Origin of the sequence: Paraburkholderia sp. Ac-20336, from assembly GCF_017105025.1 — a bacterium.
Taxonomy (GTDB): Bacteria; Pseudomonadota; Gammaproteobacteria; order Burkholderiales; family Burkholderiaceae; genus Paraburkholderia.
This window is the reverse complement of the sequence record NZ_JAAGPS010000023.1, coordinates 1-57,671: the sequence shown is the minus strand read 5'-3', so window position 1 is coordinate 57,671 and position 57,671 is coordinate 1. Positions and strand designations below refer to the sequence as shown.

Here is a 57,671-nt window from a genome sequence, read left to right as displayed (position 1 = left end):
CGTATGCGTGAGGTTGGCGGCCGGGGTGCTTCAGGCGCGTTGCTTCAGGCAGGCCTCAAGCGGGCCTCAAGCGGGCTTCAGGCGAGCGCTCAATCAAGAGCGTCAATCGGGCGACGCGTCGCACGCGCAATCGAGCGAAGCCGCCCTCGCAGGCCGTTCCGCCGCGGCAAGCCGTTGCAGCGTCACCATGCCGAGCAAGGCGAGTCCGAGCCCCAGCGTGAAGTCGGCGTGCACACCCGCGCGGTCGACGATGGTGCCCCCGACCGCCGAACCCGCCGCAATCGCCACCTGGATCACGCTGATGAACAAGGCCGAGCCCGCTTCGGGCAAGTCGGTCGTGCCGCGCTGAATCCATACGCTGAAGCACAGCGGAAGTGCGCCGAATGCGATGCCCCACAGCAGCATCCCCACGGTCTCGCCGATGGGCGAATGCTCGAGCAGCAGCATCGACGACATCGCGCCGAGCAGCAGCAACACCATCGCGGCAACGGACTTCTTGAGATGGTCCGACACCGCCATCGACATCAACGCATTGGAGAAGAAGCCGATCAGGCCGAATCCGAACAGCAGCAGCGTGATGGCGCTCAACGAGAAGTCGTGCTCCAGCAGCGGCGCGATGTAGGTGTAGGTCGAGAAATGCGCGCCGAACACGAGCGCGACCATCAGCATGCTGAGCCGCATATGAGAGCGGCCGAGCAGTGTCTTGAAGTCTGCGATGCGCAACGCCGATGCCGACGGCAACGCGGGCACGAGGAACACCTGCGCCAGCAAGGCGAGCGACACGAGGCCCGCGGTGGCGGCGAAGGCCATGCGCCACGAGGCGAACGACGCGATGAACGTGCCGAGCGGCACGCCGATCACCGTCGCGAAGGTGACGCCGGTCAGAATGGTCGCGGTCGCCCGGGCCGCGTCTTTTGCCTGCACGAGTCGCGGCGCCGCCGCCGTCGCCAGGGTCCAGAAGCCGCCCAGCGCGGCGCCGAGCAAGGCACGGCCCACCAGCATGACCGGAAAATTCGGCGCAATGGCGCACACGATGTTCGCGATCAGCAGCACCGCGGTGAGCAGCAGGAAAACGTAGCGGCGGTCCGTGCGGCCGGCGCCGACGATGAGGGTCGGCGCGAATATCGCGGCCATCACGCCGGGCGTGGTGACCATGAGACCCGCAACGCCGGTGGACACGCCCAGGTCGTGGGCGATTTGCGGCAGCAGGCCGACCGGCAGAAACTCGGCCGTCACGAACGCGAACGCGCTGACGGCAACGGCAATGACGGATAGCCATTGACCGGCGGACGTCGAACCGCCTTCGAGGGAGGCTGGGGTTGAAGCTCGGGTAGAAGCAGTGGGTGTATCGATATGCATGGGGACACTGATGCCAGATTGAAGGCCCACACTTTAAGCCGGGTTTCGATCCGGAAAAAGTATCGTCTGCTGAAAAGACTAGCTGGCGTGGCTGAACAATGTCGGTGCGAGCCGCCAAAGCGCGAACGGCACGGTCACGAAGCGCGAAGCCCCGCGTACTTTTGACCGACACGAATTTGACCCGATCGCAAATATTTCCAGACAATATTCAAGATCCGAACCGCATGGCCGTAAACATCGTTGTGCGCCGTGCCTGACTCCACGGCATCCGACATCCATTTCGTTTAGCTAACTAATTGCAATGCTGAAGAATTTGACGATTCGCGCCCGACTCGCGCTGGCCATGGGTTTTCTGGCGTCTTTGCTGATTATCGGGGCCGCACTCGGCGCCGTCGGCATCTGGATGAGCAATGCGGATCAGAAGCAGATGTACACGAATCAACTTGCGTCGTCGGTCACGCTGTCGGAAGCCAGCGTGAACTATGCGCGCGGCCGGCTCGTGCTCGACCGGATTGCCGTCGAGCCCACGCGCAGCGACGTCGCCGATCTGCTCAAGCGCGCCCGCGGCTTCTTCAGCAAGTCCGACACCGCATGGGAAGCGTATCGCGCGCTGCCGTCGAGCGGCGAGGAAGCACGCCTCGCCACCGATCTGACCGAAAAGCGCAAGACGTTCGAGGCGGGAATTCTCGCCAGAACCTTCAACGCGATCGACACCCATGACACCGCGACCCTCAGCGATATCGTCGCCCGGCAGTTGACCCCGCCGTTCAATGACATCGCCGAAGGCATTTCGTCGCTGCAAAAGCTGCAGGGACAGCAGGCCAAAGCCCTTTACGAAAGCGCACAGGCGCGCTTTCATCTGATCATGTCGATCACCGGCATCGGTCTGCTCGCGGGACTCGTCCTCGCGTTTTTTGCATGGAACACCCTGCGCGCGGCGATCGCGCGCCCGCTCGACGAAGCGCTCGCGCATTTCCGCGCGATTTCGTCGGGCGACCTCACGCAGCACGTCGAGGTTCGTTCCCGCGACGAAATGGGCCAGCTCATGGATGGCCTCAAGGGCATGCAGCAGAAACTCACGACCACGCTCGCCACCGTGCGTCACGGCACGCAGTCCATCGCGACGGCAACGGCGCAGATTTCGGCCGGCAACACCGACCTCTCGCAACGCACGGAAGAACAGGCCGCGTCGCTCGAAGAAACCGCGTCGAGCATGGAGCAACTGACATCGACCGTGCGCCAGAACGCGGACAACGCGCGTCAGGCGACCGAACTCGCACGCACCGCCTCATCGGTCGCGCACGAAGGCAGCGCGGTGGTCTTGCAGGTGATCGAAACGATGGACGGCATCAACGGCAGTTCGAAGCAGATCGCCGACATCATCGGCGTGATCGAAGGCATTGCGTTCCAGACCAATATCCTCGCGCTGAACGCCGCCGTCGAAGCGGCTCGCGCGGGCGAACAGGGACGCGGCTTCGCCGTCGTCGCGGGCGAGGTTCGCACGCTCGCCCAACGCAGCGCGACGGCCGCCAAGGAAATCAAGGCGCTGATCAACGAGTCGGTCGAACGCGTCGGCAACGGCACGGAACTCGTCGGCCGCGCCGGCCACACGATGAACGAAATCAACAACGCGGTGCGGCGCGTGACCGACATCATGTCCGAGATCGCGGTGGCCTCCGAAGAACAAAGCGACGGCATCGAGCAGGTCAACCGGGCCGTCACGCAGATGGACGAAGTCACGCAGCAGAACGCGGCGCTCGTCGAGGAAGCGGCTGCCGCGGCGGTTTCGCTCGAGGAGCAGGCCGCGCGTATGTCGGATGTGGTGAGTGTCTTCCGTATCGCGCCGGTGGCGAAAGTCTGAGTTCGCCGCGGTTTCCGTACGGGCTCAGCGACCGTTACGGCTGCGCCATGCCGCGAACCTGTCGAGCGTTTCCTGTTTCGTCGCCGGATAGAGACCGACGATGGTTTCGCCCGCCTTCACCTGCTCCATCACGAAGTCCTCGAATGCGGTCATCTCGGTGGCTTCCGCCGCGATCTCTTCCACCAGATGCGCGGGAATGACGATCACGCCGTCGTTGTCGCCGACGATGACATCGCCAGGAAACACGGGCGCGCCGCCGCAACCGATCGGCACGTCGATATCGAGCGCTTCGTGCAAGGTCAGATTAGTCGGTGCCGACGGACGCGTGTGGAACGCGGGCATGCCGACGCGCGCGATATCGTCGGCGTCGCGGAAACCGCCATCGGTCACCACGCCCGCCACGCCGCGCTTCATGAGCCGCGTCACGAGAATGCCGCCGGCCGACGCCGCGCGCGGATCGTTACGGCTGTCCATCACGAGGACCGCGCCCGCGGGGCACGTCTCGACGGCCTTGCGCTGCGGATGCTCGGGGTTGCGGAAAACTTCCAGCCCGTTGCGGTCCTCGCGCGCCGGGATATAGCGAAGCGTGAACGCCTCGCCCACCATGCTCCTGTCGAGCCGCGCAAGCGGAGTGACACCCTGAATCACCTGCTGGCGAAAGCCGCGCTTGTAGAGCGCGGTTGCGAGCGTGGCGGTGCTGATCTTTTCCAGTTGCTGGCGCAATGCGGCGGTCAGAATCGACATATCGGTTGCCTCTTTTGTGAAAGTTGAATGCGAGTGGATGCGGTGATTCAGGCCGATTCTCGCACCGTTGCGTCAGCGTGGTGCCGAGTCCGGGAAGAACCGGCGCCTGTACCATACCGCGTTCGATGACGCGCAGTCACTCCCGAGCGTATTCCGATGACGGCCTCGTCCCTCACAGACGTTGCCGATCAAGGCACTCCTGCTCTCGTCGATTGAAACAGGCTGCTGCCTGACTACAAACGACCTGGCGAAAACCCCAAGGCGGAAATGCCGGACTCGCTCAACTGACCTCTACCGGCTTTTGTTGACAGTTTTCCACGATGTTGCGAAATGCGCTAACTCGCACACGGCATGTTGCTGCGCCTGCCAGGGAGTACTACGGCATTCGCAACGGCTTCAGCGATTCATTCTTCTGTAATACGCGATTCGACGACATGACAGGTTTGCTCGCTGATCGTGCAATGCAGAACTACCAGAACTGTCGAGGTTATCAATGATTGACCGGCAAACCGCTTTCATCACTTTCTACGACGAGCAAACAGGTCAGGTGAAATTTTGCGTCGTTCCACGTCCATTTGTGCAGACCGCGATCAACCGCGTCATGGCTATTACAGTACCGCCGGACGCGCCCGAACATTCCTCAGCCCCCTTCACCGACGACGACGCACGCAAGCTAGGTGGCATGGCCATCATGGCTCTTGCCGGGCCTAATCCGGAATTGCGATCGCGCTTGCAGATATCTACCGAAGCGCCAGTCAATTGGTCGCATCGTGATCCATCGAAAAAGACCCAATGCAGAGGCTCTTAATGCAACCCAAACGCCCAACATGCATCATCACTCTCCACGACGAAGAAACACAAACGATCTCCCATCATCACGTCGCGCAAAGCGCGGTCACCAGCGCAATGGCGAAAAGCACCAGCTTCGATGTTCCAATCGCGGATTTCGGATACACGCTCGACGATGAGTTTGCGCGCAAGCTTGGTGCAACGATCCTTCTGACTTTAGCTGGACGCTATCCCTCACTGCAAAGCCACCTCGCCATCACAACGAATGCAAGCGATAGCGACAAACCGCCAGCCACGTAATTCTCGATGCCTGCGCACACGCCAGCAAAACGGCAGCCATCTCCGGTTCCTCGGTCACGCTCTACGGCATTCTCGATAGCGGACTCGAATACCTCACCCACGCATCGTTGTCGAACGGACAGACCCATAGCATCACGCGCATGGCGTCGGGCGACATGTCCGGCCCCTGCTGGGGCATCACCAGCAACGAAAACCTCGGCGGCGGCTTGCAGGCGCGTCTCGGCGAAGCCGCATGGACGCTGTTCGACAATCTGCACAAGAACGGCATGGTCATGCTCGGGCCGAACGCGCAGGCGATCAACCCGGTTCTGCAGGGCGCGAAATCCGCGGTGTTCGGCGCGGTCGACTATGTCGCCTACGGCGCGGCGGCCAACGGCGAATCGGTGAAAGTGATCTTCCCGAGCAGCGGCACCGTGATCGCGCCGCGTCCGATGATGATCCTCAAATCGTCGCACGCGCAGGCGGACGCGCGCGACGACATCGACACGCCGCGCCAGCGTCTGAAAGACCTCAAGCTGCTGCAGCAGGATGGCGGCGGCAACACGAAATCGCGAACCGAAGTGCTCTCGCGTTTTAACGCACTGTTCGGCGAACACTGATGGCCGGCGTGCTCGCGCAGCGTCCCGCCACGCGTCGGACGTAGCGTTTGCGTCGCTCTGGACGCGACGGCTCGATACGCTGCATTGATCCGTCTCTGCACCACTGCACCTCTGCAACGACCTCCGTATCCACCTCTGAATCGCACCGCACCGGCTATCGCAATACGCCAGCGCGGTGCCGCCACGAACGTTACTGGCTACAGAAGCTCGGCTGGTACTTGTAGACCCAGGCCGTTTTCGTCGAACTCGGCGACTGCACCCAGTTCGTCATGCCCTGAATCGTGTTGAAGATCAGCTGCGAGCGCGCAGTGACCTTGTCGGTAAACACACCCTTGTCGCTCACGTCGACTTCGAACGAAATTTCCGCAAGTGCCGGCGTGGTCGAGCCATTCGCATACCAAACGGTCATCGTGAAGTCGGCATCTTCCTGACCGATATCGCTGGTGGGGCCATCGAAGGTCAGTTCATGGATCGACAGACCGCTCACCGGCACAAGCGGCTGCGAGCTGATGCTGTCGAACGCGTGCGTAGTCGGGAACAGATCGTTGATATCGCTGAGGTGGTTGATGTTCTTCGAATCCGAAAGCGGCTCGCTCGTGGAATGCGAGAAGGTTTCGTTCGACGGCGGCGTGATGTCATCTTCGAGCTTGCTGCTTGCCTTCGACGAACTGCCGGTGACATCGGTATTGGCCGACGTGCTTTCGTTCGGCGAACCGAACTTCAACTCGATCTTGCGATCGCCGCTTTCGTCGCGCTCACGCATCGAATAGCCGGTCTGCCTGACGACGCAGGTGCCCGGCGAATCGTAGTACAGCACGGTGCGGTCGTGGTCGGCCTTGAAGCTCTTCTTCACGGTGCTGTCGAAACCATTGGCCGCGAGGCTCGCCTGCAGGTCGGTCAGAAAGCGGTTGGCGGTATCGACGGGAGAACTGTCGAATGCGGACGGCATAAGCAGTACCTTGTATTCGCGGCTGCCGACGCTCGGTGCGCCGGCGTGGGCGACCTGGGACGCCGCGAAGAATGCGAGGGCTGCTGCATGATTCCACTTGATCTTTGTCATTCAGGCTCTCATTAGTTGAAGGAGTACAGCACAAATGAAATTAGAGATTTCAGGTGACCAAGTTATGAAGTGGACAGATAATTCTTTTGCGAATGGCTCAAGATATTCACTACGCAAAATCAAAGCCTATTTCCAGGCTCATTTCAATTCATGCCAGTCAGATATTCAGTCACTCCGTATCTATCGCTCTGCCTGTTACACTACGAAGAGAACGGCGACCTTTATGCAAAGGCAATTGCAACGCCTGCGACGTCACTTCATAAATAGAGGACAAGTACTTCAATGACGCTTTCGAAAAGAAAATTCGGCCGCACGGGCTGGGACGTGTCGGAAATCGGTTTTGGGGCATGGGCGATCGGCGGCTCGTGGGGCGATGTCGCGGAAGACGATGCCAAGGCCGCGCTCAACGCCTCTCTCGATAACGGCGTCAATTTCATCGACACCGCCGACGTCTACGGCGACGGCCGCTCGGAACGAATCATTCGCGACGTATTGCGGCAGCGGGGTGGCGAACGTCCCATCGTCGCCACCAAGCTCGGCCGCCGGCTCGACCCGCACGTGACCAGCGGCTATATGAACAAGCAGGCGCTCGAAGGCTTTATCGACCGGAGTCTGTCGAATCTCGGCGTCGACACGCTCGACCTCGTGCAATTGCATTGCCCGCCGACCGAAGTCTATTACCGCCCCGAAGTGTTCGACGCGATGGAGAGCTTCGTCGCTGCCGGCAAGATCCGCTTCTACGGCGTGTCGGTCGAAAAAGTGGAAGAAGCACTGAAGGCGATCGAATATCCCAATGTGGTTTCGGTGCAGATTATCTACAACATGTTCCGTCAACGTCCCGCCGGTCTGTTCTTCGATCAGGCACAAAAGAAGAACATCGCGGTCATTGCGCGAGTACCGCTCGCGAGCGGCATGCTCACAGGCAAGATGTCCGCCGATTCCGTTTTCGCGCCCGACGACCATCGCGCCTTCAATCGCCATGGCGAGGCATTCGACGTTGGCGAAACGTTCTCCGGCGTACCCTATGACGTCGCGTTGAAAGCGGTCGACGAACTGCGCGGCCTCGTACCGGTAGAGGCATCGATGGCACAACTGGCTCTGCGCTGGATTCTCATGGAAGAGGCCGTCTCGGTCATTATTCCGGGCAGCAAGAACGCAGCTCAGGCGGCGTCGAATGTCTCGGCGGCAAGCCTCGCTTCACTGTCCGAAGAGGCCATGCGACGTGCGCGGGAAGTCTACGAGCGCCATATTGCGCCTCATGTTCACCATCGCTGGTAAAGCGCCGAACACGCGAAAGGGTTTCGCGTGGCCAAAGTGGGCGGCAGGTTGACTTCCTGCACCGAGACTTCTCGCATTCGCTGCATGCAGTCGCAAGCCGCCCCACTCGTTATGTCTCCGGCGCCAATTTGCGCGCCCTACTCCATCACGCCAGCGCGATAGACCGTGACCTGCCTATAAGGCTTCTCGCTCGTCACAATCATGCTCTCACGATCGGGCATATTGATCTGGTTCGGAAAGCCGCCGGCTTCGAGGCAGAGTCCGGAATTCCGCCTGTATGTCGAGCCGTCTCTCCCTCGTACTCCTTCGAGCCGGTTTCCGCTATAGAACTGCAGCCCTGGCTGGTCAGTCTCGACCGAAAGCACACGCCCGCTTTCGGGTTCGACCACCTTCGCTACGGTACGCGGTTTGCGGGTCCAGTCCGCTTGCTCGTTCCCCGCGCGATCAAGCACATAGCAATGGTCAAAACCGTAGGCGAGTTCCAGTTGCCGATTCGACGCGTCCAGCCGCGAACCGATCGTCGCGCCCTCGCGAAAGTCGAACGGACTGCCTTCCACGAATGCACGCCGTTGCGGAATCAGTTCCTCGTCAATTTCAAAGTACTCACCGGAATCTATGGTCAGGCGATGATTGCGAATATCGCCATCATGCCGTCCCGACAGATTGAAATACGGATGACTGGTCAGGTTCAACGGAGTCGCGCGATCGGTATGGGCGGTGTATTCGATAGTCAGTGCGTGATCTTCACTCAACGTATAACGCACCTCGACCTGCACGTTTCCCGGAAAACTTTCTTCTCCCTCACGCGATTCCAGCCGCATGACCAGGGATTGCCCCTCGTATTCGGCCGTCCACAACCTGGCGTGAAACCCGCCGGCACCACCATGCAGCAGGTTCTGCCCTTCGTTTGGCGTGAGCCTGTAGTCGATATCGTCAAGTGCGAATCTGGCACCTGCGATCCTGTTAGCCCAACGGCCCACGAGCGCGCCCATATAAGCACCCGCGGCCAGGTACTCCGCCGGCGTATCGTGCCCGAGCAGGATCTCCGCGCATCGGCCGGTCCTGTCCGGCGTGAGCCACGATACGAGCGCCGCGCCAAGTTCGCTGATCCGTACACAACCTCCCTGCGAATTTGCAAGAAGATGCGTTCGCACGTTTCGTCCATCGGGGAGTGTTCCCCAGAAGGCAGCCTTGTTCATGTTTTTCCCGCTTTTTTGCCCATTGATCTCACGACGACGCGTATGACGGGCGCGTGGCCCGGGTCAAGGACACAAGACGTTCGACCGTGAAACTGACCCGGCGCGTCAGCGTCTTTCCCGCGCCGAGAACCGTCAGCCCGCACACGTTATCGCCGTCCTGAATGCAGTTGTGTTCCGACTGGTCATTGACCACCTGAAACGAAAACGAATCTTCCTGCGGATGCGCGCGAAGCCGATAACAGTCCGTATTGCCCACGATCGCGAGAGAAAACTGGCGCGCAGGCCATTCAACCAGCGCTCTCCCGCCCCAGCGAGTAAACGTGTGATCGATCTTTGTCGCCGGCAAATGGTGCGTCACTCCGAACTGCCAGGCCACCGGCGTCGGCACGAGCCTCGGCGCATGGCCGCTTTCTCCGGCCAGCCAGATTCCGCCTGCTGGTGCGCTAATGCGCGTATCGAGATCCCGCGTCAGGACAGGCCTGATATCGATTCCGCACTGTAGCGGCGCACGGCCGCAATTCTCGAGTTCCACGGTGATGGCCAATGTCGGCCCATCAAGCTCGTAGGTCTGGATCGCCCGACAGGAACCGGCAACTTCAGTCTTGAGACGGGCGGTTCGCTCGTCGGCGGATTCGACGTTCCAGTCATCCGCGAGCACGACGTAGGCAAGCGGAAACGGTCGTCCGACACCGGTCAGCCGCACCCCCGACGACTTCCTCGAAGCCCCGAGTACCTTTCCCGGCTTCGTTATCCGAATCAACGGCTGACACGATAGCCCACGAGCCGGCATATGACCCGATCGTTCCGCCCGTCGAAAAACGGGTGTCCAGATGCCCCGGTCATGCCAGTCCAGTTGCGTGATGCCGCCGTGCGGCCCCGCCTCGATGCCGAGCCGCAGATAAGCGTTCGAAAGCATCGTTTGCCGGTGCATCCTCTCCGCTGCGCCGCAATCGGGCCACCGAGGCTCGCGGCCTTCACGAAGACAGGTTCTCGTAAATCCGCTTCCCATGTATCGAGCACGTTCCTCTCCCCGATCAGACAGACTGGATGGCAACCGGAAACGCTCAGACCATCGTGACAGGATCGCCGCCGCCATGCTGCTCCGGCCTGCGCTGCCCGCCGTTCGACGGCTCTTTCGAGCGGGGCCCCAGACCGGCGCCGCCCGTGCGGCGGCGTCCCGCCTGTCGCTCGATCATCCGTTGCAGAAGGCAGAACACGCAGAGCAGTGCGCCGATGACAATGCGCGTCCACCACGAACTCAGCGTTCCGTCGAAAGTAATCAGCGTCTGAATCGTGCCGAGAATGCCGACGCCGAAAAGCGAACCGATGACGTAGCCGACGCCCCCCGTCAATAGCGTTCCGCCGATCACCGTCGCGGCAATAGCGTCGAGTTCCATGCCCTGCGCCTGAAGCCCGTAGCCCGAGAGCACGTACAGCGTAAAGATCACGCCGCCGAGCGCCGCGCAGAAACCGCTCAACGCATAGACGGCGATCTTCGTTCGCGCGACCGGCAAGCCCATCAGCAACGCGGAACGCTCATTGCCGCCGATCGCATAGACGTTGCGCCCGAAGCGCGTAAAGTGCGCGATAAAAATCGCGACGACGAGCGCCGCGATGCCGATCAGCGCCCCCGCATTCAGGGAACCGCCGCCCAGCGGCAGGCTCAATGACGCAACCGCATGGAAAGTCGGCTCGTTGATCGTGATGGACTGTGTCGTAATCAGAAAGCACGCGCCGCGCGCAAGAAACATCCCGGCCAGTGTGATGATGAACGGCTGCAGACGGAAGAAGTGAATCAGCACTCCCATCGCCGCGCCATACAGCGTGCCGAATACGAGCACGATCGGCACGACGATCCAGATGGGCCAATGCAGCCACTCCGCGCCCACCGCGCACAGTATCGTGGTCAACGCGACCACCGCCCCGACCGACAGGTCGATGCCCCCCGACAGGATCACGAACGTCATGCCGATAGCCACGACGAGCAGGAACGCGTTGTCGACGAGCAGGCCCGTGAGTACCTGCATCGAAAAGAATCCGGTGTACATGACGGAGCCAAAGCCGAACAGCGCGACGAACAGCACGATCGTGGCGACAATGGGCAAGGTTCTCGGATCGGCCAGCCGGCCAGTCAACTTTCTCATGATGTGCTCGTTCCGGTGGATGCGCACTGGCGCGCCGGGGAAAAAAGATTTTTCATCGGTTTGAGCAGCATCGCCCGCGCGGCTTCCGACTGGATCACGCTGACCACGATCACCACGACCGCCTTGACGACGAGCGTGGCCTCGGGCGGCACGCCGATCGAATAGGTCGTATACGTCAGCGTCTGGATAATCAGGGCCCCGAGCACCGTGCCGCCCAGGCTGAAGCGCCCGCCCAGCAGCGACGTGCCGCCGAGCGTCACGGCCAGGATCGCATCGAGTTCGAGCAGCAACCCGGCATTGTTTCCATCAGCACTCCGCACGTTCGAGCTGATGATGATCCCGGCCACCGCCGCCATCAACCCGCAGATCACATACACGCCGAACACGATCGCGCTGGAGCGCAGCCCGACCAGCCGCGTTGCAACGGGGTTGATGCCGATGGCGCGCACGAAAAGTCCGAGCGCCGTGCGGTTCACGAGCAGCGTGAGCACCACGCTGACGACGAGCGCGATCCAGACCGAGCACGGCACCATCGCCAGATAGCCGTCGCCGAGCCTGAGGTAGCCTTCCGCGCCGATGGGAATGATCTGCCCGCCGGTCAGCAGTTGCGCCACGCCTCGCCCGGCCACCATCAGGATGAGCGTGGCGATGATCGGCTGCATGCCGACGAACGCGACCAGCAGGCCGTTCCACATCCCGGCCAGCAGCCCGACGGCGAGCGCCGCGCCAAGCGCCATGCCGACGCGCGACGGGTCCGCTTCGAGAATGACCGCGGCAGCCGCGCCGGCCATCGCCACCGTCGCCCCGACCGAGATGTCGATGCCGCGCGTCGCGATGACCAGCGTCATGCCGAGCGAGACGATCACGAGCGGGGCGGCACGATTGAGGATGTCGATCGGTGCGCCGAAAAGATGGCCGTCGAGAATCGTCAGGGAAAGGAAACTCGCGCGATGCGCAACGTCGAGAAGAATCAGCAGGATCAGCGTGAGGGCGGGCCAGAGCAACTGATGCCGCGCCAGCGCGTGGAGCCGTTTCATGACTGACCTCCTGCAATGAGTTGATACACCTGGTCCTCCGAAAGATGTTCGCCGGCAATCTCGGCGACCTTGCGCCGGTCGCGCAAAACGGCGATCTTGTGGCTGACGCGCACCACTTCGCTCATTTCAGAGGAGATGAACAGAATCGCGAGGCCTTTCGCGCACAGCGAGCGCACGCGGTCCATGATCTCGAACTTCGCGGCCACGTCGATGCCGCGTGTCGGCTCGTCCAGAATCAGGAGTTTGGGCTCCGTGGCAAGCCAGCGCGCCAGCAGTACTTTCTGCTGATTGCCGCCCGACAGCAGCCCGATCGGCTGCTCGGCGTCGTGTGCCTTGATGCCGAGTTGCGCGATGTACTGCTCGGCCATTTTCCGCTGGCGGGCGTAGCTCAGCAGACGCCACCAGCCGCGTCGCGCCTGCAATGCCAGGATGATGTTCTCCCGGATCGACAATGCGGCGACGATGCCTTCCTTCTTGCGGTCCTCGGGACAACAGGCGATGCCGTGGCGCACCGCGTCGCGCGGCGAAGCGAGCTTCACGCTGTGCCCGTCGATCCGCATCGTTCCGGTGTCCGCGCGTTCGGCGCCGAACACCAGCCGCGCGGTCTCGGTGCGGCCCGAGCCGAGCAGTCCCGCAAGGCCGACGATCTGGCCGGGGCATACGTCGAGATCGACGGGACTCATCAGCCCGCGCCGCCCTACTCCCTGCATGGAAAGGAAAGGCGCGGCCGCGCTCGCCGAACGTGCAGTGTCCGACGCATCGGCCTTGAGCGCCTCGTTCGCGCCTTCGCGGCCGGTCATCTTGGCCACCAGTACGTCGACGGGCAAGTCTTTGGCCAGATACTCGCCTTCGCGCGTGCCATTGCGCATCACGGTAATGCGGTCCGATACCGCATAGGTCTGTTCGAGAAAGTGCGTCACGAACAGAATCGCCATGCCCGCTTCCCTCAAGCGGCGCAGCACGGCGAAAAGCCGCGCGACTTCGCCGTCGTCGAGACTCGAAGTGGGTTCGTCGAGAATCAGCACGCTCGCGTCAACCGACACGGCGCGCGCAATCGCCACCATCTGCTGAACCGCAATCGGATAGGAGTCCAGCGAACGCGTGACGTCGACGAACAGATCCAGCGCGGCCAGGGCCTCGCGCGCTTTGGTATTGATCGCCTTCCAGTCGATCGTTCCGCGCTTCTTCGGATGCCGGCCGGCAAAGATGTTTTCGGCCACCGACAGGTTCGGACAAAGATTCACTTCCTGGTAGAGCGTCTGGATGCCGGCCGCTTCGGCTTCGAGCGGCGCGGCGAAGCGGACCGGCCGCCCGCCAAGGCGAATCTCGCCGAGATCATGCGGAAACACGCCGGTCAGCACATTGATGAGCGTGGATTTTCCCGCGCCGTTCTGGCCCATCAGCGTATGAATCTCACCGGGGAAAAGCCGGAAATCGACCTGCTGCAACGCCTTGACGCCCGGGAACGTCTTGTCGATGCCGGTCATTTCGAGAATGGGTAGGTCGCTCATGATCTTCTCGAATAATCTTCGCGAGACCCGCGCAAGGCCGCGCCGAAATGGTTAGGGAACCGTAGTGAATCACCCGGGCGCTTCATGCGCGCCGTCGCAGTTAACTCGGACCGCGCTTGCCGCACCGGAATCGGCCGCACCGCATGGTAGCGCACGGCAAGCGTTCAGTGACCGAAGGCCTCGACCTCGACGTGCCTGCCGAGCAGGAACGCGTCGGCGACGAGGCGCAACGGACGCACGTCCACGTCGTCGATGCCCTGCGCGATAAGCTCGTGAAAGCGCTCGTAGAGCGCCGCGTATTCGCGCTCGGCTTCGAGCTCGACCGGCTCGCCCGCAATGGCCAGGCGCTTGCCGCCCGCCGCGATCGAGAGCAGACCGTCGGTCGTTTCGACATCGATTTCCCATTGCTCGACAGGGCCGTGGCGCCAGTCGAATTCGGCGCGCACCGGCACGCCGTCGGTATCGATGCAATCGAGTTCGGCGGCGATCGGCGTCGAGCAGTCGCGCGGCACATGCAGCGCCGCACCGCGCAGCAGCACCTCGCGCGGCAAGATGCGCGTGACGATCGAGAGCGCGTTGATGCCCGGATCGAACACGCCGAGCCCGCCCGGCTCCCAGATCCATTGCTGGCCCGGATGCCAGCGGCGCACGTCTTCCTTCCAGCGCACGTGCACGGCGCGAAGCGTTCGCCCGGCGAGCCACGCGCGCGCCGGTTCGACGGCGCTCGCACAGCGCGAATGCCAGGTGGCGAACAGCGTGCGGCCGCGTTTTTGCGCCAGCTCGCGCAATGCCTCGACTTCGCTCACGCTCGCGCCCGGCGGCTTTTCGAGCATCACATGCTTGCCTGCTTCGAGCACGGCGCGCGCCTGCGCATAACGCACCTGGGGTGGCGCGCAGAGCGAGACGGCGTCGAGGTCGGGCTCGGCGGCCAGCAGCGCGCCGATATCGGTGTAGTTGCGCACGCGCTCCACCTGCGCATTGCGGCTCGCGCTGGCCACGAGCTCGAAGCCCGCATTGCCGGCGATGGCGGGCAGGTGCTGGTCGCGCGCGATCTTGCCGACGCCGACGATACCCAGCTTGTACGACGCATTCATGAGTGTCTCCGTCACCTTGTTATTCTGACTGGAACTGGATCGCTACCGGGCTATTTCGCCCAGCGCAGCACGAGCGGGTCGAGCCGGCGAGCGATATCGACCAGTTCCTTGCGCGTCTCGGGATGCATCGAGGGTAGCGGATGACGCGGCAGTTCGCAGTCGATCACGCCGCCTTCCTTCATCAGCGACTTGCAGGCGAGCAGACCCGCCTGGCGGTTTTCGTGATTGATCAGCGGGAGCCACTTCTGATAGAGCGCGAAGGCTTCGTCGGTGCGGCCCTGGCGATGCGCTTCGATAATCGGGCGAATGCCGTCCGGAAAGCCGCCGCCCGTCATCGAGCCGGTTGCGCCCGCGTTGAGGTCCGCGAGCAGCGTGATGCCTTCTTCGCCGTCCCATGGTCCTTCGGCTGCCTCGCCGGCGAGCCTGATGAGTTCGCGCAGCTTGTTGGCCGCGCCCGGCGTTTCGATCTTGAAGTACGAGACCTGCTCGATCTCGCGCGCCATGCGCGCGAGGAACGCGGCGCTCAGCACCGTGCCGCTCGCGGGCGCGTCCTGGATCATGATCGGAATGTCGATCGCGTCGGACACGCGCGCGTAGAAGTCGTAAATCTGCGGCTCGGGCACGCGAAAGGTCGCGCCGTGATACGGCGGCATCAGCATGACCATCGCCGCGCCCTGCTCCTGCGCGCGCCTGCTGCGCGCGGCGGCCACGTTCGTGCCATAGTGCGTGGTCGTGACGATCACGGGCACGCGGCCCGCCACGTGTTCGAGCACGCTGCGCGTGATGATCTCGCGCTCGTCGTCCGAGAGCGAGAACTGCTCCGAGAAATTCGCGAGAATGCACAACCCGTCCGAGCCCGCGTCGATCATGAAGTCGACGGCGCGCTTCTGGCTGCGCAAATCGAGTTCGCCGGTTTCGGTAAAGGTTGTCGGCACGACGGGGAAAATGCCCTGATAACGGGGCGTACGGCTCGTAGTCATATCGTCAGTCCTGCTTGAGAAAGAATCAGCGTCCACGCTTTCACGACCCGCTCGCGGCACGCGGCGGCGTGCGCAACGCCGCGCGCACGGCGAACGTCACGAGCACCGCGAACACGAGCGTGGCCGCGAGAAAGTATAGGCCGGCCGCGAGGCTGCCCGTTGCGTCCTTGATGAGCCCGATGCCATAGGGGCCGAAATAGCCGCCGAGATTGGCAAGCGAATTGATCGTCGCGATCCCGACGGCCGCGCTCGCGCCCGTCAGAAACTCGCCGGGCAGCGCCCAGACCACGGCCTGAATCGAATAGATCGAGAAAGCGGTCAGGCAGATAAACAGCAGTTGCAGCGCCGGCGCGCGGAACCATGCGCTTGCGGCCATCGTCAGCGCCGCGGCGGCAGAGACCACGACGATATGGCCGTAGCGTTCGCGATGCCTGTCCGAATGACGCGGCACGACGAGCAGCCCCACCACCGCGAACAGATACGGCACGGCGGAAAGCAGGCCCGCCGTCGAATCGCTCACGCCGAACGCCTTGATGATGGTCGGCAACCAGAGCGACAAACCATAGATGCACAGCGGAAACGGCAGGAACAGCAGCGCGAGCAGCAGCACGCGGTGATCCTTGAGCGCACTGAACGGATTGCGATGCGTGTCGAGCTGGTAGGCGCGCTGGTCGGCGGCAAGCTCGCGCTCGATCCAGCGGCGCTCGGTTTCGCCGAGCCAATGCGCGTGCGCGGGCGACTCCGGCAACAGACGCAGCGTGGGAATGCACAGCAGCACGGCAGGCAAGCCGCTCACGACGAACAGCGTCTGCCAGTTCGACATGCCGAGAAAGCCGTGCGTTTCGAGCAGCGCGCCGGCGATCGGGCCGGTAACGATGCCCGCGATGGGCTGAGCGAGTACCAGCAGACCGATCACGCGCGCGCGGTGGCGCATCGGAAACCAGTGTGTGAGGAAATACAGAATGCCGGGATAGAGCCCGGCCTCGGCCGCGCCCAACAGAAAGCGCAGCGCATAGAAACTGGTCGGGCCGCTCACGAGCGCCATCGCCATCGTGATCACGCCCCACGTGAAGAGAATTCGCGCGAACCATACGCGCGCGCCGAAGCGCGCGAGCGCGAGATTGCTCGGTACTTCGCAGAGGAAATAGCCGATAAAGAAGAGGCCCGCGCCGAGTCCATAGGCGGCATCGGACAGGCCCACGGCCGCGTTCATATGCAGCTTCGCGAAGCCGACCACCGTGCGATCGACATACGCGACCACGTAGATCAGCGCGAGAAACGGCACGAGCCGGCGCGCGATATGGCCGACGATCTGCTTTTCCTCTCCGCTTTCGGCGGCCGCTGGCGCGACCGCCTCACCGGATTGCAACGCGTTCGTCATACTGTCTCCTTGATTGCGCTCGCCAGCCGACGTCGTGCCGCGCCGCCGGCTGGCGCGTCGGGCACGCGGATGGCCGCGTCGCGCACGGCCTTCGAGCGGGCGTCAGCCGGCGAGCCGGATCGCCCTGATTAGTTTTTTAAATCCGTCAATGCGAGTGGCGCGGCACAGCCGACCCGCGCTTGCCGACGAGAAAGTCGAGATCGCAGCCCTCATCGGCTTGCAGCACGTGATCGACATAGAGGCGCGCGTAACCGCCCTTGCCCAGTTGCTCCGCCACGCCGGGCGCGGCGGCGGGATCGACGTCGCTCAAGCGGCGCTTCAGTTCTTCGTCGCTGATGTCGAGATGCAGGCGCCCCGCTTCGCAGTCCAGTTCGATCCAGTCGCCGTTGCGCACCGCCGCCAGCGGTCCACCGGCCGCCGCTTCGGGCGCGACGTGCAGCACCACCGTGCCGTAGGCCGTGCCGCTCATGCGTGCATCGGAAATCCGCACCATGTCCTTCACGCCCTGGCGCAGCAGCTTGGGCGGCAAGCCCATGTTGCCGACCTCGGCCATGCCGGGGTAGCCGCGCGGACCGCAGTTCTTCATCACGAGAATCGAGTCCTTGTCGACGTCGAGCGATTCGTCGCCGATCGTCGCCTTGTAGTGATCGAAGTTCTCGAACACGACGGCACGGCCGCGATGCTTCAAAAGCTCGGGCGTAGCCGCCGAAGGCTTCAACACCGCGCCGCGCGGCGCGAGATTGCCGCGCAGGATGCAGATGCCGCCGTCCGCGATAAGCGGATTGTCGATCTGGCGGATCACCTCGTCGTTGTAGTTGGGCGCTTCGCGCACGTTGTCCCAGAGGGATTTGCCGTTGACCGTCAACGCGCCCGGATGCGGCAGCAGGTTCGCTTCGCCGAGCCGGCGCAGCACCGCCGGCAGGCCGCCCGCGTAATAGAACTCTTCCATCAGGAAGCGGCCAGAAGGCTGAAGATCGACGATGGTCGGCGTATTGCGGCCAATCCGCTGCCAGTCTTCGAGTTCGAGATGCACGCCGATGCGGCCCGCAATCGCCTTCAGGTGAATCACCGCATTGGTCGAGCCGCCGATCGCCGCATTGGTGCGAATCGCGTTCTCGAACGCTTCGCGCGTGAGGATCTTCGAGAGCGTCAGGTCTTCGAGCGCCATCTGCACGATGCGGATGCCCGACATATGCGCGAGCACGTAACGGCGCGCATCGACGGCGGGAATCGCGGCGTTGTGCGGCAGCGAAACGCCGAGCGATTCGGCCATGCAGGCCATCGTCGAGGCCGTGCCCATCGTGTTGCAGGTGCCCGCCGAGCGCGACATGCCCGCTTCGGCCGCGAGGAAATGATGCAGGTCGATCTCGCCCGCCTTCAGCGATTCGTGCAGCCGCCACACCGCCGTGCCCGAGCCGATGTCCTGGCCTTCGAGCTTGCCGTTCAGCATCGGGCCACCGGTCACGACGATGGCCGGCACGTCCACGCTCGCCGCGCCCATCAGCAGCGCGGGCGTGGTCTTGTCGCAGCCGCACAGCAGCACGACGGCGTCGATCGGGTTGCCGCGAATCGCCTCTTCCACGTCCATCGCGGCGAGATTGCGCGTGAGCATGGCCGAGGGGCGCAGGTTCGATTCGCCGTTCGAGAACACCGGGAATTCGACCGGAAAGCCGCCCGCCTCGTAGATGCCGCGCTTCACGTGTTCGGCGAGCTTGCGGAAATGCGAGTTGCAGGGCGTCAGCTCCGACCACGTATTGCAGATGCCGACGATCGGCCTGCCGTCGAATTCGTGCTCGGGAATGCCCTGGTTCTTCATCCAGCTTCGGTACATGAAGCCGTTTTTATCCGTGGTGCCGAACCACTGTTGGGAGCGTAGTTTGGGTTTGGTTGCCGACATGGGTGCGTGGTGTGGGATTCAATGTTCGGCTTAGTCTAGGGATAAACGCGATATCCTTCTAATGAAATATTCGCTCTTTCTCATATCAAAACCGGCATTGGTATAAACACCTAAGGCCATGGGAAGCCCGGCGGTCCCACGATTTCCGCCTGCTACACCCCCGATGATCGGCACATTAAGACGTGCGAGCCGCGCAAGTGACGGGCCGCCGCATCGAGATCGAGCCGCTGCTCACGCACGAGCCGTGCAGCGAGTGAAACCGATATGCGGAGTACTGCTTAGGTATGTTGCCGGCTCGTGGAACGATCCGCGGCGCGCGGACGGATTCCGCGCGCCGGCCACGTCGTCTAAACGAAAACGTCCAGCCGTTCGGCAAGCTCGCCGAATCCTTCGAGCACCATGTCCGGCGACATTCGCTGGCACTGCTCGCGATCTCCGTAACCGTAAGCGGCCCAGCACGCGTGAGCGCCGATATTGCGCGCGAGCCCCAGATCGGCATGCGTGTCGCCGACCACGACGATCTGCTCCGGCAAGACATCGGGAAACGCCGGCGCGATCAAGGTGCTATAACACGCCGGATCGGGCTTCTTCGCGATGCCCGGTGGATCGCAAACGAGCAGATCGATAAAGCGGCCAATACCGAAATGATCGATGGCCTGTTGCACCGCGGCTTCCGATTTGTTGCTGGCGATCACCATCGCCACGCCCTTCTGCTTCAAAGCCGCCAAAGTCCGCTCGACGTCCGGAAAGATAAACGAGTGAGCGAGACCATGCTGCAGATAGAGCGCGCGATACGTCGCCGCCCACTGCCCGGCTCCGTCCGTGCCGAGGCGCCCGTCCGTCAGCATCGACATCGCTTCGCTCATCACCACACCGGCCGCGATCGCGGCTTCGAGGCGATCGGGTGCGGGCCGCTCGACACCATAGTGATCGAAAGTCAGATTGATGCAGTGACGAATGGCGTCATGACTGCCGCACAGCGTACCGTCGAAATCGAGGATGCAAAGTCTGATCATAAAAACCCGCAAAATAATGAAAACGTCGTCACTGACAGAGTGATGAGCGTAGCCGCCCGCATACGCTATCGTGTTACCCTTCAACAGGTCAGTGCCCGAGTGTCGGCGTACCCAGGTACGAGCGGCAATTCACAACGCGACACTCAATAATTCAGATAACGATTGCAAGCTCCATGGCTCCGGTTAGTTTAAACGACGTCGCTCGCGCGGCCGGCTGTTCCGCCTCTACGGTTTCGCGCGTACTGCGCACGCCGCACGTCGTGCGCGATGAAGTCGTGCAGCGCGTGCTCGCGGCCGTGCGCAAGCTCGGCTACACCCCGAACAACGCGGCGCGGGCGCTGCGCTCGCGCCGCACGCGAATGATCGGCGCCGTGCTGCCCACGCTTGAACATGCGATCTACGCCCGCCTCGCCAATGCGCTCGAAAGCGATCTCGCGGCCGACGGCTACTCGCTGATCGTCACGACCTCGGGATTCGACGCGCACAAGGAACTGGAGCAGACGCAACTGATGATCGAGCGCGGCGCGGAAGGCGTGGTGCTCGTGGGCGATGCGCACGAGCGCGCGCTCTACGAATTCCTGAGCCTGCGCAACGTGCCGTATATCAACACCTATGTCTATACGCGGCAAGCGGCGCATCCGTGCGTCGGCTTCGACAACCGGCGCGCGGCGCGGCAGGCCACCGACTATCTGCTGAGCCTCGGCCATACCGGGATCGCGATGCTCACCGGCGTACGCAAGGACAACGACCGCGTTCGCGCGCGCATCCAGGGTGTCGAGGAAGCATTGAAGGAACGCGGCCTGACGATCGCGCAGGAACGCATCATCGAAGGGCCTTATTCGATTACGGCCGGACGCAACGGCATGCGCCGGCTGCTGAATCTTGCCGTGCGGCCCGAGGCCGTCATCTGCACGAGCGACATTCTCGCGTTCGGCTGTCTCGCGGAATGCGTGAGCGCGGGCATTGCCGTGCCGCGCGAACTGTCGATCACCGGCTTCGACGACCTCGACTTCGCCGCGCATCTGAACCCGCCGCTCACGACAATGCAGGTTCCCGCCATTGAAATGGGCACCCAGGCCGGGCGCTTTCTGATCGATACGCTGGAGGGCAAGTCGCCGCTCGACCGCGTCGAGCTCGAAGCACGGCTCATCATTCGCGGCACCACGGGACAGCCGGCCGCTTCGAAGAAACGCCGCGCCTGAGCAAGCGCGCGGCTGCGCGGCGCGCGGACCATACGGCCCGCGAGGCTGCCTTATAGTCCGCTGCGCCGGACCATCATCGTCGTCGTCCTGCCTTGTTGCACGCACTCGCCGCGCTGATTGAACACGTCGATCGCGAGCACCACGATGCCACGGTCGGCGCGCTTCGTCTCGCGCTTCGATTCCACGCGCATCACGGCCGTGATACGGTCGCCGCTCAGCACGGCCTGCTTGTAGTCCCACGTCAGCGAAAGCGTGGCGACCGCCTGCAAGCGCCACGCACAACGCATTTTCATCGCATCGACCAGCGAGACGATCAACAGGCCATGCGCGATGCGCCGCTCGAAGCCGAGCGCGCGCGCCGCCTCGTCGTCGGTATGAACCTCGTAGAAATCGCCGCCGACGCCCGCGAAGGCGACGATGTTCGCATCGGTGATCGTGAAGCCGCCCAGCTCGACCGAGTCGCCCACATTCAGGCCGTCGAAGTCGCGCCCTGCCATGCTCATGTCCTGATTCGCTGCGTTCACGGCGTCACCACCCATTTGAGAATATGCTCGGCCACGCTCACCAGTTCGCCCTCCTGATTGACGATGCGAATCTCGGCCACCGTGCGGCGGCGTTCGGGATCGACATCGCGAATCGTATAGTCGAGCCTGAGCGTATCGCCCGCGAAAACGGGCTTCAGAAAGCGCACGCGGTCGTAGCCGAGCGACACCGGCGTCTCGCGCTCGCGCACGCCTTGCACGCGCTCCACGATCGCCGTCGAGCAGGCCGACATATAGGCCACCATCAGTGCGCCGTGCGCGATCACGCGGCCATACGCGCTGGCGGCCATGGCCTGTTCGTCGACGTGGTTCGGCGAGTGGTCGCCGCTGACATCGGCAAATGCGCGAATTGCCTCGGCACTGACGTGTTGTTCGAGCGAAACGGTATCGCCCGGCTTCAGATAGAAATCGCTCATTGGCCTCTCCGATGGCATCAGGCCGGCGCGTTCGTGTTCGCGAGACCGCGTCCGGACACGACGCCCTCGTTGGCGAGCGTCTGGATCCGGTCGGCGCCATAGCCGAGTTCTTGCAGAATCTGCTGCGTATCGTGTCCGATCTCGATGGCGAGGTGCCGTACCGCGGGCACTTCTCCGTCGTAACGCAGAGGATGATTGATGAGCGTCGCCGTGCCGCCCTTGATATCGACCGTTTCGAACACGCGGTTGTGCTGCGCCTGAGGGTTGTCGCGCAAGTCGCTATAGTCCTGCACGGGCGCCCACCACATGGCCTTGGCATCGAGCGCTTCGGCCAGCGCATCGAGACGGTAGCGCTTCACCGCGTTCGCCGTGGCACGCGCGTAGGCATCGCGCTCCTCGTAGGGGTTGCAGTTCGCGAGCGCGCGCAGCCCATCGTCGTCGAGCGCTTCGGCAAACACCGCGGGATTGTTCAGCGAGATCGCCACCGCGCGATCGTCCGCCGTGCGATAGATGCCATACGGCGCCTGATGGAACCACGTCGACAGATGCGCGTCGCGCTCGAATACGGCCGCGCTTTTCTCCGCGGTCAGATAGTTGGTGATCGCTTCGGCCTGCAAATCGATGCCCGCGTTGAACAGGTTGCCTTCCACGCGCGTGCCCTCGCCGGTCTTCATGCGCTTCACGTAAGCGCCGAGAATGCCCATCGCGAGCAACGCGCCGCCATGCTGGTCGCAGATCGCCGCACCGACCGCCGTCGCGCCGCCGCCCGAGGCGGCCACGAGCCCGGTGCGTGCCTGAATCATCAGGTCCTGGCCGGGCATGTCGCGCATCGGGCCGGAACCGCCGAAGCCGCTCGCCGACGCGTAGATGATGCCGGGCTTGCGCGCCTTCACCGCGTCATAGCCGAGGCCAAGGCGATCGAGCACGCCGGGCCGGAAGTTCTCGACCACGGCGTCGGCCTCGTCGATCAGCTTCAACGCAATCTCGCGGCCTTCCTGCGACTTCAGGTTCAGCGCGATGACACGCTTGTTGCGGTTCGCGCAGAGAAAGAACGCGCTGACGTCCTCGACGAACACGCCCGCGCCGGACCAGTGCCGCTCGTAGGCACCGCCGATCGCCTCGATCTTGACGACGTCCGCACCCATGTCGGCGAGATATTGAGTCGATGCCGGCCCTTGCAGATAGTGGCAAAAGCTGACGATGCGCATACCTTCGAGCATTGTTTTCTCCAGAAAACGATAGATTGAAATCCGCTTGTTGAAATCGGCCTAGCGCGCGGAGTTGGCCGCGAGCGGCAGCGACGCCGCCGCGTGAGCACGCTTCACGCTGCTCGCCAGCAACACGGCCACGATCAGCGCGCCGCCCATGAACAGATACGACGAGGCCGGGTCGCCCGTGAGCCCCGTCAGATAACCGACCGCGTAGGAGCCGAGGAACGAGCCGAGTGCGCCCACGCTATTGATCAATGCTAACGCACCGCCTGCCACGGTCCGCGGCAGGACTTCGGGCGCAATCGAGAAGAACGGCGGAAAGACGACGTACATGGCGATACCGGCAACGGTCAGCAGAGCGAACGACAGCCAGAAATTCGACGCGCCCACGAAGTACAGCGCGAAGAACGCCAGCGAGGCGATCGCGAGCGGCACCGCGACGAAGAGCTTGCGGTTCTGCAGGCGATCCGACATCCACGCGACCGGCAGCATGCAGACCACGGCGCCGAAGTACGGCACGGCCGACAGCCATCCCGTGTTGACCATGCTGAGCGTCGCGCCGTGCCGCAGGATCGACGGCAGCCACAACAGGAAACCGTAGAAACCGAGGCTCTGGAAGAACAGCACGCCCGCCAGCTTCCACACCGCGGCCGTGCGGAACGCTTCGCGATAGTTCTTCACCGGCGCGAGGTCCTTCTGCTCTTCGGCCAGCGAGTTCTCGATCGCGGCCTTTTCCTCGGCGCTCAACCAGCCCACTTGCGAAGGCCGGTCGCGCACGACGGCAATCCAGACGAACGCCCACAGCACCGCCGGCAGGCCTTGCGCAATGAACATCACGCGCCAGCCCCACGACTGCACGAGATAGCCCGACACGACCGACATCCACAGGATGGTCGCCGGATTGCCAAGCAGGAAGATCGTGTTGGCCCGCGAGCGCTCGCGCCTCACGAACCAGTTCGACACGTACACGAGCATGCACGGCATCACGGCCGCCTCGACGATCCCGAGCGCGAAGCGCACGGCCATCAGCATCGGCACGCTGGTGACGACGCCCGTCAGCGCGGCGAGGCCGCCCCACGCGATCAGGCTGAAGAAGATCAGGCGCCGCACGCTGCGTCGTTCCGCGTACATGCCGCCCGGAATCTGGAAGAAGAAATAGCCGAGAAAGAACAGCGAGCCGAGTAGCGAAGAGGTCGAGCGGCTGATGCCGAGATCGTGGTCGATGCCCGCGGCGGCCGCGAAACCGTAGTTCGCGCGATCGAGATACGCGAGGCTGTAGGTGATAAACGCGACGGGCAGGATGATCCACCATCGCTTGATGGGAAGGGTTGTTCCGGCCATCTCCGGTCTCCTTGTGTTCTGGTTTGCTGTCGATTCGGCCGCGATGCGCGGTCCGTTGCTCGCGTCCTGATCCATCTCTGACAACGATTGCAAGAACAATAGGCCCGATTTGGCATCGTTGTCAATCCACTCTTTTTCATTTCGATCACCCTGTAAACCCTGGCATTTCTCTGAATAGCCTTATATCAAGGGCCTTTATGAGATTTTCACGTTACCGGCTCTTGCCACTGGGTCTTGCCTTCGCAGGCAAATTGACGCACAGTGACAACGTTGTCAAATTCCTGCCTGGCTCAGTCATTACGCCGGGCATATCCATGACAGGAGAAAACATGAGCAGTTGGTTGAACGACGGCATCGAAGCGGCCGTAAACAAGGTACGCGCCCAGGCGAGCCGCGGCGGCGACTTTCCGCATATCACCGAGGCCGGGCAATGGTGCACGACGTCCGACGGCGTATGGACCGGCGGCTTCTGGGCGGGCCTGCTCTGGCTCAGCTACGAAGAACAGAAGAGCGACGCACTGCTCGCGGCCGCGGTGTCGTTCACCGAGCGCCTGCTGCCGCGCGCGTCGGACCCCGTCAACCACGATCTCGGCTTCATGTTCTATCCGAGCGCGATCAAGGGCTGGCGTCTCACCGGCGACGAGCGCTACTTCAAGGCCGCGCTCACCGCCGCCAACAGCCTCGCCGGGCAGTTCAATCCGCAAGGCGGCTTCATTCCGGGCTGGGGCTTCTTCGGCAGCGAAGACTGGTCGGGCTCGGTCCTGATCGACACGCTGATGAATCTTCCGCTGCTCGTCTGGGCCGTCAATCATGGCGCCGACGCGCAGTTGCTCGAGGTCGTGCAGCGCCATACGAAAACGGCGCTCGCCAACCATCAGCGCGAGGACGGCTCGGTCTTTCATGTGTACAAGTTCAATACCGCCGACGGCACGCCGATTGCCGGCGACACCTACCAGGGTCTCGACGCATCGAGCGCATGGTCGCGCGGCCAGGGCTGGGCGCTCGCCGGCCTCGCGATGCTCGCGGACATGACCGGCTCGCAGGAGTACTTCGCGGCGGCCCAGCGCGTTGCCGACTACGTGGAAAAGCACTTGCCGGAAGATCGCGTTCCGCCGTGGGATTACTCTGCGGACGGCGTACCGGTCAAGGATTCGTCGGCGGGCGCGATCACCGCGTATGGCCTCATCCGGCTCTGGGAACTCAGTTCCGATGCGCGCCATCTTGCCCTCGCCGAAGCGATGCTCAAAGCGCTGTGCGAAGATTGCCTCGCGAGCGACGACCGCGCGCCGATTCTCGCGCACGCCACGGCGGATTTGCCGCACGGCCTCGGCATCGATGAATCGGTCATCTATGGCGACTACTATTTCCTCAAGGCACTGCTGACGTTGCGCGGCATCAAGGAACAGAATGGGCAACGCGGAAGCGGCGCGCAAGGCTCGCTCGCACAGACCTCGAACGGATAGAACACGACAAGACTCGACGCGAGTGAATCATCATGGAAACGACCACGCAAACGATCACGCAGGAACGCTTTGACGCCGTCGCCGTACTCACGCTGAACCGGCCCGAGCGCATGAACGCGCTCAGCAAGCCTTTGCTGCAAAGTCTCGACGACGCGCTGACACGCCTTGCCGACGATGCGCAAACGCGCGTCGTCGTGCTGACGGGCGCGGGCACGAAGGCTTTCTCCGCGGGCGCGGATATCAACGAGCAGCGCGACTTCTCGCCCACGGACGCCTACGAGCATATGCGTTGGGGGCAGGCGATTTTCGATCGCATCGAGACGTTTGCCAAACCGACGATCGCCGCCATCAACGGCGTCGCCTTCGGTGGCGGCCTCGAGCTGGCGCTGGCGTGCGACCTGCGGATCGTCGCCGACACCGCGCGGCTCGGCCTGCCCGAAATCACGCTGGCGAGTTTCCCGGGATGGGGCGGAACTCAGCGCCTGCCCGCGCTGATCGGCGCATCGCGCGCCATGCGAATGATGCTCACGGGCGATCCCGTATCGGCACAGTGGGCACTCGATGCGGGTTTGGCGAACGAGGTGGCCAACGCGGACACGCTGCGCGATCAGGCGCTGACGCTTGCGAACGCGATCGCGCGGCATGCCGGCGAAGCGCTGGCCGAGTTGAAATCGGTAGTGCGCACCGGATTGCGCGAGGGTCGCGCAACCGGCCTCGAAGCGGAAGCTCGCGGAGTGGGCCGGCTGTGGGGCTCGGCCGCGCAGAAGGAAGCACAAGCGGCTTTCTTTGCCAGAAGAAAGCGCGCTGCGCCGGATGCGGGATGAGGCGCCTGTACATAGAGAAGAAGACACCATAAAGCTTCCGCCTGGAAGTTTTATGGTGAATCGAGCCTGAGAAAAATATCGGCAGCACTCCGGAAGCATTGATCTGAAGAAATGCGGCGGACGCCAGCCGTTGCCTCCCAAACACCCGCCAAACCACACCCAGTCCATTCGCAGTACTTCGAAGCGACTGTTCTCGCCCGCCACCCATGCAACCTCGCGCCGGTTGCGATAAAAGTGGCCGCCCCGTCAAAGCCCCGCAGCATCCCTCAAAGCCACCTGCAATTTGCACTCGACCCGCCGTGCGGGACGATCCACGCCGGCAAAAAACGGAGCGAACCTCATCACGCTCCGGATCGTCTACCGCGCTTCGCGGCCGACCAGCTCGTCATGCCGAAGCGAACTGCCGTTGACATTGACCGACCTCTGAGCCGTGATGCCGGTGCCGTCGAACAGAACTTCAACGGTATCGCGGAATGCGGTCTCGGGGAAAATCCAGACCATCTGCAAACGCTTGTCGTCGAGCCACGTCGCGCGCGCGACCACCGCGCTGTTATTCATCTCGTAACCGTGGTGCAGATCGCTGCCCGGCATATCGGTTCGACCTTCGATCCAATGCCCGATTCCGGCCACGATCGTGTGTGCCCCGCGCGCATCGAACTGCGTGAAGGAGCATCGATCGTCCGAGCATGCGAACTGGACCGCTTCGACACCATACCGATTCGCTTCGATCTCGAAGCGTCGCGCGCCGGTCCATGCCGCCGTCGCGGATTTCCTGAGCGGCTCCTTCCAGAGAGTCGGCGCCTCTTCGTGCTGCCAGTGCGCGAGCTTTTCGATAAGCCGCTTATCGGCCGAGGCGGAAGCAGAAGCCGCGGTATCGCCATTCGTGAATGCCGCGGGAAAATGCTGCTCGATATGAGGAAAGAGCCTGAAACTGCCCTGGATCGCCCCCATCACGGCAAGCGCCGCGTTGTGCTCCGGAAATACCGTCACCATCTGCACGAATCGTCCGATTGCGCTATAGCTGCCGTCCGGCCGGGTCCACCAGTGATAACCATATTTGAAGGGCTCGCCATGCGGCTGGGTCGCCACGCGCACCCAATCTTCCGGCAGCACGCGCTGCCCGTTCCACACGCCGTCCTGAGCATGCAGCATGCCGAGCTTGAGCAGATCGACCAGCCTGGCCGAGAATCCGTTGCCGCCGGGATTGATGCCGTCCGGGCTGACGTCCCACGTTTCGCCCGTCACGCCTAGCGGTTCGAGCAGACGCGGCTTCAGATAGTCGTGCGCCAATTGACCGGTCACACAGCTCAGGATCGCCGAAAGCATGTAGCTGGCCGCGCTCGTGTACACGAAGGTCGAACCCGGTTCATGAGCGAGCGGAATCTTGAAGAATTCGGCGATCCAGCTGGTATTCAGAACGCGCCACACCGCGCCCGATGTTTCGCTTTCATGCCCGGCGCGCATGGTCAGCAAATCTTCGACCGTCATCTGCGCGAGCCGGCCTTCCACGGGACCGGCATAAAGCTCCGGAAAGAACGAGACGACTTTGTCGGTCAGCTTGAGTCGGCCCTCTGCAAGCGCGAACGCGATTGCCGACGCGACAAAGCTCTTGGTCGCCGAGTGCATGATGCGCGTGCGATCGGCCCGATAAGGCCAGCGATACCCTTCCGCCACGACGCGGCCATCACGGCTCAGCATGAAACCGTGCAGATCGAGACCCGCGGCCTCGACATCGTCGAGAAACGAGACGACGGCATCGGCATTCACGCCGGTCATGGATGGCACGGCACGCTCCAGCCCGTCGCTGAAAACATTCGACGGCGACGCTGAAGGCAGCCCATTGGAAACAGCGGTCGACTCTGGCATAGGCACCCTGATTCAATGACAAACAGACATGACACGGTCTCCCTCATCGGGGCTGACCACACGAAAAGACTGTAGCGGCGCGAACCGGATTGAGGAAGTCGCTACAGCCGATCACTATGTGTAATTCCGATCACCCCGCCGCCGCCCGGCCTGTACGCTCACGGGCATGCGATCGCGGCATCGCATCAGTCGCCGGCCTTTTCCCGGGCCGCGTTGTGAAGGTGCATCTTGAGAAAATTGGCCGCGGCCTCGCGCTGGTCGGACAGCAGAAGATCGATCAAGATCAGGTGCTCGCGGCAACGTCTCTCCGCCTGATTGCGATCGACGGCTTTCCGATACTCCATCAGGCGACGCAACCGGTCGAGACGCCGCAGGCCATCGAGAATGAACGCATTGCCCGAGCAGGCGGCAATGGTTTCGTGCAGCCGGCTATTCGCGTCGAACAGCGCGGCGGGCGAAGCCGTGCGCACCTCACCGTTGACGAGCGCCTCCTGCTCCGCACGGCATTGCAGCAGCGCCTCGCGATCGAGCTGAAAAGTCGGCTCCAGAATGCCGGCCGATTCGATCAGCAACCGGTAGCGATAGCCCTGCCGATAGGTTTCGGCCGAAGTCAGCATCGGCAGGAACATCCAGCCGTGCCCGGGCCGCCGTTCGATCCAGCCCTCTTGCGCCATGCGGCGCAGGATCGCATTCAGTTGCGCGCGGGTCACGCCGTAACTGCGCATCAACGCGTTTTCCGTGAAGCGGTCGGCCAGCTTGCCGGCCAGCCGGTCTTCGGCGATCGCGAGATAGACCGCTTCGTCATCGCCGGCGGCGGCCATCTCACCGGCGTCGGCCGACCTGCGGAATGCCGCTTCCGAGACGGCATAGCCGCCGTCGGGATGCGCCATGACGATCTCCTGCACCGCAAGGCGCTTCAAGGCTTCCCGCACCGGCGAGCGCGACACGTTGAACTGCTCCGCGAGGGTCCGCTCGGGCAGGCGTGTCCCGGGTTCGATGCCGGCAACGCGAATGTGCTGATGAATATGTGCCGCGAGCGCATCGGCTAATGGGCGGCTCATTCTGTCGTCCAGAGTAATAGATTTGCCGGGGATTGTAGCATGTCACTATCAGGTATTTTGATTGATAAATATACCTCTCTCACCGCTTTGCCGACCGAACAGACTTTCAATACACCTCCATTCTACTGCATATTTCTTGGGATATTCTGCGCGATAGCACCGTATCGACCATAGAACGGGTATACCCCAGTGGTACAAATCATCTTCAAAAGACCAATCGAATGGTATATTGAAAAAAACAAAATACCAAACAGATTTCATGTGCGGCAACCCGCGGCACGCACGGAAACGGAACCCTCATCGAAAGGCAAACCTTCATGTTTCGCACCTTGAATCCGGCCACCGAATCCGTCGTGGCAACGTTCGACGCCGCTTCGCCGGCCCGCATCGAACAGGCGCTCGACGACGCCGTCGCCATTCAGCGGCCGTGGTCGCAAGTGCCGATCGCGCAGCGCGCGGCAGTCGTCGCGCGCATCGGCGAAGTACTGCTGCGTCGCAAGGAAACGTTGTCGCAACTGATTACGCTGGAGATGGGCAAGCCCATCGTCGAGGCCGAAGCCGAGATCGAGAAGTCGGCCGCGACCTGCGGGTTCTATGCCGCCAACGCGGCGCAGTTCCTCGCCGACGAACCGGTCGCCAGTGCCACGGGCAGCCAGATCGTCTACGACCCGCTGGGTGTCGTGCTCGCGGTCATGCCGTGGAATTACCCGATATGGCAGTTCATCCGCTTCGCCGCGCCCGCGCTCTGCGCCGGCAACGGGATCATCCTCAAACACGCCGGCAACGTGCCGCAATGCGCGCTGGCGATCAACTCAGTATTCGCCGATGCCGGTGTGCCGCCGGGACTCGCTGCGTCCCTGCTGATCCAGCCCGAGAACGTGGCGGCACTGATTAGCGACTCGCGAATCGCCGCGGTCACGCTGACCGGCTCGACCGCGGTCGGCAAGCTCGTCGCCTCGCAAGCGGGCGCCGCCATGAAAAAGCAGGTACTCGAACTCGGCGGCTCCGATCCCTTCATCGTGCTGGCGGACGCGGATGTGGAGCGCGCCGCGCAAGCGGCCGTCAAGGCACGCTTTTCGAACACCGGTCAAAGCTGCATTTCCTCGAAGCGCTTCATCGTCGACGCAGCCGTCGCGGATCGCTTCGTCGAGTTGTTCTGCGCCGGCGTGGCTCAACTGAAAGTCGGCGCCCCCACCGATCGCAGCGTAACCATCGGGCCGCTCGCGCGCGCCAATCTTCGCGACGAGCTGCATCGCCAGGTTGAACTGAGCGTTGCCGCCGGTGCCGTGCTGAAGACCGGCGGACAGCCGCTGCCGGGCCAGGGCTTTTTCTACGCGCCGACCGTTCTCGACCACGTGACGCCCGACATGGTCGCCGCTCGCGAGGAAACCTTTGGCCCCGTTGCGGCGGTCATGCGGGTCAAGGATACCGATGCGGCCATCGCGCTGGCGAACGATACGGAGTTCGGTCTCGGCGCCGCGCTCTGGACCACCGACCTGACGCGGGCACAGCAACTCGTGCGGAAGATCGAGGCGGGCGCCGTTTTCGTCAACAGCGTGGTGGCGTCCGACGCGCGGCTGCCGTTCGGCGGCATCAAGCAGTCCGGTTACGGGCGCGAACTCGGCGCCGTCGGCATGCGTGAATTCACCAACATCAAGACCGTCTGGATCAATCCGGCTCGCTGAGCCCGATCCACCCTCAGGAGAACATCATGACCATCAAAACACCATCGGGCGCGGCCCTGCTGCGCCCCGAAGACCTGCCGCGCTACGATCGCGGCGGCGGCGCGAGCACGACGCCGCTCGTCGGCAAGAACGTCGGGTCCGCGAGCTTCATCACCGGGTACACGTCGTTCGAGCCGGGCATGGAAATCCCGTTTCACAGCCATAACTGCGAGGAAAGCGTGGTGCTGGTCGAGGGCGATGCAATCCTCGACATCGACGGGCTCGAATACCGTCTGAAGCCGCTCGACACGACCTTTATTCCGCCGAACGTGCCGCATCGCTTTCGCAACATGTCGAAGACGAATCCCATGAAGATCCTCTGGATTTACGCGCGGCTCGATGCCACCCGCACGCTCGTCGCCAGCGGCGAAACGCGCCCCGTCTCGGCCGAACATCAGACTCCCTCTCCCTGAGCGCCAACATCCGCCATGCGTATTCTCGTTTGTCCCGGCGACGGTATCGGTCCCGAAATCATCGCCGCCTCCATGACCGTTCTCGCCCAGGCCGATCGCGTGTTCGATCTGCGTTTGCAGTACGACGTCGAAGACATCGGCTTCGCGAGCCTCGCAAAATACGGCACGACCCTCAGGCCGGAAGTACTCGAAAAAGCCGCCGGCTACGACGGCCTGATTCTCGGCACCATCTCGCACGCCGACTATCCGCCGCCGGATCAGGGCGGCCGCAATGTCTCGGCGGCATTCCGCTGCGATCTCGATCTGTACGCGAATATCCGCCCGGCCCGTACGCGCCCGTTTCTCAGCTCGAACCTTCGCGAAGGCAGGCAGATGGATCTCGTCATCATGCGCGAAGCGACGGAGGGGTTCTATCCCGATCGCAACATGCATCTCGGCTGGGGCGAAATGATGCCGTCGAAAGATATGGCGCTGTCGGTCCGCAAGATTACGCGCCATTGCAGCGAGCGCATCGCGCGGCGCGCTTTCGAACTGGCCATGAAGCGCAAGCGGCGCGTCACCGCGATTCATAAGGCCAACAGCTTCCACATGACCGACGGCCTGTTTCTCGAATGCGTGCGCAACGTGAGCAAGGATTTTCCGGAAGTCGAATTCGACGATCTTCTGATCGACGCCTCGACCGCGCACCTGGTGCGCTCGCCGGAACGCTTCGACGTGATCGTCGCGACGAATTTCTACGGCGACATCCTGAGCGACCTCGCGGCCGAATTGTCCGGCAGTCTCGGGCTGGCCGGCTCGGTCATGGCCGGAGAAACGCTCTGCTGCGCACAGGCCCAGCACGGTTCCGCACCCGACCTCGAAGGCAAGGACACCGCCAACCCGACCTCGATGATGCTGTCGGTCGGCATGCTGATGCGCTGGATCGGCGAACGACGCCGGCTGGCGAACTTCGTGGCAGCCGCAACGGCCATCGAAGCCGCCGTGGACGCCACGCTCGAAAACCCGCTGACTCGCACGGCGGACCTGGGCGGCACGATGGGTTGCAGCGCTTTCGGCAAGCAGGTCGCGCAAGCGCTCGCTGGCGCGTAATCAGGCCAGAGAACGTCGCTCGCCACTCGTACAGGACTGCATCAAGCAGGCAAGCGGGAGAGTCTTTCATCGGGAGCGCACGGCAACGCAAGCGGTCGTGTGCCTCGCCAGGAAAAAGACGCAGCAATAGCGGAGAACGGAAGATGCAAGTCGAATCGATCGGGCGAAACGGCGTTCACACGGCCCAGGAAGCAAGAACCGAGATACAGCGAAGTGCGCTGCGCAAGAATACGTGGCGCTTCATGCCATTGCTTCTGGTCGCGTTCATCATCAACTATCTGGACCGCACCAGCGTCGGTTACGCGGCCCTGACGATGAACTCAGACCTGCGCCTGACGCCCGCGCAGTTCGGATGGGGCGCCGGCATCCTGTTTGCCGGCTATTGTTTTTTTGAAATCCCGAGCAACCTGGCCTTGCATCACTACGGGGCCCGGCGCTGGCTCGCCCGCATCATGATTACGTGGGGACTCGCCGAAGCGGCGACCTCGCTCGTGCAAGGCCCGACCAGTTTCTACATCATGCGCTTCCTGCTCGGTGTCGCCGAGGCCGGTTTCTTTCCCGGGGTCACGCTGTTTCTTTCGTGCTGGTTCCCGCCACGGGAGCGAGTACGCGTGCAGGCGCTGTTCGCGCTCGGCATTCCGCTGTCGGCGATCATCGGCGCGCCGCTGTCGACCTCCATTCTGCGGTGGGGCGGATTCGCGGGGATGCATGGCTGGCAGGCCATGTTTATCATCGAGGGCTTGCCGGCCGTGCTCGTCGGCTTCGTCGTGTACGCCGTCCTGCGGAACAAGCCGGAAGACGCCCACTGGCTGACACCGGACGAGCGGACCGAACTCGCCCAGATGCTCAATGAAGGCACGGGTCAGCACATCAAGAAAGACCTGACCTCCGCCTTGAAGGACCCGCGCGTTCTCATGCTGGCGGCCATTCAGTGCGGCTTCGTGCTGGGCGGCTATGGGGTGGGAGTGTGGCTGCCGCAAATCCTGCGGGGCCACGGCCTGCGGCTGTCGGAAATCGGCCTGCTCGCCACCATCCCGCCGCTCGCCTCCGCCTGCGTCCTGTTGACCTGGTCGTATGTCGTCACGCTCAGGGGGAGGCCCGTGACGAACCTCGCGATCATGTGCCTGATCGGCGGCATCGGCCTCGCACTGGCGGCGCACTTCAACTCGCTGGGGGTCGTCATGCTGGGCATCACCCTGACCTCCGCGTCGACCATCTCGGCCGTCGGCATTCTCTGGACGATCCCCACCACCTTCCTGAGCGAGCGGGCCGCGGCGGGCGGACTCGCATTCATCAATTCGATCGGGACACTCGGCGGCTTTGCGGGGCCGTACATCATCGGCATACTCAAAGAGACGACCGGTGCTTTCTCGGCCGGCATATGGGCAATGTCGGGTTTCCTGTTCGTCTCGGCGATTCTCGCCGCCGTCCTCGTGCGCCTCGTCGAGAGCAAGTAAATCGCGCCCGCTCCGATCGGCCTGATGATTCCCTACCCATTCCCATGCGCCTCGCCTACGACTTCAGAACCAGTAGTTTTCGAACAGCGGCAGAACTCGACGCATGGCATCGGCAAAGTTCCGAGCCGGCTCTCGACCCCGATCTGCCGATCGTCGATTGTCATCATCATCTTTGGCAGCGCAAGAACGGAGACTATCTCGTCGACGACTTTCTCGCGGACCTGACGACCGGCCACCATATTCGAGCGACCGTTTTCGTGGAAGGCGGCACCTCCTATTGCGAGCATGCAAGTCCGGCGTTGCGCCCCGTCGGAGAAACGCGGTTTGCGGTGGCATCCGCGCTCGCGGCGCCCGCGCGATGGCGTAACGCAATCTGCGCCGGCATTGTCGCGAGAGCCGACATGATGCTGGGCGACCAGGTGGTGCCGGTGCTGGAAGCGCAGCATGAAGCAGCGGCAGGCCGCTTGCGGGGCATCCGTTTCCCGATCCGCTGGGATGCAGCCGGCATCGGCATGTGGGGACAGACGTACGCGCAAGGACGCAGCACCGACCGATCCTTTCGCGCGGCATTCCGTCACCTTCGCGCGTTCGACCTGAGTTTCGATGCGTTCGTCTATCACCATCAGTTGAACGAAATCGCCGCTCTGGCGGGAAGTTTTCCCGAGACCCGCATCATCGTGAACCACGTCGGCGGTCCCTTGGGCGTCGGTCCTTACGAGGGCCAACGCGATGCCGTCTTTGCCGAATGGAAGTCGGGGCTCGCACAAGTCGCCGCGCATTCGAACGTGTATATGAAGCTGGGCGGACTCGGCATGCTGTACACCGGCTTTCCATTCCATCTGAACGCGGTGCCCCCCGGCTCGGAAGTACTCGCACGCTCCTGGGCCCCGTATGTTCACGAATGTCTGGAAGCGTTCGGTGTGACTCGCTGCATGTTCGAAAGCAATTTCCCCGTGGACCAGCAGAGCGCGAGCTACAGTGTCGTCTGGAATGCATTCAAGCGCTTGACCGCGCGATGCTCGCCTGACGAGAAACGCGCGTTGTTTAGCGCAACGGCGGCCCACGCCTACCGTCTTGCGCTGAGTTGATTCGATTCATGCACTCAGAATTTATAGGAACTGGTCAAGAAAACCAGGCGGCCCGGATTGAGCGTGACGAAATCTACGTAGTACACAGCGTCCTGGTAAAGCGTGCGATTAAAGACGTTCTTGATGCCAAGAATGGTCGACCAGTTTTTGGTTTGATAATGCACATTCAGATCGGTCTGCATCTGCCCGGGAATCTTGTACACCAGCGGTTGCACCGGTATCTCGTAGCTGCTGCGCGCCTGCAGGCCGATGCCGGCCCCCCATCCCCGCAGATGCTCGGACTGCAGATCGTAGCTCAGCCACAGGCCGCCCATATGACGCACGGGTGGAGTATTGTTTGTCGGTAACTGCTGCCCAGTGGTGTACGTATAGTTGAACGTCAGGTTCAAGCCGGGCAGTACCTGGCCCGCCACATTTATTTCGGCACCCCGATAGGCTTCATTTTCCGCCGGAAGGTATCCGCTGGGAGATCCCGGTGCCGGATAGAACGTATTTGACATTGCGGTCCGAAATACGTCGGCCGTGACACTCAGTTGATCGTCGAGCAGATTGAGCTTGACGCCGGCCTCTACCGAACGCCCCAGTGCCGGCGGCACGAGCACGCCCTGAATCAGAGGACTGAATGTATTGGGAACGAAACTCCGGAAGGTGTTGGCGAAGACGGACACATCATCGCTCAACTGATACAGCACACCGATATTAGGCAACCAGGCCGATTGCGCCGGCTGACTGTTCGACCAGGAGGTTCCGCGCGCGAGACTCGCCAATACGCGCAGTCGCCCCCAGCTCATCTGGTCTTGCAGATACAGGTTGTTGAAGTACTGCCTTGAACTGATGTTGTAGAAATTCCCTGCGACCGGCGGGAGTGTCGGCGAAGGAAAAGGGGCGAGGACCCCGGAGGCGATTTCATTGATATTCGTCCGGTAAATCTGGTACTCCCCCCCGAACATCAGGCTATTCTTGACGGCGCCGATCTGGAATGCCGTTTTTATATGATTATCAGTTTCAATCGAAGATGAACTGGTGGTGTATGTCCCGCCCGAATAGGGCATTGATGTCAGGTCGTATCCGAAGGGGAAGTAATTATTTTCACTCCAGTCATTGATATTCTGATACTGCGTCCGGCTCTCGACTTCCCAGTCATGCCCCAGTTTCTGTTTGATGTCATAAAACAGCGTGTCGGATTTAATGAACTGGTTGTCCGGAGGGGTAGCACGCGCGTCGAGTCGAAGCGGCCCATCCGGGCCGACAAAAGTAATGGCCGTGGCCGGGAGGTTCTGGGCCTGATGCTGATAGCCGACAACGATGTCCGTCCCCCCCGATTTCCAGCCCAGCGTCGGCGCCACATAGAACGTCCGGTTACCATCGTATCCGCCATAGCTTTCACCAGAACGCTCACCTGACACCACCAGCCGGTAGGTCAGATGGTTATCCGGCGTCAGTGGCCCGCCCAGATCGACTGCGCCCAGCCAGTCCCCATACGATCCCGTCTGAACGGTTAATTCGCGAACCGGGTCCGCGGTCGGCTGCTTCGTCACGATATTGACCACGCCGCCCGGATACATGACGCCGGCCACGATCGAATCCGCGCCCTTGATCACCTCGATCCGCTCGATACCGGCCATGGGAATCGAAAGCGCGGTCTGGTTCCCGCTGACGTCATTGATTCCGTTTCTCATGACATTGGCCGTGAAACCTCTGGAAATAACGGCCGCACTATTTCCCTGAGACTGGCTCACGATCGGCAAGCCGGCCATCTCGAGTGCGTCCAGAACCGATTGCGTCTGGTGGCTTTTGAGTTGATCCGCCGTAATCACCTGGATCGACTGCGGCGTTTCGCTAATCGGCGTGTCGGTACGCGTAGCGGTATTGCTCGAATACGCGAGGAAGCCCGTGTTATCCGAGGGGACATTGCCCGTTACCGTAATCGCCGGCAACACCGTAGCGGCATCCGTGGCACCCGTTGCCGCCTGTTTTGACGACGCCGAGATGACCCATGTCCCCTCCTGCTTCTGTTCGGCTTTGAGATTCGTGCCTTTGAGCAGTTGATCCAGCGCGTCATGGATACTCAGCGTGCCCGAGACCGCCGGCGCCATGCGATTTGCCACCGATGCGTCCGACGCAAGAATGTTAACTTTGCCTTGCAGGGAGAGCTTCGCCAGTGCTTCCGACAAGGGCAATGCCGGCAAATCTATTTTCACCGTTTGCGCATTCGCATATCCACTCGCAACCGACAGACAAGCCACGGCGACATAGTGCTTCCATGTTGTTTTTCTCGACGTCTGTTGCTTCATGGTTTTCTTGTAGCGTGTTTGAAAATTCACCACCTCAGCGACGAACCCGAGCGTTGCCGCCTTTGTCCGTCAACGCCAGGCGATCGTATCCCCCTCGACAAACACCTGCCTCCCTTGCGGCCGGTGCCGTCTGACGATCCCGAGGTTCTTTTTCCACGTCCCGCATTTAAACCACATCCGGGAACAATTTTCAAATGCGCTACAGGAAAAATGGCGCCTTGATTCGCATCAAGGCGCCATTTTTATCGGCTTCGGCGGCCACGCGCTAAAGCCGATGCATCTTGCCGGTCTATCTATTTGCAGGAAGGAACGGCGCCTGCCGCACCGGCCTCGTCGCGCGCAGCGGCTGCCTGCCGCCGCTCCTCGCTCTCGAGCCTGAACGCGCGCCGCCCCGTGCGCGTGCCCACGACCAGCACGAACGACAGTACGGTCGTACCGACCAGATAAGCCGGCGGAACGAACCGGGCATCGGTAAAGCGCGAGACCACCGAAATATAGAATGGCGCGAGCCCGCCGAACAGCATCACGCCGATGTTGTAGGAGATCGCCACGCCCGTCGAGCGGCCCTGCACCGTGAAGAGCCTCACCAGCATGCCCGGATGCGCGGCGCCTTGCAGCGTCACGAACAGAATGCCGACCAGTTGCACGAGTATCAGCCGCGTCGCCGTGGGCGTGGCCAGCAGGAACCAGAACAGCGGGAACACGCAGATCAGCCAGCTGCCGATAAAGAAGCAGAACACCCGGTACGGTCCGACACGATCGGCCAGCGCGCCGAATACCGGCGACAGCACGCACGAGATGATGCTCGTGACGAACACCGCCTGCAGCGAGGAACTGATCGGCAGATGCAGCTGGCTTTGCGCGTAGTGCGGCAGGTACGCATGCCACACATAGAGCAGCGACGTGCCGCCCATGATGATGCCGATCGCGCAAACGAGCGCGTCGCCATTCTCGCCGACGAAGTCGCGTATGCGGCGACCGAGCGGCAGACGCGCGACGGCATTCGCCTGCATCTGACGGAACTCCGCCGACTCCCCGACGCTATGCCGGATGTAGAAACCGAACGGCCCGACCAGCGCGCCGACCAGGAACGGCAGGCGCCAGCCCCAGGCCAGCATGGCCTCGTGCGACAGATGCCGCGACAGCAGATAGCTGCACCCCGAAGACAGGATGGCCGCGATTCCCCACGTCAGCATGTTGAAACTGCCGTAGAACATCTTCTTGCCCGGCGGCGCCATTTCGTAAATCGTCACCGACGAAAGCGCGAACTGCGCGCCGACCGCGAAGCCCTGCACCAGCCGTCCGGCCACCACCAGCAGCGGCGCGGCGATGCCGATCCCGGCATAGCCCGGCGTCAAACCGAGCAGCAGCGAACCGACCGACATCGCCACCATGATCATCGACAGGGCCTTGACCCGGCCGGCCCGGTCCGCGTACATGCCCATCACGGCGCCGCCGATGGGCCGCACCAGAAAGCCGACGGCAAACGTCGCGAACGTGAGCAACAAGGATTCGGCGCGACTGACGCCGACGAAGAACGTCTGTGCGATCAGCGTCGAAAAGTAGCCGTACACCATGAAGTCGAACCATTCGAGCATGCCGCCGACTATGGTCGATACGATGACTTTCCGGAGCTTGCTGGTTTCGCTGTTTTTATCATTGGTCATATGACGGGCCTCCACCGTGCATCGTGCGAAATACCTTATAAAGAATGAGAAAACGCCTAGAAGCCCGCGGCGAGTCCGTCGCGCCGCGAATCGCTCGCGGCCACGTAGCCGCGCTCCGGGTCGTTGCGATCGAGCCTCCAGATGAACTGGCCCGAACCGAAGTCCATATACGGGTCGTTCATACTCTTGATCTGATGGCCGCGTTCGCGCAGCCCCTGCACGGTCGCGGGATCGAGCGTCGCTTCGAGGTCGAGCGTGAAGTCGCGGTTGATCTTCCAGCGCGGCGCATCGCATGCGGCCTGCGGCTGCTGGCCGTAGTCGAGCATGCGCACCACCGTTTGCAAATGGCCTTGCGGCTGCATGTCGCCGCCCATCACGCCGAAGCTCATCACCGCTTCCTGCCGGCCATCGACCTGCTGCGTGAGGAACGCCGGAATGATGGTATGAAACGGCCGTTTGCCGCCCGCCACCACGTTCGGCGATTTCGGGTCCATCGAAAAGCCCCAGCCGCGGTTATGCAGCGCGATACCGGTGCCGGGCACCACCACACCGGAGCCGAAGCCCATGTAGTTCGACTGGATGAAGCTGACCATCATGCCGCGCTCGTCCACGGCCGACATATAGATCGTGCCGCCCGAGGCGGGCATGCCGAAGCCGAAATGCGTCGCGCGCTTCGGGTCGATCAGCTTCGCGCGCGATTCGAGGTAAGCGTCGTCGAGCATCTGTTCGGGCGTGACTTCCATCGAACGCGGGTCGGCCACATAGCGATAGATGTCCGCGAACGCGAGCTTCATCGCTTCGATCTGCAGATGCTGCGAATCGACGCTGTCCACCTTCAGCGATTTCACGTCGAACTGCTTGAGAATGCCGAGCGCGATCAGCGCGGCAATGCCCTGCCCGTTCGGCGGAATCTCGTGCACGGTATGGCCGCGATACTCCTTGCCGATCGGCTCGACCCAGTCCGCGCGACAGTTGCGCAGATCGTCCAGCGTCATCGCACCGCCGCACTCGCGCGAAAACGCGGCGATGCGCTCGGCAATCTCGCCTTCGTAATAGGCGCGCGGACCCTGCTCCGCGAGCAGGCGCAAGGTCGCCGCGTGGCCCGGAAAGCACACGCGCTCGCTGACCTCGGGAGCGCGTCCATGCGGCATGAACGTGCCGGCAAAACCGGGCTGATTCTGCAATTCGGGAATCGCGGCATTCCACTTGCGCGCCACCACCCCGGCCACCGCGTGGCCGCGTTCGGCGATTTCGATGGCCGGCTCCATCAGATCGGCGAACGGCAGCGAACCGAACTTCGCATGCAAGGCTTCCCAACCGGCGATCACGCCCGGCACTGTCGCCACGTCCCAGCCGCGTCGGGGCCGTTTCGCGATGCCGTTTTCCTCGCCGTAGCGGCTGCGGAAATAGTCGAGGTTCCACGCGGCGGGCGCCGCGCCCGACGCGTTCAGGCCATGCAGCTTCTGGCCGTCCCACACGAGCGCGAACGCGTCGCCGCCCAGGCCGCACGAGACCGGCTCGACCACGGTGATGGCCGCCGCCGCGGCGATGGCCGCGTCGACGGCGTTGCCGCCCTTCCACAGCATGCGCAGGCCGGCCTGCGCGGCGAGCGGATGCGAGGTCGAAACGATATTGCGGGCGAACACGGGCGAGCGCGGTGTCGGATACGGGTTTTGCCAGTTGAAGCGCGTCATGGAGAAGAAAACCGGTTGGCGATAAAGCAATGACGAACGGCCAGAAGGGTCAGAAAGGCCGGATGGTGCAACGCTGCCGTCGGGCTCAGGCGGCTCTCGCCGCCGCCGGAGCATGCGCCGGAGTCAGCGCCGGCGCGTCGAGCGGCGCCGCGACGAACTGGTAGAGATCCTTAGGATTCTCGGGCGCCGGAATCAGATCGATATCGCGGCCGATACCGTACTGGTTCGCGGCATCGCGCAGATAGCGCAGCGCCGAGAAATCTTCGAGCGCGAAGCCCACCGAATCGAACACCGTCACTTCCGAGGCGCTCGTGCGCCCCGCCACCTCGCCCGACAGCACGCGCCACAGCTCGATCACCGGGAATTCCGGCGGCAGTTGCTGGATATCCCCTTCGATGCGCGTTTGCGGTTCGAACTCGACCACCACGCGCGCGTCGGTCAGCACGTCCGCATGCAGTTCGGTCTTGCCCGGGCAGTCGCCGCCGACGGCGTTGACGTGCATGCCCGGCTCGATCATGTCGGGTGTGAGAATGGTCGCGTTGGTCTTGTCGGCCGTCACGGTGGAGACGATGTCGGCGCCGCGCACGGCCTCGGCCGCGCTCGCCGCGCGCACGAGCTTCAGCCCCGGCACGTCGGCGAGATTGCGCATCAGCTTGTCGGTGGCCGCCGGGTCCACGTCGAAGAGGCGCACTTCCTCGATGCCGAGCATCGCGCGAAACGCGAGGATCTGGAATTCGCTTTGCGCGCCGTTGCCGATCAACGCCATCGTGCGCGAGTCGGGTCTTGCCAGCGCCTTCGCGACGAGCGCGGAGGTTGCCGCCGTGCGCAGCGCCGTCATGATGGTGAATTCGCTGAAGAGCACGGGAAAACCCGTCTCCACTTCCGCCAGCACGCCGAACGCCATGACGGTCAGCATGTTGATGCGGGTGTTCTTCGGATGGCCGTTCACGTACTTGAAGCCGTAGAGCGTCGAGTCCGACGCCGGCATCAGCTCGATCACGCCGCCCGGCACATGGTTCGCCACCCGGGCGGACTTCTCGAATTCGTTCCAGCGCAGGTAGTCCGCGCGAATGTACTCGGCCATCTCCGTGATGAGCCGTTGCGTGCCGACCGATGCGGCCAGATGGCGCATGTCGCTTACGTCGATATATCTAGTCATGTTCTCACTCGTCAGTCTGGTGCGATGGTTCAGGATCAGGCGCCCAGCAGATAGCCGCTGCGCAGGGTCTTTTCTCCGGTCACGCGGCCAAGCGGATCGCCCGCCCGCACGTAGCGCACGTCGCGCCGCATGTAGAACACGCCGCTCGTGCTGCTATGCACGGCCGTGCGCGTGCCCTCGACCGGATCGACGACCACGAACATCTCGTCGCCGGCCTGCACGTGCGCGCCCTCTTCCACGCGATGCAGCAGCACGCCCGTGGCCGGCGCGTAGAACTGCTCGCTGCCGGCGAGCGGCGTGGCGGGATGCGGCAAGGGCGGCAGCGGTTCGACCGCTGCGTCGATCATGCCCGCATAGGTCAGGTACGAAATAATTGCTTCGGCATCCTGCCGAGCCAGTTCGTCGCTGACGTCGCGTTGGCCGCGATGCTCGATCGTCACCGAAACGCATCCGTTGGGAATCGGATAGCGCCCGCGAAAGCGCTCCTGCAATTGCCACCATGTGAGGCTGTGCGCCTCGTCGAACGACTGGCCGCCGGAATCGAACGCCAGCAGCGAGGCCCGCGCGCCGAGATAGCGTGCGAGCGGCTCGGCCTCGTTCCAGATGGCCTCGCCCGTGTAGATGTGCATGGCCGCCTCGCGCGAGCAATGCAGGTCGAGCACGATGTCGGCGTCGATCGAGAGCTGCATGAGCGTGCGCTGCAGGTCGTCCACGGGGTGGCGCGGCGCGGCCTTGTCGAGCAGTTCGCGCCAGGCTTCGCGCACCACTGCGCGGTTGTGGAGCGCGAAGCCGTTCAGCCGGCCTTCGATGGCGTCGCCGATCTGCGCCGCGAGCATCGGAAAACCGCGATTGAAGTTGCGGCCGCTCGCCAGGTCGAAACGGCCAAGCGGGTAGCCGAGCACGGCCTGGCCGAGCCCGATCGGGTTGGCCACGCTCAGCACCACGCACTCGGCGCGCAGGCTGCCCGCTTCCTCGAGTGCCCGCAGGCGCGTCTTCAGCCACGCGGCGACCAGCATGCCGGGCACTTCGTCCGCATGCAGGCCGGCCTGCACGTAAACCTTCCTGCCGGTGCCCGACGGGCCGAAGCGATCAACATACAAATGATGCGCCGTACCGTCGGCGCCCGGCAGCAGCCGGTGAGTGTCGCGAATTGACATGGACCAGGAGTTCCTCGGTTGCGATGCGCGGCTGAAAAGGCAGCGCATCATGGATGACACCATCTTAAGTACGCGCGGCAAGCTCAGGAAGCCAGCTCCGGGCTATCGCGATCCACGATTCAGATCACTAGTATCCAGTTCGCATCTGGTTCGCATTGGGTTCGCGCCCGGTTCGCAAGCAGTTGGCATTTCGCTTGCATTCCGCGCGGGGCGCGCGCCCGCTGCGCTACGTCTTCGCGCCGCTCGTCACGCCACGCCGCAGGCGCGCGTAGGACGCGAGCATGCTCGCCAGCAGTTGTGCCGAGGTGGTGAGCGGCGACGCGCTGCGACGGGTCAGACAAATGTCGCCAGGGCTGAAGGTTTCGCGAACCGGAATCCGGATCAGCGAGCCGGAGAACAGCTTGAAATCGACCAGCACGCCGGGGTCCATTGTCAGATAGTCGGTTTCGCTCACGAAATAGAGCGATTCGAGCAGCGTCTCGGCCGTGATGACGATCTTCGGCACGCCGAGCCCGCGCTCCGAAAATATGCCGACGAGCCGGTTGGCGGCAAATCCGGTAATGCCTTCGCGTTTGAAGCCGATCCACTCGCAGTCGGCCAGCTCGTCGATCGAGGTGGCATTCGCCTTGGGATGCCCCGCGCGCGCGATCACGGCGGGCGACGAGCGATAGAGCCGGTCGATCTCGAGGTCGGCATCGTCGATATCGGGCGAGAGCGGACAGAGCGCGAAGTCCAGACGGCCGTCGCGGATACGCTCCAGCAGCATCAGCGACGGGCCGCTCGAGATATGCACGAGCACGTTCGGGTAGTCGGCCATGAAGCGCTTGAGCACCGGCATCAACAGATCGGCGAGCGGTTCCGAGGTGACGCCGAGCGCGATTCGCCCCGACGGCATGCCCTCGACCTCGCGGATGTCCTGCCCGATCCGTTCGCAGTTCTTGAGGATCGCGGTTGCGCGCATGAGCAGCATTTCGCCGAACGACGTGAGGCTGATGCCGAGATGCGAGCGCGTCAGCAGCGACACCGAGAGCTCGGCTTCGAGGCTCTGGATCGCATGCGTCAACGCGCTCTGCGCGATGCCGAGCGAACGGGCCGCGGCCCGGAAACTGCCCTGCTCGACCACGGTGCAAAATGCCTTCAGCTGGCCTAAGGTCATCTGAACTTCTCCATTGAGCGGATCGGCGGGCGCGCTGCCGGGTGCGGGTGCAGCACCGCCTTGCCGTGGCCGCACACCGGCACTGGCACAAACGCCGCCGCAAACCGGGCGCGCGGCCCGCGAGTCCGGCATCGGCCACGCGCTGCGTCCTGGCCCGCCTTCCACGCAGCGCGCCCGTGTCCTCCCCCTCGCCCTCCACGCGGGTCCTCAGCGGCAGCGCGCCCTGCGCGCGATCCGGGTCGAAATAGGCGTCGTCGGGCTGGCGCGGCGGCGGCACCTCGCGCACCTGCACGCGAAATCCGCTCTCGCGGTCGCCCCGCAGTTCCGGCACGGCTCGCAGCAGGCGTCGCGTATACGGATGACACGGGTCGTCGAACACGGCGTCGCGGGTGCCCGCCTCGACGATATGGCCTCGCAGCATCACCAGCACATGCGAGGCAATCTGCTCGACCACGCCGAGATCGTGCGAGATCAGCAGGCACGCGAAGCCGTAGCGCGCCTGCAGCGACGTGAGCATGTCGAGCACCTGCTTCTGCACGGTCACGTCGAGCGCCGACACGGGCTCGTCCGCGATGATGACGGCGGGACGGCCCACCAGGGCGCGCGCAATGGCGACGCGTTGCCGCTGGCCGCCGGATAGCTCGTGCACGAAGCGCTGCGCATGCTCGGCAAGCCCCACGTCGGCCAGTGCCGAGCGCACCCGTTCGTCGCGCTGCGCCGCGTCGAGCGTCCGGTCCGCGCGCAGCCCTTCGGCAACGAGTTCGCCCACGCGCATGCGCGGATCGAGCGACGAGTACGGGTCCTGAAACACGATCTGGATGGCACGCCGCGCCGCCTGCAACGACTTCGGCCCGCCGTCGAGATAGGTCGCGCCATTCAGCAGCACGTTGCCCTCGGCCGGGTTCACGAGGCCGAGCACCGCCTTCGCGAGAGTCGTCTTGCCGCTGCCGGATTCGCCGACGATCGCGAGCGTTTCGCCGGCACGCAGCCGCAACGACGTGGGAAAAACGGTGCGTACGCGCCCGGGCGCACCACCGTGCGGTTGCAGTTTCGCGCGCAGCCAGTTCGCGAGATTCTCGCGCGGCGCGGCGTAGTCGATCGCGACGTCGCGCATTTCGAGCACGGGTGGCACGCTCTCGCCTGGCGCTTCACCTGGCGCCTCACTTGGCTCATCACCTGGCGCTTCACGCGACGTGTCGGCAAGCGATGCAGTACGGCGCGGCAACGCATCGAGCAGCGCCAGCGTATAAGGATGCGAAGGTCGCGACAGCACGCGCGCGGCCGGCCCCGTTTCGACCGCGACGCCTGCGCGCATGACCAGCACGCTCTCGGTATAAGCGGCGACAAGCGCGAGATTGTGGCTGATGAAGATCAGCGCCGTTCCTTCCTCGCGCGTGAGTTCCGTCATCACGTCGAGCACTTCCTTCTGAACCACGCAATCGAGCGCGGTGGTCGGCTCGTCCGCCACTAGCAGCTTCGGGCGCAGCAGCATCGCCGAGGCGAGCATGATCCGCTGCCGCATGCCGCCCGAAAATTCGTGCGGATAGCGCTTCATGCAGTCTTGCGGATTGCGCACGCGCACCCGTTCGAGCATGACTTCCGCGCGGCGCACCGCTTCGTCGCGCGCGAGTCCGCGCCTGCGCACCAGCGCCTCGGTCAGTTGCACGCCGATCCTGAATGCCGGATTGAGCGACACCATCGGCTCCTGAAACACCATGCCGATACCGACGCCGCGCGCCTCGCACCATTGCGCGCGCGTCTGCTCGCGCAACGAATGGCCGTCGAAGCGAACGTCGCCGCCCGCGATCCGCGCGGAGTCGGGCAGCAGCCCCAGCAGCGTCTTGCCGATCATCGTCTTGCCGCTGCCCGATTCGCCGACGATCGCGAGCGAACGGCCCACGTCGAGATCGAAGCTGACGGCATCCACGACTTTCTTCGGCGCGCCGCCCGGCACGTTGAAGGCGAGCGTCAGGTCGCGTACGCTCAGCAGCGGCGCGCCGGACCCGGGCAACGCGGACACGTCGGGCCGCGCCGTGTTCGAAACAGGCGCGCTCATCGCGTCACTCCTTTCATGCGTGGGTCGAGCAGATCGCGCAGCGCGTCGCCGAGCATGTTGATGCCGAGCAGCGCGAGCGAAATCGCCACGCCCGGAAAGATGGCAAGCCAGATCGCGCGGTCGATCGCATCGCGGCTGTCGGCCAGCATGCCGCCCCAGGTCGGCGCGGGCGGCGGCACGCCGAGGCCGAGAAAGCTCAGCGCGCTTTCCGCGAGCAGCGCCGAGCCGAACAGCGAGGTCGCGAAGACCAGTAACGGCGCGACCGTATTCGGCAGGACATGCCGCCACAAGGTCCACGCGCCGCCATTGCCCATCGCCTGCGAAGCGACGACGAAGTCGCGGCTGCGCAGCGAAAGCGTGCCGCTATGGGCGAGCCGCGTGACCGAGGGCGTGTAGGCCAGTCCGAGCGCCAGCACGACCGCGCCTTCCGAGGCGCCGAGCACGGTCATGATGCCGAGCGCGAGCAGCAGGCCGGGAAACGCCATCAGCGCATCGGTCAGCATCAGCACCAGCCGGTCGAACCAGCCGCCGACATAGCCCGACACGGTGCCGAGCGTCGTGCCGACGACGAGCGCGAACAGCACCGAGCCGATGCTGACCGTCACGCTGACGGCGGCGCCCGCCATCACGCGCGAGAGAACGTCGCGGCCGAATTCGTCGGTGCCGAACCAGTGGTGCAGGCTCGGGGCCGCATAGCGCATAACGAGATCGACCGCGGTCGGATCGTAGGGCGTATAGACGAGACCGAGCAGCGCGGTCAGCACGAGCCAGCCCACCAGTACCGTGCCGATCGCGAGATTGAGCCGTTTGAACAGGGAGAGTTTCATTTACATTTTCAGGCGCGGATCGAAAACCGGATGCAGCAGATCGACGATCAGATTGACGAGCACGTAGAGCAGCGCGATCACGAGCAGACAGCCTTGCACCACCGGATAGTCGCGCGCGTAGATGCTTTCGACGAGCAGGCGGCCCATGCCCGGCAGCGTGAAGACCGTTTCGATCACGGCCCCGCCCGCCAGCAGATGGCCGAGCACAAGCCCGATCACGGTGAGCGCCGGACCGAACGCATTCGGCAGCGCGTGGCGCATCAGCACGCGCGGCTCGGAAAGGCCCTTGGCGCGCGCGTGCGCGATGTATTCGAGCCGCAACACTTCGAGGCTGCTCGCGCGCATGATGCGGATGATTACCGCGATCTCGCCGAGCGCGACCGCCACCACGGGCAGCACGAGATAGCGCACGGTGCCCCAGCCCGCATCGCCGAAGCTCTGGTAGCCGAAGGTCGGCAGCCAGTGCAGCTTCACGCCGAACACCCACATCAGCAGAATGCCGACCCAGAAGCTCGGCAGCGACACGAACAGGATCGCGGTGAAGACGATCGCGGGGTCCGCGCGCCGGTTCTGCGACCATGCCGCGATAAGACCTGCCGGAATCGCGATCAGGCTGGCCATGAACGTCGCGGCCAGCACGATCTCGGCGGTCACCGGAAAGGTGGTGGCGATCAGTTCGGAAACCGGCTGATGCCGCACGATCGACATGCCGAGGTCGCCATGCATCAGATGCGAGAGCCACAGCAGAAACTGATCGGCGACGGAGCGGTCGAGCCCGAACTGGTGACGCATCTGCGCGAGCAACGCCGGGTCGTTGATGTCGCCGAGCATCAGCGTGGCGGGGTCGCCGGGAATGGCGCGCATCATGCCGAACACGAGCACGGTGACGATCGCCACGGTCGGCACCGCCATTGCAATGCGCTTGAGTAGATAGGACACCATGCTGATCCTTAGTGCTTGATGATGTTGAATACGCGGATGCGCCGCATCGGCCACGAAGCCACGCCTTCGAGGCGGCTGCTCACGAGCAGCAGGTCCGGCGTGTAATACAGCATGATCATCGGTACATCGGCGATCATCATGGCGTGCAGCTGCTCGAAAACCTGCCTGCGCACGGTTTCGTCCGTCTCGCCTTGCAGGCTGCGCAACAGCGCGCGCGCCGCGGGGTTCTCCCATTGCGCCATCGGAATCTTGGTCTTGTCGCCGAGCACGTCGCTATACATCAAGGCCGGATCGAGACGCGCGGAGTAGTCGAACGCCATCATCTGAAAATGACCCGAATGAAAGTCCGCTTCCTGCTTGCCCCATTCGACGATGTCGAGTTTCGTCGGGATGCCGGCCTGGGTCAGCAGCGATTGCACATACACCGCCAGCGTGTACATGGACTCGAAACTGCGGTTCGTCTCCAGCGTCAGCGGTTGTCCCTTGTAGCCCGCGGCCGCAAGCAGCTGCTTCACCTGCGCGAGATTCTTCGTGTAGCCCACCGCATCGGCCCGCGTGAACAGCGTGTTCGCGTCGGGCACGAGCGACGGGTTGTAGCGTGCGTGCCCGTCGGTCACCGCGTTGACGATGCCCGGCAGATCGAGTGCGAGGGCAATCGCGCGCCGGATGCGTACGTCGGAGAGCAGCGGGTCGCGCGTCTGCATCAGCAGCGCGGCCGGATCGGTGCCGGGCCCGGTGACGAGACGCCAGCGCGGGTCCGGAGGCAGCACGCCGTTCTCGCCGACCGATGTCAGATCGATCTGGCCCGCGACCAGCGCCGACTTCTGCGCGGCCGCATCGGGAATCACGACGAAACGCACGTCGCCGTGCGCGAGCTTCGCGCCGGCGTAACCGCTGGACGGTTCCGGGCGCGGACGATAGCCGGCAAACGGCTTGAGCAGCACATACTGTCCGCGCTTCCACTCCGAAAACACGAACGGCCCGGTGGCTACCGGCTTGAGCCAGTGGCCGTCGGCATCGACGCTCGACGGACTCAGCACGGCGAGCGGACAGCGCGGATCGACCATGCGCGTCAGAAACAGCGCGTAGGGCCGATCGAGTTGGAACACCACCGTATGGGGGTCCGGCGTGCGGACCTCGACGACGCGCACGCCGCGGCTGCCGTCGTAGGCATTACGGCACTCGAAGCCGGAGCTGCGCTTCATCAGGAATTCGAAACTCCACTTGACCTCTTTCGAGGTCATCGGCGTGCCGTCATGAAACAGCACACCGTGGCGCAGATGGAACGTATAGGTCCGGCCATCGGGCGAAATGTCCCAGCTATCCGCGAGCATCGGCCCCACGCTCTGGTCGGCCCGCAAGGCGACCAGCGATTCGACGACGTTGCCGAGGATATTGTCGGTCGTGGTGTTGCGGGCGACGTTGCCGGGCATCGAGGTCGGCGTGTCCGCGACCTGGGCCACGCGAATCTCGCTTTGCGCCGCCGTGTTCATCTCGGCCATGGCGAGGGCCGGCAGCAGTCCGATATGCGCGCACGCGAGCACGCCGAGCATCGCCACGGCGCGCCTTGCCGCCGTCAGACCCGCGAGCCTGCCTGCCCGGAAGCGGCGCGATGTCATAACGGTATCCCGAGCGATGTCCTGAGCAGGTGCCCTGCGCAAGCAAAAGAAAGCGGCCATGGCGCTGGCGTGCTGACATTCGAATCTGACATCCGGTCTCCTGATCGATATCCCTGTCGCGCCGGGCAAACCTGAGTGCCACGGTGTGCGGTGCGCGAGCGCGTTTATCGCGCCGCTGACGACGATGCTAAGCACACGGATAGGCGCAAGGAAGTCTGGTCAAAATATCGCGATCCATATTTCCGATCACCGGATGAAGCACACGCGTACCGCGAAGCCCAAAGCGGCAACGGCAAACGGAGGTCGGGAAAACTGCCGGGAAAGCCGGCGCGCTATGGCCGCGTTATGGTGGCGCCGGCAGCCTGCGTCGAGGCGACGACGGCTACGGGACCAGGTGCGAAAGAACGAGCATGAGCACGCTCGCGGTACGGAATCGACGCTGCGCCGGTCGAGCCGTCGAGTGAGCGGACTGGCGTGTCAGAGAATCTGCCGATGCGCCATGCGCGAGTACGAAATCATCATGGTGATGAGTTCCTGCATGACCGGCGTGGATGGCGCATTGCGCCTGCGAACGAGGCAGACTTCGCGCGGATCGAAACCTTCCTTGATCGGTATGGAAATCAGCGAGGATTTATACAGTTTGAAATCGACCAGCGCGCGCGGCTCAAGCGTCAGATAGTCCGTTTCCGAAACCATGTGCAGTGTTTCGAGCAGCGACTCCGCGGTAATGACGACCTTCGGAACCCCCAGGCCCTGCGACCTGAACAGGCTGACGAGCCGGCTCTCGGCTCCGCCGATGATATTGCGCGTCAGCAAGCCAATCCATTCGCAGTTAGCCAGTTCCCGGATCGACGTTGCGGATGCCTTCGGATGCCCTTTGCGCGCGATGATGCCGGCCGTCGATTCGTAAAGACGCTCGATGTTCATGTCCGCATCGGTGACCTGCGGCGAGATGGGGAAGATCGCGAAATCGAGCCGGCCGTCGCGAATCCGTTCGAGCAATTGCAATGACGATCCGCTCGAAACATGCACGCGTACACGCGGGTAGCTCGCCATGAATCGCTTGAGCACCGGCAGCAGCACTTCCCCGAGCGGCTCCGATGTCATGCCGAGCGAGATCGTGCCGGTCGGTTCCCCGCTCAACTGCTGCATATCTTCGGAAACGCGATCGCAGTCGCTGATGATCGCCCGGGCGCGCGCCAGCAAACGTTCTCCATGCGGAGTCAGGCTAACGCCCTGATGCGAGCGGCTGAGCAGCGTAACGCCGAGTTCGGTTTCAAGACTCTGGATGGACTGAGTCAGCGTGCTCTGCGAGATGTCGAGAGAGCGTGAGGCCGCGCGAAATCCACCTTGATCGAATACCGTGCAAAAGACCCGAAGCTGATTCAACGTCATACGGAAGCCTGTTCAACCGAAGAGCGCCACTGAAGGGAGGACGTGCGATCGTAGCACATCGATCCGCGCCATCCGAGGTCCCGAACCGCTCGACGGCCGCGGCACTCCGCGTTCGCACCCACCCTCCCCGCGCGCCGCGATAGCGGCTCGCCAGGCGGACGATCAGGCCTATCGCGATCTCCAAAAGCAATCGTTATCGCCAATATGGCGTGGCAGACTCCATCCCAATACAAAGCCGGATGAGCGAACCGACAGAACCATCGCTCAGAACAGGCTGTCATCTTGGAGACTGACAACGTCATGGTTCATCTCGTCGGACGAATTGCGAAAGCGATCTTCATGGATCGCCCCAAACAGGTACGCAGGTTCGCAATGGACTGCTCCGTGAATCGTGCGGGATTATCAAACCGGACCGCGTTTTTGACGAGAGGCAATCCGACCGGCTGCCTTTCGCCTGTCTCGCCGCAACGTTCCTAAGCAGGAAACGCCGCATGGCGTAGCGTCCTGCGCCAGACACACCCGCGCTCATTCCGATTCCCCGACCGGGAATCCAGCGTGCCCGGCCCCCCTTAACCTGCGTTCATGCGGACCTGGCATGCTCGCGCCTCGCAACGGCCGCCTCACAACGGTCATTACTTAGCCATACGAATCAATCAAGGCATTCCTGAATCACCACGACGATAGTCCATATTAAACTTGAGAAAAATCGCAATGAAAAAGACCCTACTTTCCGCATTGATCGGTGCGACCTTAAGCGGCAGTGCCTTTGCACAGAGTTCGGTAACGCTCTATGGCTTGATCGATAGCGGGTTCGTCATCAACAGCAATGCGGGCGGCAAGCGGCAGTTCGAGATGACGTCCGGCAATCTTCAGGGCTCGCGCTGGGGGATGACCGGCACGGAAGACCTGGGCGGCGGTCTGCAGGTACTCTTCAAGCTCGAGAGCGGTTATACCGTCAACAACGGTGCATTGGGCCAGGGCGGCGACCTGTTCGGCCGTGCCGCCTGGGTTGGCTTGCACAACGATCAATACGGCGCACTGCTGCTCGGCCGCCAGTACGACCCCGTCACCGTCAGCCTCGCCCAGTTCACGTCGGCCGGCGCCGCGGGCAACGGCGAAGTCACGGAATGGGCCGGCCCCTTCGGCGCTCACCCGGCCGACCTCGATAACCTCGGCGGCACCAATCGCACGAACAACTCGATCAAATACAATTCGCCGGACTTTCATGGCCTGACGTTCAGCGCGTTCTACAGCCTCGGCGGCGTGGCCGGCAATTTCACGCAGAATCAGATCTATAGCTTCGCATCCGTCTACCGGCACGGCGGCTTCGCGGCCGGCGTCGGCTATATGAATCAGCGCGATCCGAACTATTCGTACTGGGGCGACAAGCCGAGCAGCGCGACGGCAACGTCCGCCAGTTCCCTGAACATGTCCAGTCCGGTGATCAGCGGTCTCGCTTCGGCGGGGCTCATGCAGGGGATCGTGGCCGGTGCGCTGTATAACTTCGGCAGCGTGACGCTCAAAGGCGCCTATAGCAATGTTCGATATCAGGATCTCGGCCATGAGCCGGGCAATGGCCTGAATCCGCAGCACCTGAGCGGGGAAAGCATCTTCAATATCGGCGAAATTTCCGCGTCGTACCACCTTACGCCGGCATTCCAGCTCGGCGCCTCATACGCGCTGACGAACCGTTCGTCGGTGGGCGCTCTGGAGAACGCGACCTATAACCAGGTCAATCTGGCCGCCGACTATGCGCTGTCCAAGCGCACCGATCTTTATCTCGTCGCTATCTATCAGCACGCGAGCGGCCAGGACACGACCGGCAAGAGCGCGGTGGCGGCGATCGACGGGCTGACGGCGTCGTCGAATGATCGCCAGTTCGCCACCACGTTCGGTATTCGCCACCGCTTCTAAGCACTGCAACGTCGAGGCATGCCGGGCACCTGACGGCATGCGCCCGGTGCCCGGCATGGCCGGATGCCGGGGCTCAACACATCACGCGGCGATCACGTCACGGGTGCGTCGCGGACCACCCGCCGCGCCCGTTCAATCGCAGGGCAAGCGGAAAATCACGCAATAGTTCGCAAGCGCATAGCGATTGCCGTGCATGTCGCTCAGATCGCTTGCCGACTGATCCGAATCGCACAGCGTACCGCGCACACCCGAGGCCGGCCCCGCGTTCCAGGCGAGAAACCGCCCCGTTTCATCGCAGTTCATCTGATTGGCCGGCGTCAGGCCATAGCCGACCGTTACGGCACCACTCAGCGCACGAGCGGCAACCAGTTCGACCTGTGTCCCATCGACGATCCGCGTGTGCGAGATCGGGACGCGGCCCGTCTGGTCATACAGTTCGAAGCCGTTCATCCCGTCGTCGAGTTGCCGGACCAGCGACGTATCGAAGCGCAGCGGCGGCACCGGCACGTGAAAGTCGACGCCAACGCGAACGCTGTCCCGTTGCCGTGCACGCGTCGGCTCGAGCGGCCGCCATTTCTCGCCCGTCGTCAGCCAATGGGCGATGCTTTTTGCCAGATAGTGCCCGTACCAGCGATAGCCGTGATTGGTCAGATGCAGCCCGTCCGCATACGGGAACGGGTACATGGGCGCCACGAGATGCAGGTTCGGGTTGTCGCGTGCTTCCTGCCAATGCGCGAGCGGAATTTCAACCGAGGGATGCAGAGCGGTTCCCGCATAGCGCCCATGGCTGGCGGTCTGATAGAGAAACATCGGAATCGGACGGGTCACGCCGGTCACCGCTTGCAGGTCCGCTTCGAGCGTGCGTTGCAGCAAGGCGACCTGAGCGCGATACCCCACGAGGCCCGTACCGAGCAACGCGTCGGCTTCACCCTGCATCAGCGCGAGCGCCGATACGCGGTAGGTCAGTCCGCGGCGCTGCGCTTCCGCGCGCGCCCACCGTACCTGCTCGACGATGTCGCGATAGGGCGGCGTGTCGCGTTGCAGGTTGGCGATTTCTTCGCCGCCCACGCCGACCGCACTGACGATAGTCCGATGCGCCGGCCGGCTCACCGGCCGCAGACGGCCAAGCCAATGGGCAAATCCGGACAGACAGGTTTCGACTTCCGCTTCGAACGCATCGACCAATGCTTGAGGCTGCTTGCCGAGCGCCCGGATACCGGTGTCGTACATGAGCGTGCGCTGGAGCGGCGTGGCGAGCGCAGGCGCACCCTGCGCGCCGATCGCAAGCGATTGCCCCGTGGCAATGAAATGTTCCAGATCGTATTCCGGTACAGGCGGGTGTGAAGTCGTCATGGGGCGGTGGCACACGTTGTCGCGATTCGATGACATGGCAATGTCGGCCGACCATCCTATGTGCGCGGAATGCGGCGCACAAGCCAGATCAGGGTTATCGCGATCAACGATTCCGATCACCCCATGGCAACCCTCACGCGCGCAGCGGAACCGGCGCCGCCTTGCGACGGGTCACGAGCAGCAATACCGCGCACGCCGACAGGAGTTCGAACGCGGCGGCCACGAGAAAGATCGGCGTGAAGTCCCATTGCGCCCGGACCATCGCGCCGCCAATCGCCGGACCGATCATGCCCGCCACCTTGGAAGCGCCATGCGCCCACGCCACGCTGGTCGCGCGCATCTCAGCGGGAGAGATCGTCGCGCAAAAGGCATTCAGCGCGCCCCAACTGCTGTTGTACAGAAAGCCGAGCGCCGCGAACGCGAACGGTGCCCATTGCGAATACACGTCCATGGTCGCAATGACCGCGACGATCAGCGCGGACGCCGTCAGATAGCTCGGCAACACGCGCGCCGCGCCGAAGCGGTCCATCACGAAGCCGCTGCTCGCCGTGCCGATCACGCCCGCAATCGCGCTGACGGCAAGCAGTCCTGCGATGTGCGCCATGGGCATGTGACGCGTGAGGTGCAGCAGCGTCGTGGTCCACGAGTTGTTGATGTAGCTGAAGATGCCGGTCGCGAGGTAAGCCCCCCAGAGCAGCAGCGTAACGGCCGCACGGCCGTTCGTGAACAACACCTTCGGCGAAAGCTTGTACACGCGCTGATGCTTGTCGTGCACGGCATAGCGTTGCCCGGGCGCCGCCACGAACGCCGGATCGAGGCGGCGCAGCGTGTTGCCGATCGCCGGGTTCGCGGGGTCGCGCATCGCCAGGAATTGCAGCGACTCGGGCAGCCATAGCCACAGGCAGCCCGCCAGCACGAGCGGCAGCAGGCCGCCCACCCAGAACGCCGCCTGCCAGCCGAACGGCAGTATCCACGCCTGCACGCTCGCGCCGATGAGGTTGCCGCCCGCATAGCCGCAAAACACCACCGAAACCGCCGCCGAGCGATACTTCGCGGGCGCGAACTCGTTGGCGAGCGTAATGGCGGCGGGAATCACGGCACTGAAGAACAGCGCCGCCGCGAAGCGCATGACGTCGAGTTCCAGCACGCTGCGAACCTGCGAGGTGGCGATCGTCAGCACGGCAAACACGGGCATGGCGACGAGCAGCACGCGCCGTCTGCCGAAGCGGTCCAGCATCGGGCCGGAAACCAGCGTGCCGATCAATAGCGCCAGTTGTTGAAGGACGAAGACCTGGGTCAGCGCGGCCGGATGTACGTTCAGCCCGTGCGAAAGCGCGGGAAGAATCAGCCCCACCATGAAGATGTCATAGCCGTCGACGACCATCGTCGCCGCCAGCAGCGCAACGATCAGGATATGCAGCCACCGCAGCGGCTGATTGCCCAGTAACGTCCCGACGTTGAGCGTCGTCGTTTCGTTCATGCTGTTGTCTCCATTGTCTTTATGTCGTGATGACGGTGCCCGCGATCCGGTCCGCGCAAGCAGGCCGCGGCGGACGCGAACACGTTAGCGAATCGGTTCCGGCCGAAGCAAGCGGCCATTGGGCTATGTCTCTATAGCCCGAACACTATGAGCCCGGCAGATCATGCCAAAACCGCGCGCATAGCGCATCGAGTTGCGCAGGCTCCGTCGCGGCACGCCGGGCCGTGTCGACGAGGTCCGCCGCCGGGTGCGCGCCGAGCATCCGCGTCGCCTTGCCGGCGAGTTCGCCCATGCCGAAACGCAGGGCCGGATCGCCGGCGCTGTCTGCAACGGTAAGCTCGTGCGTGCTCGCACCCGCCCGCACACTCACGCGTGCCGGCCATTTGGCGGGGTACAGGCCGTCGAGCGACGGGTCGGCCATCACTCGCACACGCGCCGCAAAGTCGGCGAGATCGGCCGTCCATCGCAAGCCGTCGCGCGCGACGTCGTCGAGCGACGCCGGCTGCAACGCCGTGAGCGCGAGTTGCCCGCGCACGCTGACGAGGCTCGCGAGCCGGCCGGCCTCGGGCGGCTCGCGATCGAGCATCGCCGCGTAGGCGGACGGCACACGCACCTCTACCGCTTCGATCGCTGCGGGATCGAGGCCATCGGCAAGCAGCGCCTGCAAACCGTGCACCGCTGCCAACGCCTGCTTGGCCGCGCAGTGAGGCTTGACGCTGATCGACTCGCGCGCGGGCGCATCGCTGTCTTTGCGCGCCAGCCACGCAGCATTCGCCGCTTCGCCGCCGATGCGCCCGAGCCACGCATCGTTGAGCAGAGCGACGTCGCCGTCGATGCCGTCGGCCGCCGCCAACGCCGCGACGCAACCGGCACGGACCGCCTGGCCGAACAGCAGCCAGCGGCCCGGACGCTGTCCCGTGGCACGGCCGATCGGCGGCGGCGTTTGCGCCCCCGCCAGCCCGAGCGCAGGACGCATCCCCTCCGGCGTCAGGCCGACCGACCGGCCCGCCCC

The 57,671-nt window shown here is 63.5% G+C and carries 46 protein-coding genes and 1 pseudogene; 14 read left to right on the top strand and 33 right to left on the bottom strand.

The annotated features are described in order from the left end of the window. Nucleotides 1–102 precede the first annotated feature (102 nt). A complete protein-coding gene (locus tag GXB81_RS10655; RefSeq protein ID WP_167284222.1) occupies nucleotides 103–1,359 on the bottom strand; it encodes an MFS transporter in 1,257 nt (418 codons plus the stop codon). Nucleotides 1,360–1,660: 301 nt separating this feature from the next. Here GXB81_RS10655 and GXB81_RS10650 point away from each other — a divergent pair, with 301 nt between their 5' ends. Next, nucleotides 1,661–3,220 carry a methyl-accepting chemotaxis protein gene (locus GXB81_RS10650; protein ID WP_205989095.1) on the top strand — a complete coding sequence of 520 codons (1,560 nt, stop codon included), beginning with the start codon at nucleotides 1,661–1,663 and terminating at the stop codon, nucleotides 3,218–3,220. Nucleotides 3,221–3,244: 24 nt separating this feature from the next. Here GXB81_RS10650 and GXB81_RS10645 read toward each other — a convergent pair whose 3' ends face one another. Continuing rightward, nucleotides 3,245–3,964 (bottom strand): ribonuclease activity regulator RraA, encoded by a 720-nt coding sequence (locus tag GXB81_RS10645; RefSeq protein WP_167039369.1) that lies wholly within the window; start codon nucleotides 3,962–3,964, stop codon nucleotides 3,245–3,247. 493 nt (nucleotides 3,965–4,457) lie between these two features. On the opposite strand from GXB81_RS10645, the gene GXB81_RS10640 reads away from it, so the two are divergent. The 3 genes from GXB81_RS10640 (at nucleotide 4,458) to GXB81_RS10630 (ending at nucleotide 5,652) form a co-directional block, all read left to right on the top strand. Then, the gene (locus GXB81_RS10640; RefSeq protein ID WP_167284220.1) at nucleotides 4,458–4,772 is read left to right on the top strand and encodes a hypothetical protein; all 315 of its coding nucleotides are present in this window, start codon (nucleotides 4,458–4,460) and stop codon (nucleotides 4,770–4,772) included. Then, the gene (locus GXB81_RS10635; RefSeq protein WP_205989094.1) at nucleotides 4,772–5,053 is read left to right on the top strand and encodes a hypothetical protein; all 282 of its coding nucleotides are present in this window, start codon (nucleotides 4,772–4,774) and stop codon (nucleotides 5,051–5,053) included. The genes GXB81_RS10640 and GXB81_RS10635 overlap by 1 nt, the downstream gene beginning before the upstream one ends. Nucleotides 5,054–5,208: 155 nt before the next feature. Beyond that, a complete protein-coding gene (locus GXB81_RS10630; protein WP_346777790.1) occupies nucleotides 5,209–5,652 on the top strand; it encodes an ABC transporter substrate-binding protein in 444 nt (147 codons plus the stop codon). Nucleotides 5,653–5,842: 190 nt separating this feature from the next. Here the strand turns inward: GXB81_RS10630 and GXB81_RS10625 are convergent, their stop codons facing one another. Beyond that, a complete protein-coding gene (locus GXB81_RS10625; RefSeq protein ID WP_205989093.1) occupies nucleotides 5,843–6,712 on the bottom strand; it encodes a hypothetical protein in 870 nt (289 codons plus the stop codon). 282 nt (nucleotides 6,713–6,994) lie between these two features. Here GXB81_RS10625 and GXB81_RS10620 point away from each other — a divergent pair, with 282 nt between their 5' ends. Then, the gene (locus tag GXB81_RS10620; protein ID WP_167048861.1) at nucleotides 6,995–7,990 is read left to right on the top strand and encodes an aldo/keto reductase; all 996 of its coding nucleotides are present in this window, start codon (nucleotides 6,995–6,997) and stop codon (nucleotides 7,988–7,990) included. A 137-nt stretch (nucleotides 7,991–8,127) separates the two neighbouring features. Here the strand turns inward: GXB81_RS10620 and GXB81_RS10615 are convergent, their stop codons facing one another. The 10 genes from GXB81_RS10615 to GXB81_RS10570 form a co-directional block, all read right to left on the bottom strand. Then, entirely contained in the window at nucleotides 8,128–9,189 is a 1,062-nt protein-coding gene (locus GXB81_RS10615) for an aldose epimerase family protein (RefSeq protein WP_205989092.1), read from the bottom strand. A gap of 28 nt (nucleotides 9,190–9,217) precedes the next feature. After that, the gene (locus GXB81_RS10610) at nucleotides 9,218–10,105 is read right to left on the bottom strand and encodes an aldose 1-epimerase (protein ID WP_205989091.1); all 888 of its coding nucleotides are present in this window, start codon (nucleotides 10,103–10,105) and stop codon (nucleotides 9,218–9,220) included. Nucleotides 10,106–10,253: 148 nt separating this feature from the next. Beyond that, nucleotides 10,254–11,333 carry a galactofuranose ABC transporter, permease protein YjfF gene (gene yjfF, locus GXB81_RS10605; protein ID WP_167048867.1) on the bottom strand — a complete coding sequence of 360 codons (1,080 nt, stop codon included), beginning with the start codon at nucleotides 11,331–11,333 and terminating at the stop codon, nucleotides 10,254–10,256. Further along, the gene (locus GXB81_RS10600) at nucleotides 11,330–12,370 is read right to left on the bottom strand and encodes an ABC transporter permease (protein WP_205989090.1); all 1,041 of its coding nucleotides are present in this window, start codon (nucleotides 12,368–12,370) and stop codon (nucleotides 11,330–11,332) included. Before GXB81_RS10600 ends, yjfF begins: the two co-directional genes overlap by 4 nt. Next, nucleotides 12,367–13,881 (bottom strand): sugar ABC transporter ATP-binding protein, encoded by a 1,515-nt coding sequence (locus GXB81_RS10595; RefSeq protein ID WP_205989089.1) that lies wholly within the window; start codon nucleotides 13,879–13,881, stop codon nucleotides 12,367–12,369. The genes GXB81_RS10600 and GXB81_RS10595 overlap by 4 nt, the downstream gene beginning before the upstream one ends. Nucleotides 13,882–14,045: 164 nt before the next feature. Next, nucleotides 14,046–14,975: a Gfo/Idh/MocA family oxidoreductase gene (locus GXB81_RS10590; protein WP_205989088.1), complete on the bottom strand. Its 930-nt coding sequence runs from the start codon at nucleotides 14,973–14,975 to the stop codon at nucleotides 14,046–14,048. A 50-nt stretch (nucleotides 14,976–15,025) separates the two neighbouring features. Next, nucleotides 15,026–15,955, bottom strand: a complete 930-nt coding sequence (locus tag GXB81_RS10585) for a dihydrodipicolinate synthase family protein (protein WP_205989087.1) — start codon at nucleotides 15,953–15,955, stop codon at nucleotides 15,026–15,028. A 40-nt stretch (nucleotides 15,956–15,995) separates the two neighbouring features. Next, the gene (locus GXB81_RS10580; RefSeq protein WP_167048877.1) at nucleotides 15,996–17,336 is read right to left on the bottom strand and encodes an MFS transporter; all 1,341 of its coding nucleotides are present in this window, start codon (nucleotides 17,334–17,336) and stop codon (nucleotides 15,996–15,998) included. A 145-nt stretch (nucleotides 17,337–17,481) separates the two neighbouring features. Then, the gene (locus GXB81_RS10575; RefSeq protein WP_167284211.1) at nucleotides 17,482–19,233 is read right to left on the bottom strand and encodes an IlvD/Edd family dehydratase; all 1,752 of its coding nucleotides are present in this window, start codon (nucleotides 19,231–19,233) and stop codon (nucleotides 17,482–17,484) included. A 347-nt stretch (nucleotides 19,234–19,580) separates the two neighbouring features. Further along, complete coding sequence (locus tag GXB81_RS10570) at nucleotides 19,581–20,249, bottom strand: HAD family hydrolase (protein ID WP_167048881.1); 669 nt, start codon at nucleotides 20,247–20,249, stop codon at nucleotides 19,581–19,583. A gap of 173 nt (nucleotides 20,250–20,422) precedes the next feature. Between GXB81_RS10570 and GXB81_RS10565 the strand changes: the two genes are divergently transcribed. Next, on the top strand, nucleotides 20,423–21,451 hold the full coding sequence (locus tag GXB81_RS10565; protein WP_167048883.1) for a LacI family DNA-binding transcriptional regulator: 1,029 nt from the start codon (nucleotides 20,423–20,425) through the stop codon (nucleotides 21,449–21,451). Between the two features lie 50 nt (nucleotides 21,452–21,501). Here GXB81_RS10565 and GXB81_RS10560 read toward each other — a convergent pair whose 3' ends face one another. From GXB81_RS10560 to GXB81_RS10545, 4 genes are read right to left on the bottom strand one after another with little or no spacing between them, the layout of a single operon-like run. After that, complete coding sequence (locus GXB81_RS10560; RefSeq protein ID WP_205193308.1) at nucleotides 21,502–21,975, bottom strand: MaoC/PaaZ C-terminal domain-containing protein; 474 nt, start codon at nucleotides 21,973–21,975, stop codon at nucleotides 21,502–21,504. Beyond that, nucleotides 21,972–22,409, bottom strand: a complete 438-nt coding sequence (locus tag GXB81_RS10555; protein WP_167048885.1) for a MaoC/PaaZ C-terminal domain-containing protein — start codon at nucleotides 22,407–22,409, stop codon at nucleotides 21,972–21,974. The genes GXB81_RS10560 and GXB81_RS10555 overlap by 4 nt, the downstream gene beginning before the upstream one ends. Before the next feature lie 17 nt (nucleotides 22,410–22,426). Then, complete coding sequence (locus GXB81_RS10550; protein WP_167048887.1) at nucleotides 22,427–23,629, bottom strand: CaiB/BaiF CoA-transferase family protein; 1,203 nt, start codon at nucleotides 23,627–23,629, stop codon at nucleotides 22,427–22,429. 48 nt (nucleotides 23,630–23,677) lie between these two features. Further along, complete coding sequence (locus tag GXB81_RS10545; protein ID WP_167048889.1) at nucleotides 23,678–24,961, bottom strand: MFS transporter; 1,284 nt, start codon at nucleotides 24,959–24,961, stop codon at nucleotides 23,678–23,680. 329 nt (nucleotides 24,962–25,290) lie between these two features. On the opposite strand from GXB81_RS10545, the gene GXB81_RS10540 reads away from it, so the two are divergent. Both GXB81_RS10540 and GXB81_RS10535 read left to right on the top strand, forming a co-directional pair. Beyond that, nucleotides 25,291–26,424, top strand: a complete 1,134-nt coding sequence (locus GXB81_RS10540) for a glycoside hydrolase family 88 protein (protein WP_205989086.1) — start codon at nucleotides 25,291–25,293, stop codon at nucleotides 26,422–26,424. Between the two features lie 32 nt (nucleotides 26,425–26,456). Next, nucleotides 26,457–27,248, top strand: coding sequence for an enoyl-CoA hydratase/isomerase family protein (locus tag GXB81_RS10535; protein ID WP_205989085.1), 792 nt, complete (start codon nucleotides 26,457–26,459; stop codon nucleotides 27,246–27,248). A 357-nt stretch (nucleotides 27,249–27,605) separates the two neighbouring features. On the opposite strand, the gene GXB81_RS10530 is transcribed toward GXB81_RS10535, so the two are convergent. Further along, on the bottom strand, nucleotides 27,606–29,024 hold the full coding sequence (locus tag GXB81_RS10530) for a serine hydrolase (RefSeq protein WP_241016308.1): 1,419 nt from the start codon (nucleotides 29,022–29,024) through the stop codon (nucleotides 27,606–27,608). A 275-nt stretch (nucleotides 29,025–29,299) separates the two neighbouring features. Continuing rightward, entirely contained in the window at nucleotides 29,300–30,175 is an 876-nt protein-coding gene (locus tag GXB81_RS31755) for a GntR family transcriptional regulator (protein ID WP_205989083.1), read from the bottom strand. Between the two features lie 317 nt (nucleotides 30,176–30,492). On the opposite strand from GXB81_RS31755, the gene GXB81_RS10520 reads away from it, so the two are divergent. From GXB81_RS10520 to GXB81_RS10500, 5 genes are all read left to right on the top strand, one after another. Continuing rightward, nucleotides 30,493–31,860: an NAD-dependent succinate-semialdehyde dehydrogenase gene (locus GXB81_RS10520; RefSeq protein WP_205989082.1), complete on the top strand. Its 1,368-nt coding sequence runs from the start codon at nucleotides 30,493–30,495 to the stop codon at nucleotides 31,858–31,860. A gap of 26 nt (nucleotides 31,861–31,886) precedes the next feature. Then, nucleotides 31,887–32,312 carry a cupin domain-containing protein gene (locus GXB81_RS10515; protein WP_167048900.1) on the top strand — a complete coding sequence of 142 codons (426 nt, stop codon included), beginning with the start codon at nucleotides 31,887–31,889 and terminating at the stop codon, nucleotides 32,310–32,312. Between the two features lie 15 nt (nucleotides 32,313–32,327). Next, a complete protein-coding gene (locus GXB81_RS10510) occupies nucleotides 32,328–33,401 on the top strand; it encodes an isocitrate/isopropylmalate dehydrogenase family protein (RefSeq protein ID WP_167048902.1) in 1,074 nt (357 codons plus the stop codon). Nucleotides 33,402–33,544: 143 nt separating this feature from the next. Next, on the top strand, nucleotides 33,545–34,858 hold the full coding sequence (locus tag GXB81_RS10505; RefSeq protein WP_167048904.1) for an MFS transporter: 1,314 nt from the start codon (nucleotides 33,545–33,547) through the stop codon (nucleotides 34,856–34,858). Then, nucleotides 34,783–35,946 carry an amidohydrolase family protein gene (locus GXB81_RS10500; RefSeq protein WP_205989081.1) on the top strand — a complete coding sequence of 388 codons (1,164 nt, stop codon included), beginning with the start codon at nucleotides 34,783–34,785 and terminating at the stop codon, nucleotides 35,944–35,946. The genes GXB81_RS10505 and GXB81_RS10500 overlap by 76 nt, the downstream gene beginning before the upstream one ends. A 14-nt stretch (nucleotides 35,947–35,960) precedes the next feature. On the opposite strand, the gene GXB81_RS10495 is transcribed toward GXB81_RS10500, so the two are convergent. The 11 genes and pseudogenes from GXB81_RS10495 to GXB81_RS10445 form a co-directional block, all read right to left on the bottom strand. Beyond that, entirely contained in the window at nucleotides 35,961–38,240 is a 2,280-nt protein-coding gene (locus GXB81_RS10495; protein ID WP_205989080.1) for a TonB-dependent receptor, read from the bottom strand. A 293-nt stretch (nucleotides 38,241–38,533) separates the two neighbouring features. Then, entirely contained in the window at nucleotides 38,534–39,907 is a 1,374-nt protein-coding gene (locus GXB81_RS10490) for an MFS transporter (RefSeq protein ID WP_205989079.1), read from the bottom strand. Nucleotides 39,908–39,963: 56 nt separating this feature from the next. Further along, on the bottom strand, nucleotides 39,964–41,601 hold the full coding sequence (locus GXB81_RS10485; RefSeq protein ID WP_167284201.1) for a gamma-glutamyltransferase family protein: 1,638 nt from the start codon (nucleotides 41,599–41,601) through the stop codon (nucleotides 39,964–39,966). Between the two features lie 85 nt (nucleotides 41,602–41,686). After that, a complete protein-coding gene (locus GXB81_RS10480) occupies nucleotides 41,687–42,760 on the bottom strand; it encodes an ornithine cyclodeaminase (RefSeq protein WP_205989078.1) in 1,074 nt (357 codons plus the stop codon). A gap of 35 nt (nucleotides 42,761–42,795) precedes the next feature. Next, nucleotides 42,796–43,917 (bottom strand): M14 family metallopeptidase, encoded by a 1,122-nt coding sequence (locus GXB81_RS10475; protein ID WP_205989077.1) that lies wholly within the window; start codon nucleotides 43,915–43,917, stop codon nucleotides 42,796–42,798. 226 nt (nucleotides 43,918–44,143) lie between these two features. Beyond that, a complete protein-coding gene (locus GXB81_RS10470; protein ID WP_205989076.1) occupies nucleotides 44,144–45,073 on the bottom strand; it encodes a LysR substrate-binding domain-containing protein in 930 nt (309 codons plus the stop codon). A 313-nt stretch (nucleotides 45,074–45,386) separates the two neighbouring features. Next, nucleotides 45,387–47,129, bottom strand: a pseudogene (locus GXB81_RS10465) (ABC transporter ATP-binding protein); the annotation flags it as partial. Continuing rightward, nucleotides 47,126–47,956 carry an ABC transporter permease gene (locus tag GXB81_RS10460; protein WP_205989075.1) on the bottom strand — a complete coding sequence of 277 codons (831 nt, stop codon included), beginning with the start codon at nucleotides 47,954–47,956 and terminating at the stop codon, nucleotides 47,126–47,128. The gene GXB81_RS10460 and the pseudogene GXB81_RS10465, both read right to left, overlap by 4 nt. Beyond that, entirely contained in the window at nucleotides 47,957–48,898 is a 942-nt protein-coding gene (locus tag GXB81_RS10455; protein WP_167284197.1) for an ABC transporter permease, read from the bottom strand. Between the two features lie 8 nt (nucleotides 48,899–48,906). After that, nucleotides 48,907–50,517, bottom strand: a complete 1,611-nt coding sequence (locus GXB81_RS10450; protein WP_205989074.1) for an ABC transporter substrate-binding protein — start codon at nucleotides 50,515–50,517, stop codon at nucleotides 48,907–48,909. Between the two features lie 477 nt (nucleotides 50,518–50,994). After that, on the bottom strand, nucleotides 50,995–51,912 hold the full coding sequence (locus GXB81_RS10445; protein ID WP_167048926.1) for a LysR substrate-binding domain-containing protein: 918 nt from the start codon (nucleotides 51,910–51,912) through the stop codon (nucleotides 50,995–50,997). Between the two features lie 711 nt (nucleotides 51,913–52,623). Here GXB81_RS10445 and GXB81_RS10440 point away from each other — a divergent pair. After that, on the top strand, nucleotides 52,624–53,826 hold the full coding sequence (locus tag GXB81_RS10440) for a porin (protein ID WP_167048928.1): 1,203 nt from the start codon (nucleotides 52,624–52,626) through the stop codon (nucleotides 53,824–53,826). Nucleotides 53,827–53,958: 132 nt separating this feature from the next. On the opposite strand, the gene GXB81_RS10435 is transcribed toward GXB81_RS10440, so the two are convergent. The 3 genes from GXB81_RS10435 to GXB81_RS10425 all read right to left on the bottom strand — a co-directional run. Beyond that, complete coding sequence (locus GXB81_RS10435) at nucleotides 53,959–55,179, bottom strand: sialate O-acetylesterase (RefSeq protein ID WP_205989073.1); 1,221 nt, start codon at nucleotides 55,177–55,179, stop codon at nucleotides 53,959–53,961. A 133-nt stretch (nucleotides 55,180–55,312) separates the two neighbouring features. Further along, nucleotides 55,313–56,659 carry an MFS transporter gene (locus GXB81_RS10430; RefSeq protein WP_167048932.1) on the bottom strand — a complete coding sequence of 449 codons (1,347 nt, stop codon included), beginning with the start codon at nucleotides 56,657–56,659 and terminating at the stop codon, nucleotides 55,313–55,315. A gap of 145 nt (nucleotides 56,660–56,804) precedes the next feature. Then, nucleotides 56,805–57,671: MmgE/PrpD family protein (locus tag GXB81_RS10425; RefSeq protein ID WP_205989072.1), on the bottom strand; the 867-nt coding region annotated here is incomplete at its 5' end.

What these genes read in the sequence shown, in the direction of transcription:
- GXB81_RS10655 (WP_167284222.1), bottom strand. Translation starts at nt 1,359, where the DNA reads ATGCATATCGATACACCCACTGCTTCTACCCGAGCTTCAACCCCAGCC.
- GXB81_RS10650 (WP_205989095.1), top strand. Translation starts at nt 1,661, where the DNA reads ATGCTGAAGAATTTGACGATTCGCGCCCGACTCGCGCTGGCCATGGGT.
- GXB81_RS10645 (WP_167039369.1), bottom strand. Translation starts at nt 3,964, where the DNA reads ATGTCGATTCTGACCGCCGCATTGCGCCAGCAACTGGAAAAGATCAGC.
- GXB81_RS10640 (WP_167284220.1), top strand. Translation starts at nt 4,458, where the DNA reads ATGATTGACCGGCAAACCGCTTTCATCACTTTCTACGACGAGCAAACA.
- GXB81_RS10635 (WP_205989094.1), top strand. Translation starts at nt 4,772, where the DNA reads ATGCAACCCAAACGCCCAACATGCATCATCACTCTCCACGACGAAGAA.
- GXB81_RS10630 (WP_346777790.1), top strand. Translation starts at nt 5,209, where the DNA reads ATGTCCGGCCCCTGCTGGGGCATCACCAGCAACGAAAACCTCGGCGGC.
- GXB81_RS10625 (WP_205989093.1), bottom strand. Translation starts at nt 6,712, where the DNA reads ATGACAAAGATCAAGTGGAATCATGCAGCAGCCCTCGCATTCTTCGCG.
- GXB81_RS10620 (WP_167048861.1), top strand. Translation starts at nt 6,995, where the DNA reads ATGACGCTTTCGAAAAGAAAATTCGGCCGCACGGGCTGGGACGTGTCG.
- GXB81_RS10615 (WP_205989092.1), bottom strand. Translation starts at nt 9,189, where the DNA reads ATGAACAAGGCTGCCTTCTGGGGAACACTCCCCGATGGACGAAACGTG.
- GXB81_RS10610 (WP_205989091.1), bottom strand. Translation starts at nt 10,105, where the DNA reads ATGCTTTCGAACGCTTATCTGCGGCTCGGCATCGAGGCGGGGCCGCAC.
- yjfF (WP_167048867.1), bottom strand. Translation starts at nt 11,333, where the DNA reads ATGAGAAAGTTGACTGGCCGGCTGGCCGATCCGAGAACCTTGCCCATT.
- GXB81_RS10600 (WP_205989090.1), bottom strand. Translation starts at nt 12,370, where the DNA reads ATGAAACGGCTCCACGCGCTGGCGCGGCATCAGTTGCTCTGGCCCGCC.
- GXB81_RS10595 (WP_205989089.1), bottom strand. Translation starts at nt 13,881, where the DNA reads ATGAGCGACCTACCCATTCTCGAAATGACCGGCATCGACAAGACGTTC.
- GXB81_RS10590 (WP_205989088.1), bottom strand. Translation starts at nt 14,975, where the DNA reads ATGAATGCGTCGTACAAGCTGGGTATCGTCGGCGTCGGCAAGATCGCG.
- GXB81_RS10585 (WP_205989087.1), bottom strand. Translation starts at nt 15,955, where the DNA reads ATGACTACGAGCCGTACGCCCCGTTATCAGGGCATTTTCCCCGTCGTG.
- GXB81_RS10580 (WP_167048877.1), bottom strand. Translation starts at nt 17,336, where the DNA reads ATGACGAACGCGTTGCAATCCGGTGAGGCGGTCGCGCCAGCGGCCGCC.
- GXB81_RS10575 (WP_167284211.1), bottom strand. Translation starts at nt 19,233, where the DNA reads ATGTCGGCAACCAAACCCAAACTACGCTCCCAACAGTGGTTCGGCACC.
- GXB81_RS10570 (WP_167048881.1), bottom strand. Translation starts at nt 20,249, where the DNA reads ATGATCAGACTTTGCATCCTCGATTTCGACGGTACGCTGTGCGGCAGT.
- GXB81_RS10565 (WP_167048883.1), top strand. Translation starts at nt 20,423, where the DNA reads ATGGCTCCGGTTAGTTTAAACGACGTCGCTCGCGCGGCCGGCTGTTCC.
- GXB81_RS10555 (WP_167048885.1), bottom strand. Translation starts at nt 22,409, where the DNA reads ATGAGCGATTTCTATCTGAAGCCGGGCGATACCGTTTCGCTCGAACAA.
- GXB81_RS10550 (WP_167048887.1), bottom strand. Translation starts at nt 23,629, where the DNA reads ATGCTCGAAGGTATGCGCATCGTCAGCTTTTGCCACTATCTGCAAGGG.
- GXB81_RS10545 (WP_167048889.1), bottom strand. Translation starts at nt 24,961, where the DNA reads ATGGCCGGAACAACCCTTCCCATCAAGCGATGGTGGATCATCCTGCCC.
- GXB81_RS10540 (WP_205989086.1), top strand. Translation starts at nt 25,291, where the DNA reads ATGAGCAGTTGGTTGAACGACGGCATCGAAGCGGCCGTAAACAAGGTA.
- GXB81_RS10535 (WP_205989085.1), top strand. Translation starts at nt 26,457, where the DNA reads ATGGAAACGACCACGCAAACGATCACGCAGGAACGCTTTGACGCCGTC.
- GXB81_RS10530 (WP_241016308.1), bottom strand. Translation starts at nt 29,024, where the DNA reads ATGACCGGCGTGAATGCCGATGCCGTCGTCTCGTTTCTCGACGATGTC.
- GXB81_RS31755 (WP_205989083.1), bottom strand. Translation starts at nt 30,175, where the DNA reads ATGAGCCGCCCATTAGCCGATGCGCTCGCGGCACATATTCATCAGCAC.
- GXB81_RS10520 (WP_205989082.1), top strand. Translation starts at nt 30,493, where the DNA reads ATGTTTCGCACCTTGAATCCGGCCACCGAATCCGTCGTGGCAACGTTC.
- GXB81_RS10515 (WP_167048900.1), top strand. Translation starts at nt 31,887, where the DNA reads ATGACCATCAAAACACCATCGGGCGCGGCCCTGCTGCGCCCCGAAGAC.
- GXB81_RS10510 (WP_167048902.1), top strand. Translation starts at nt 32,328, where the DNA reads ATGCGTATTCTCGTTTGTCCCGGCGACGGTATCGGTCCCGAAATCATC.
- GXB81_RS10505 (WP_167048904.1), top strand. Translation starts at nt 33,545, where the DNA reads ATGCAAGTCGAATCGATCGGGCGAAACGGCGTTCACACGGCCCAGGAA.
- GXB81_RS10500 (WP_205989081.1), top strand. Translation starts at nt 34,783, where the DNA reads ATGGGCAATGTCGGGTTTCCTGTTCGTCTCGGCGATTCTCGCCGCCGT.
- GXB81_RS10495 (WP_205989080.1), bottom strand. Translation starts at nt 38,240, where the DNA reads ATGAAGCAACAGACGTCGAGAAAAACAACATGGAAGCACTATGTCGCC.
- GXB81_RS10490 (WP_205989079.1), bottom strand. Translation starts at nt 39,907, where the DNA reads ATGACCAATGATAAAAACAGCGAAACCAGCAAGCTCCGGAAAGTCATC.
- GXB81_RS10485 (WP_167284201.1), bottom strand. Translation starts at nt 41,601, where the DNA reads ATGACGCGCTTCAACTGGCAAAACCCGTATCCGACACCGCGCTCGCCC.
- GXB81_RS10480 (WP_205989078.1), bottom strand. Translation starts at nt 42,760, where the DNA reads ATGACTAGATATATCGACGTAAGCGACATGCGCCATCTGGCCGCATCG.
- GXB81_RS10475 (WP_205989077.1), bottom strand. Translation starts at nt 43,917, where the DNA reads ATGTCAATTCGCGACACTCACCGGCTGCTGCCGGGCGCCGACGGTACG.
- GXB81_RS10470 (WP_205989076.1), bottom strand. Translation starts at nt 45,073, where the DNA reads ATGACCTTAGGCCAGCTGAAGGCATTTTGCACCGTGGTCGAGCAGGGC.
- GXB81_RS10460 (WP_205989075.1), bottom strand. Translation starts at nt 47,956, where the DNA reads ATGAAACTCTCCCTGTTCAAACGGCTCAATCTCGCGATCGGCACGGTA.
- GXB81_RS10455 (WP_167284197.1), bottom strand. Translation starts at nt 48,898, where the DNA reads ATGGTGTCCTATCTACTCAAGCGCATTGCAATGGCGGTGCCGACCGTG.
- GXB81_RS10450 (WP_205989074.1), bottom strand. Translation starts at nt 50,517, where the DNA reads ATGACATCGCGCCGCTTCCGGGCAGGCAGGCTCGCGGGTCTGACGGCG.
- GXB81_RS10445 (WP_167048926.1), bottom strand. Translation starts at nt 51,912, where the DNA reads ATGACGTTGAATCAGCTTCGGGTCTTTTGCACGGTATTCGATCAAGGT.
- GXB81_RS10440 (WP_167048928.1), top strand. Translation starts at nt 52,624, where the DNA reads ATGAAAAAGACCCTACTTTCCGCATTGATCGGTGCGACCTTAAGCGGC.
- GXB81_RS10435 (WP_205989073.1), bottom strand. Translation starts at nt 55,179, where the DNA reads ATGACGACTTCACACCCGCCTGTACCGGAATACGATCTGGAACATTTC.
- GXB81_RS10430 (WP_167048932.1), bottom strand. Translation starts at nt 56,659, where the DNA reads ATGAACGAAACGACGACGCTCAACGTCGGGACGTTACTGGGCAATCAG.